This is a genomic window from Bacillus sp. RC51, from assembly GCF_044908115.1.
Taxonomy (GTDB): domain Bacteria; phylum Bacillota; class Bacilli; order Bacillales; family Bacillaceae_G; genus Bacillus_A; species Bacillus_A mycoides.
The window spans coordinates 115,343-173,013 of the sequence record NZ_JBIYCW010000007.1 but is presented as its reverse complement, the minus strand read 5'-3'; the positions used below and the strand labels follow the sequence as shown (position 1 = coordinate 173,013).

Genomic DNA, 57,671 nt, shown 5'->3' with positions numbered 1-57,671 from the left:
TGTTAAATCTCGCAAGTCGAAGCATGCCACAAACACTGTAAGCAAGCGCACATAACATCCCGATGGACTGCAAATCTTTTAAAGCGACACTATATGCAAGAATAGACGGTGCTACACCAAAAGTAACTAAATCCGCAAATGAATCTAGTTCTCCGCCCATTTCCGAAACAGAATCTAGTTTCCGAGCAACCATACCATCAAACAGATCAAATACCATACCTGTAATAATGAACATAACTGCACCATACATATCGTGAACGAAAACAGCGTGAATAGCCAAAAGCCCACACACAAAATTTGCTATCGTAATCATATTTGGTATGTAACTCATAACACGCTTCTCCTCCTTTCTACTAATTGCTTCATCTCGGGTCTTACTCATTACAATCAAGATCCTTCTGTTTTTCTTCCAATATCACTTTATTTATTTTCGTTAACGTATCAGTCATTTGCTGCAAAGCTTCGATATCAATTTTCGAGAAATATTTCTCAATTAACACATCATCTAACTCAGACAACCGCTCTATATACTTACTACCGTTTGGACCAAGTGTAAGGAAATACTCCCGTTTATTATTAGGGTTTACTTGTTTCGAAATCATCTTCTGTTTTTCCAATTTCGATAAAACTTGGCTCACAGCACTTTTCGATATATTAAAAGTACTCGCAATGTTATTTGCTGTCGTGTTTTCATTTAAATTGATATAAAATAGCATGCTCTCTTGCTGCCCTGTAAGACCGAACTCATCCTTTAACTCCTGAAATAGTAAAATGTAGAAGTCATTGTAGGCTCGATTCATTTCATTAATTACTTCTTTATACGATCTAGTCATAGCATTCTTCCTCCAGTCATGCTGTTATTTCGCTATATAGTTTAGTTTAGTTAACTTAACTAAACTATATTATACCTTTATGTTCGTGTAAAGGGAAATATCGCTCCATCCTTTTCTACACAATTTGTGTAAATTATGAAATATGGTATGATCCTTTACCTTGTCTACTGCTTTTAATAGATCAAATCCCAACATAATATACTACATCTGTCATTCCAAATAATAAAACGTACCCATTATACAAATTCCATATAGACCCATTACTGGTTAAAATGTTATAATTAAAACACCCTACATAGTTACTCATGTTCAGGATGAGAAACTAGCGTCTTATTAAGTAATGCGCATAACTTAAATAAACAAGACACTGCAAAGTGTCTTGTTTATTTGCATCAAGTTTCCTTTTTATCCCAAAAACAATATAATAAAATGTAACATTCAATACATATAAAGAAAAATATAAATTTATTAAATTATTATGGCACCCATGAAAGTGCTTCTATTTTGGAGGAACAAACTATGAACAAAAAGTTAGTAACATCATTATTATGTAGCACATTCTTATTTGGATTATCAGCTTGCAGTTCACATGATACATCTAGCAGTAACACGAAAAACGAACAGGAGACTTCTAAAGAAACAAAGAATGATGAACTTAGCAACAAGGATCCTCAAAAAGAACTTCCCACCCAGGGAGATTCTTCTGATGTATACATATCAATACACTCTGCCGATTCATTAGATGTTATAGGTAATGGAGAAGTTAAAGCACAAGGTGTATTTAAAGTATTAGACGTCGCAGTTTATAATCGTCAAGAGGAACCCATTACACTAAATAGCAATAATTTTAAATTAATTGACGGAACCGGAAGAGAATATCACATTTCTAATGAATCTCAATTAGTACTTAAAGCTGCAAATACTGCTACATTTAAATTTGGTGTTCTTAATCCTAATGAAAATTCGGAAGGGAACATTGTATTCGATGTACCGAAAAATACGCAAGGATTAACTTTAAAAGTGAGTGGCGATATGTTGGGTAAAGGGATCGAGTTAAAGGCGGAATAGTCAAAGAAAATACAAACCGCCTATCACAACTTATACTAACATAACAAAAAGTACAGCCTCTGTATTAACTACAGTAGACTGTACTTTTTCATTTGTGATTTTGTATAACCCACTATAACAGGATTCCTTAGTTCTTTTGAGAAGATGCTCTCCAATCACGAAAAGATGTTGGAAACCCAGAATGTCCACGTTGCTTTGTAACAACTGGTTTCTCTTGAAGAGTAGTTGATTTCTCTTCAGGAATAGTTGGTTTTTCTTCAAGAATAGTTGGTTTTTCTTCAAGAATACTCAAAGCTGTTTGCATTTTCTCCAGCTGTTCTTTTAAAGCTTGCTGCTCAATCTTTAAATCCGTAAGTAAACGTAATATCATCTCAGAATTAGCCATAACGATCTCCTTTCCCCCAATGCACAGAATAAAATACCATATGTAATAAGCGGAATACTCGTGACAAAAATACGCTCGTCAACTCTTTTAAAATACCGAGTACTTTTATTTTTCAAAGGGACCTGCTCAAGTTTATCCGTAAAAACATAAAGTGATATAAATCCATTAATATATGGACTTTATGGAAGGAGGAGTTAATATGGGCTATGGTGGTAGTTGTGGAGGCTATGGTGGTAGTTGTGGTGGAGGCTGTGGTTTTGGCGGTGGATTCGCCTTACTTGTTGTGCTCTTTATCTTATTAATCATCGTTGGAGCTAGCTGTTGGGGCGGCGGATTCGGCTGCTAATAAGAGGCACTCTTGAGAGTGTCTTTTTTTTATTTCTCAATATAGGGCTAACATATATGTGTTACTATCAAAGTGCGAGATTCCCTAAGCGTAATATAGTAGTTTACCAACTATGAAAGCCACTGTCACAAGAAAACAGTAGGCTTTTATTTTGTTATTTAACAAGATTAAAACAGGGATTGCCATTTCCCCTCCGTACCATTTTAAAATTGACATAGCACTTCATGAACCATATACTGTTAACAACAGTATACTGTCATTAACAGTATACATTCTAGGAGGTATATTCATGAAACATACAGGAAGACATACAGGTGCATTTCTTTTGTTATTTTTAGCAGAAGGTGATAACTATGGCGGACAGCTACTTCAGAAATGCGTGGAAGAACTTCCGGTCAATCCAATCGATAGTGCCATCCTTTACCGCACGCTGAAGAAATTAGAAAACGAAGGTGCGATTGAATCTTATGTAAGTACATCCGTTCCAGATAAGCCGAGAAAGATGTACAAAATTACTATAGCCGGAAAAGAACAATTAGCGGATTTTCAAATGGATATTGAGGAAAAAATGAAAAACTTATCATTTTTCTTAGACAAATATAAAGACTTAAAGGAATCTAATCATGATTAATGGTGCTATCCTTTACACTTTGGCCATTATTCTTACGGGGATTTCTTTTATGAAGGATCGGAATAAAACGAAAGCTGCCCTATTAAAATCATGGAAAATATTTCAAAACCTCCTCCCTGCCATGCTCTCCATTATGCTTTTCGTTGGACTATCACTTTCTATCTTAACGCCGTCCTTCATCTCTTCCATCATTGGAGAACAGTCTGGATTTTTAGGTATTATTTATTCAGCACTACTCGGATCTGTGGCACTTATCCCAAGCTTTGTCGTGTTTCCTCTTGGTAATACGTTAGTACAGCACGGCGCAGGTCTTCCTCAAGTTGCGGCACTCATGTCTACACTAATGTCAGTAGGAATTACAACCTTGCCTATGGAACAAAAGATATTCGGACGAAGCTTTGCTTACGCTCGTAATGCATCTGCATTACTCATGTCACTCCTATTCTCATATATCATTTGGGTGGTGATGGTATGAATGAACTAAAAAGATATCGCTTCTTTTTCATTTTGCTGATTGGACTTATCATACTAACTTTTATAAACCAATCTTTAGGATGGAGCGCATTACAATTAACGGGGAATAGCATTTTAGATATGTTGTTTCTACTCCCCCCTGTCCTAGTATTTGTAGGGTTACTTGATCAGTGGGTGAAGAAAGAAACGCTAATGAAATACATGGGAGAAAAGTCCGGCATATATGGAATATTATTCTCTCTATTATTAGGCGGTATTGCAGCTGGTCCCCTCTATGTTGCCTTTCCGATTGCAGCACTACTATTAAAAAAAGGCGCCAGCATTAGGTACATCGTATTTTTCTTAGGCGTTTGGACAACTGCGAAATTACCGATTATGGTATATGAATTTTCTTCATTTGGCGCTACTTTTACGCTCATTCATATTTGTTTCGGTTTAGTGTTCTTTTATGTAATGGGGCTTATTTTTGAGAGGTTTTATGATCAGGGGCAGTTGTTGCAGTATGATATTACGAAAGAAATGTAAAAAGACATCTTTAATCATAAAGATGTCTTTTTTATATGAAGCTTAATTCTCATTCTGTAAAACCTGCGTTGCCTTTACTTCCTTTTTCTCTTCTTTTAAGAACAACGATACGATAAAAGCAATAATGATAAAGATTAACCCTAGTGTAAATGCACCTTGGAATCCAGATGTTAAACCGTTTAACTTCTCTACTGGGTCCATTGGATTTGCGGAACTTTCCATATAGCTAGTTGTTCCTGAAGACATTTTCGAAATAAAGATAGCTGTACCAATTGCGCCAGCTACTTGCTGCAGTGTATTAAACAGTGCTGTTCCGTGCGGATATAAATCTGGTGTTAATTGATTTAAACCATATGTTTGTGCTGTCATTACAAACATGAGTCCGACCATTAATACGCTATGCATGACAATAATTTGTACCAGTGATGTGTCAGGAGTAATGCCTTTAAATAAGAACATTGCAATCCCTACTAACACAATACCGGGAACGATAACAACTTTCGGACTAAATTTATCAAATAGTTTACCTGCGATTGGTCCCATTATGGCGCTAATAATACTTCCCGGAAGCATTATTAATCCTGATTTAAATGCTGTAACGAGTAAAACTGTTTGCAAGAACATCGGTAATAAAGTCATCGTTGAAAATAACGACATCATCACAATGACGATTAATCCAACTGATATTGTAAACATCGGAACTTTAAATGCGCGTAATTCTAAAATTGGATTCTCAATTTTTAATTGTCGAACGACAAAAATACATAATGATATAAGCCCAACAATTAAAGTGCCATACACTTTCGGATCGGACCATCCTAAATCACCCGATGCACTAAAGCTATACACAAGCCCACCAAATCCTAATGTCGATAAAAGGATAGATGGATAATCTACTTTTGGCCTTGTTAACTCTGTAACATTTTGAATGTACTTCATCCCAATCATAATTGAAATGATCACGATAGGAATAACAATGTAGAATAACCAGCGCCAATTTAATGAATCAACAATTACTCCTGATAATGTAGGACCAATTGCTGGAGCTGACATCATCACAAGTGCGATTAATCCCATCGTGGCACCGCGCTTTTCAGGTGGACAAATAATTAAAATCGTATTCATTAATAACGGTGAAATTAACCCCGTCGCTACCGCTTGGACGATACGGCCGACTAATAAAACGGAAAATGTCGGTGCAAATCCCGCAATTAATGTACCGACTAAAAACGTTACCATAGCGATCAAAAACATTTGTCTCGTTGTGAGCCATTGCTGAAGTAACGCTGTAATCGGGACTAAAACCCCAACCACCAACATGTAAGCTGTAGAAAGCCATTGAATAGTTGAAGCTGTTACGTCAAATTCTTTCATTAATACAGTTAACGCATTACCAAGTAATGTTTCGTTTAATAATGCAACCATTGCCCCTAAAAGTAATGCAATTAAAATCGGGGTATGTTTCATATTAGAAGTATCAACTTTGCCACTTGCAGGGCTCTTAGTTGTTATATTCATTTGCAGATTCTCCTCCTGTTTCTTACTTAAAAAGCTTTAAATACACCGGAACACATGTAATATAATATACATATGTAGATTAAAAAGGGAGAATCAATTTAAAGTCATTGTATATTTAATCTACACAAAAGGAGAATTGTAGATGAACGATAATGAAAAACAACTTGATTTACGTATTAGACGTACACATAAATTACTGTGGGATTCCTTATTTGAATTAATGACGCAATCAAAACAGAAATATAGTACCATCACGATTAACCAAATTTGTGACCTTGCGATGGTACACCGAACAACCTTTTATAAGCATTTTGAAGATAAAGATGCCTTATTAGCGTTTGGTTTTAAGCGCTATGGGGAGATGATTGCTGAAATACCGCTTTTAGATCGATTAAGTAAACCATTTCAAGTGATGGAACAATTCCTACACCATGAAGAAATCGGTAAAATATTAGAGGCGCAAATGTCTGATGAACAATTTATTAGCCGTATACATTATTTAAGTCATGAAACGAGAAAACAAGAAACAGAAGCGTTAAATCAGCTGTGCAAAAATCATACGATGCCAAATGATTTAATCATTGAATTTTATTCAGGGGTAATCACATCATTAAGTGCGTGGTGGTTTCAAAATGAAAGAACAGTTTCTGCGGCAGAAATGGATAGGCACTTCCACCAACTCATTAATCGGGATATTTTTCAGTTTGAAAAGGAATAGTGTTACAAATTTCCGCTCATGTAATCAAATTGACCACAAAATAGGAATATGATATATTTTCCGTAGAATACTATATAAGTGTGACATCGAATAAAATGGCATATAATAAAAAGAAGAGATGCGCTAACATCTCTTCCCTAACTGCTACCGTATAGGGTGGTAGTTATTATAAGTTATTTCTTTTTGCGGAACCCACCCTTTTGCTTGCTACGGCGCGGAGTGGTTTTTTTGTTGTCCTTATCCGGAAGTTGCTTTCACAAATTCTTTTACAAGATCGAACAAAAACTCCATATTATCACCTCCTTTCCTTCCAAATAGAAAGAAGGGATAACCATCCACCCTCTCAATATGCAGTTAAATATATTTTACCAAACGATTGTAAAGATATTATGTAAACAAAACAAATGAAATTTTACATAGAAAAAAGCCCATATGAAAATGGGCTTTTTGCATACTATTTATTCTCTTTTAGCTTCTCTAACTCCCGCTGTACTTCTTCTTGTAAATTTTGATCTAACACTTCTTGGTGATTCGGAGACTTTAAATTAGAAAAATAGTTACTAGCAGCTGTTTCGGCTTCTAGCTTTTGCACATACGATTCAATGCGTGCAAAGCCTTTCGCTGTACTTTCTGTATGGAACGAGTCAATTGCTCTGTTGCTTTCTTTGATTGCTTGCGCCGCATTTAACCGTGAAACAAGAACTAGCTCTTTATATTGCAACTCTCCATATTTCCTTTGCAATTTGTCAATTTGTTCATAAATCGTTGCTGTTTGCTCTTTTGTTACTTCGTACTGCTTACGATATAGTTCCGCTTTTTTCTCATTCACAATTTTTTCTTGCAGGGCTAACTGCGCCATCTGATCTTCTTCGCGTGATACGGCAAGCTCAGCTTGGCGAGTTCTTCTTGCAATAAGAGCATCCGTTTCTGAAATTAATGCTTCATATTTCTTTTCTAAATAATATTGATGAGAAAGTGCTTTTTCAGCCTTCGTAATTTGCTGTTCTGTTTCGCGAAGATATTGCTTCAACATGCTAACAGGTTTTTCTATCTTATCTAACGTTTGATGCACATCCGCCACTACAATATTTTTAATGCGTTTTAAAATACCCATTATTACTTCTCCTCCTTACGAATATTGCGTTCCCATTGATCTAAAATATCTACTTGTTTTTGCACTTGAAAATCGCTGTATACATCTATATGAGTTGCCATTCTTTTCTCTTTAAACTTTTTATATGCCCAAACAATCGCTGCAACAAATGCAAGCATCGGAAGGACCGGTAATAAACCAATAACTAGGAGCAATATGCCTGTCCATTTTTTAACCGTATTCCCTTCAGACTTACGAAGGATTAACCAGCCGAAAAGAACAAATCCAAACGCTAACAGGAATGGTATAAAGAATAAACCTTCAAACTCTTTTTCATGGTGTTTTTCATGATGCTGATTTCGCTCAAAGTTATTAAACTTTTCTTTTTGTGTAACGAAAGCTTCCCTTTCTTTATCGTGAGAAACAGTATACGCCGCTTGCTTATGCTTCTCATGATCCCACCTTTCAAACTTCATACTATGTAATCCAAACAATAGTAATGCTAGAAGTAATGGAAGAATCAAAATCCATTTTAACCAACGCCATTTTTTACGTTTATTCTTTTTCATCTGTTCACCACCATCTATCATTCGTTTTGAGATAAGTAAAAAATGTATTACCTCCCTTTACCTTTGATACATATGAGTGTAAAACTTGGACGTGAGAAGAAAATGAAGGAAGCATGATGAATATATGAGAAATATATAAGAAATTTCTCATAATGATTTCAAAACGAAAAAACCTAACTTCTCCATATAAAATAGAGAAATTAGGTTCTTTTTCATTCTTTCTATTCACTTTCAAAAATCACTTCCCAATCTTCTTCAAATTCAAACTCTCAATAATCGAATGAGCATATCCATCTTTCCCAACTCGCACCATCGCTCTTCCTAATTGTTCTGAAGTTATCACACTGCCGAATCTCTTTAATAGTGGATTAAAAGGTTTCATCACATCGTACATCAATTGATACGATTTCGTTTTTGATTTCACACCGTTTGCCGGGATGATTAATCCTGGTCTAAACATATACGCAGCTTTGAAAGGTAAACGCAATAACGCATTTTCCGTTCGCCCCTTCACTCTCGCCCACATCGTACGTCCTGCTTCTGTACTATCTGTGCCGCTACCAGATACGTAAATGAACGTCATGTTTGGATTTAACTCCGCTAATGTGTTTGCGGCACATAACGTTAAATCATACGTTACCTTTGTATATTCCTCTTCCTTCATCCCTTGAGAAGAAACACCTAAACAAAAGAAGCATGCATCAAATCCGGTTATTTTTTCTTCAATAGACGATAAATTAGCCACATTTGTAAGCTCAATTTCATTTAATTTTTCATGCATCGCATTCGTACGTTTTCTGCCAATCGTTACGACTTCTTTTACTTCCTCATTTAATAATACTTTTATTCAAGGTCTTGAGAAGTTATTGTCAGATTAAGGAGGATAACATGGCGCTATGTGAAGGTTGGAGCGGCATGCAGGTAACTTCCTTAAATTATATAACTGGGTCTTTTGCAGTTTAAGGGGAAAGAGATCTATATAATCAAATCCAAATTCTGCTTTTATATGAACTATTGTAGGGATAATACCACTTATAAATGGGCATTGTCATATAAAAAGTTTTGTTTTCTATTTTTAAAAATGAGGGAGGCAACATTTATTTAATTAATTCCTCAGAAACAGCTTAGAATTTAAAAAAGGAATAAAGTAATAACCCTATCCCTTCTATCTTCGTTAGATTTAACTCATATAAACATTATTCAAAGTATCCAAAAATCCTATCAGGGTTGTAGTTTTCAATCACTACTGTTGTAAGGTCTATCTGATGTGGATCAACCTCTGCTAGTTCTGCTTTAGGCCCAGTTTGCATAGAAACATCTGTACTTGATTTCATAGCATTTAAAACTTCCTTTTTAAAATTATCACTTATTTCTGTAAAAGTTGTAGTATCTTCTATTCTTCCCTCTAGACATTCCCATGATGGAGCATGACTATAGCGGTAATACTTTTGCCCCTTTTTATCTTCACATGTTATGTAGTACTTAAGGCCATCAGGAATGAGCTTTCTACTTACTGGCATTATATACCCTCCTTTTTTCATAATATTCATTCTATACTATTTATTACTAAAGAAAAAGGGCAATAGATTAATAAAATGATAACCAATGTCTTACACCTTTACCATGAATAATATTAATGCTGATAATAACTATAAAGCTCCTCTAGGCTAATGTTAATTCCACCCTTGATAAGTCTTTCTTTCCTAATATTGAATAACTTATCTAATATTTCTTTCTTAGCATCAAAAAACAAAAAATGGATTTTCCTATGACAGACTACGCAGATGGAGACTATGTTAGCATGGCTATCTAAACTATCTTCAAACTGTTCCTAATACTGCATAGGGACACCCTTACATAATTCTTAAAAATAAAATAACCATGGCCATACTCACATAAGTAATTAGCATATGCCATAGCCCTACTTGCAGTTTTAAGGTTTCGGCTCCATACCTTCTGATTGTTTACTGCCCTCTAATTAGATTTGTCTTTTGGCTTACCCTCAATATTAGAGCTACCAACATCATCAAGGTTTCTTGTAACGTACTTTTCACACTCTCTATAATTTGTTCTCTGTATATATAATTAGCTTTAGAGATAGTCAGATGTATTAATATACTCCATTGAACCTTGTATCACAGAGGCATCACTTGGATCAAATAAAACTAAATTTGTACCATTTTGATGAACAGTACTTCTAAATATTATTCCTGCATATCCTTGCTCACTTATATAATTAGCAAGAGCATGGAAAGGAGCATACTCATAATTTTTTACTTCTTGTTCATTAGTATGAATTGGCTTGAAAATCTGGTCAGATGAAAACATATTACAATAAACATTAGCCATGATGTAGCTTATCTTTTCTCTATTAAAAGATAAATTTTTCAATGCATGTTTATAGATGTAGGCTTTTAACTCTGTTTCTGATTGAGGGATACTATTGTCACCACTAATATTTATTACTTTCTTGTTATTTGCTGATTCATTACATTTAAACTTACAAATTGTTGCTACAGAATTATTAGTTGCTCTTATCTCTTTTAAAACAGTTCTCACTACATGTTTTTTAACAGTAGATTCATCCTTGCCTTTGTCTTTCCCTACAACACCTGAATAAAGGAATGCTTTTCCTGGAGGATTCATTCTGTTATTTCCTTTGGCATACTCTAACTTAGGTATCATTCTTTCATAATTATTAAGGTCAATCTCCCCTGATACTCCTCTATACATAGTTTTTATATCAGCAAGAGTAACCTCAAAGAGTTTACAAGTCTCCTTGAAAAAATTATCAAATACTTTAAAGAAAGTGTAGTCATTAATTATCTTTTCTAAATCGTTATACTCAACTAATCCATTATACAAATCTTCTTTCAAACATTGCCATTGCTCGCTCATTAAATCAACATTAATCTCAAAATCTTTATTACTCACTTTGTTCCTCCTAGACTCCCCATAATTATTTCTATAACTAAAGTACTGTTATTGCTTTTCTAAAGTGTATCGGCTTATCTCTTATTTGAATAAAGAAGTCATCCAGTTCCTCTTTAACTGAGACACTTTCCTTTGTATCTATAATGGTGCTAAAAACCTTTTCCCGCTTTTTAAATAATCCACCTTTTGAAAAGAGAGCTAACTCATATTTGCAGTCCTTATCATAATAAAGGCCAAGAGAAAATATCTTCTCTATTTCCTCAAGAATATCTTTATGCCCCCTTAGATTAAAGTATATCCAATCTTTATAATCTGGTCCAATCGCTTTATACAATAGCCACTTTCGTATGGAGTAAAACGTCGATAAATTTATGTTACAAATATTCAGAATTAATATTAAAATGAAGAATGGGGATAGGGGTATGTAATTATAAAATTTATACATAACGAGGGAATAGAAATGAAACTACAATTAAAAGCGGATTTAGGGCTACTACTAGTTACATTCTTTTGGGGTGCATCCATCTTACTTACGAAGGTTGGACTTGAAGGCATAGAAGAATACAACTTAATCGCATTACGATTTATTATTGCCTTTCTTTTATCAGGTTTAATATTTTACAAACATTTATTCAAAATCGATTTTAAAACTGTAAAATATGCATTTATACTCGCTTCTGTCTTATTTATCGTTTACATTTTCGCGACATTCGGCACAAAGTACACAAGTGTTTCAAATGCTGGTTTCTTACTATGTCTCACAGTCATTTTCATTCCGATATTATCAGCTATATTTTTAAAACACATTCCAGAAAAGAAAGTGATAGTAGGAATCATTTTAACAATAATAGGAATCGGCTTATTAACATTAACGAGCGAATTCAAGATCGGTAATGGCGATATATTTTGCATACTGTCAGCCTTATTTTATGCGATTCACGTCATCATCACTGGCAGCGTAACAAAACATGTAAACTCAATCGCACTTGGAGTCATACAACTCGGCTTCGTCGGCCTATTTAGTCTTATTTTTTCATTCATTATCGAAACACCAAAGCTTCCTAGCACAACCAACTCATGGCTCATCATCTTAGCCTTAAGCATATTTTGCACCGCAGTTGCTTTCATCGTGCAAGTTATCGCCCAGCAATACACGACGCCTACACATACAGGACTTATCTTCTCATTAGAACCTGTCTTTTCCGCAGGCTTCGCTTTCGTTTTCACTGGTGAAACACTTACTGGGAAAGGATACTTAGGCGCGACGCTTATATTAGTAAGTGTGTTGATTGCTGAGGTGGATTTTAAGAGTTTGTTGAGGCCTAATTATAAGAAGAATATAGAGTAAATATTTCACTATGATCAATAAACATACCCCAGAAAAAATATGAGTTTATATTATTTTCATTCTCTTCACTTAGATTTTCTTTTAAATGAGACTTTTTTAGATGCTATCTTCGAATAAGGTAGCATCTAAAAAATGTTAAAATAAATTTGCCCCTAGTATCTTCTTATATTTTATGTAGCCTTCATATTTGACCTTTTCTACGTTCTTTGAAGTAAAGATGTTCAAAATTACTTACTGAATATAGTCATACAGATTTTTCGCTAACAATAAACAAGTTACTGTAATGAAAAGAGCACGAACATACCCGCTTCCTTTTTTTATAGCAAATTTGGAGCCAACAATCCCTCCAGCAATTTGAGCAATCCCCATTATAAAACCATACACATAGTTTACTTGCCCTACATACATAAACATCAACAATGCACCAACATTACTTCCTAAATTAAGAAGCTTCGCATTACCTGCTGCTTTTAAAAAATCATATCCAATAAATAAAAGAGAAAACATTAAAAACGAACCTGTGCCAGGACCTAGAAATCCATCATAAAAACCAATAGCAAAAACAAAAAAAGTAAAGATAATGACGTGTCGACCAGACAATTTTTTATGAGTGGAAATACTGCCCCAATCCTTTTTGAATATCGTATAAATAGCAACCGCACCAAGCATAATCAGCATCAATGGCTTCAGTACTTCTGGGTTCATTAAATGAACGGTCCATGCCCCTATTATGGAACCTACGAAAGTGAGTGGAACTAATTTAAACGCCGATTTCAAATCAAGATTACCAGAACGATAAAACACAATATTACTAGTTGCACACCCCATTGTCGACGCTAGTTTATTCGTAGCTACTGCACTTGCTGGATTCAGTCCTGTAAATAATAAAGCGGGTAAGGCAATCAGTCCTCCACCACCTACAACTGAATCAATAAATGCAGCTAAAAATCCAAAAGCAATCAAAATAATTAATACTGATGGGTCTAAATAAAAATCCATACTATTAACCTCCCCTTTAGTCACTATCAGAATAGTAACTAATAATTTGCTAAATGTAAACAGTTATTGTAACGTTGAAATATAAAGTGAAGCTTTAATCAGTGGGGGTTTTGTTCATCCCCACTGATTATTAGTTGAACCAATCGGGCTTTTACGGGCAGTTGATCCCCCACCTAACTTCTTTGCTTCCGCTGAATTTTGAGGTGGGGGTCTTACTGCCCGTTAATGCGGGATAAAAGCAAACATCGGAGGACGAAAAAAGTGGACTACATAGTGCAACAGCTTAAAAAAATTGGTTTTAATGAGTATGAAGCTAAATCTTATGTATCTCTTGTTAAACAGGGGCCTGTCACAGCCTACCAAGTGAGTAAGGATTCGGGTATCCCAAGAGCGCGAATTTATGAGATTTTGGGTAACCTTGTAGAAAAAGGAATTGTCATGAAGGAAGAAATAAATGACACCACTCGCTATTCACCTCTACCTGTTGAAATCTTTTTACAAAAGGCGCAATCAGAATGGCAGTCTACTTATGAAGGAATCAGTGATTCATTAAAAAAACTAGAAACTTTCGAGGAAAAAACGGATAATCGAGTGATTACTTTAAAAGACAATAAAACAATCATTAGCTATTGTCAGGCATTAATAAAAAAAGCAGAACAACGTATTGTCATTTCAATGTGGGATGAGATGTATGAAGCGTTAAAAGAGGATCTATCTCAGGTAGCTGATAAAGTTACAGTACAAGGCATTACCCTGCATGTGGAAAATCCCATTAAAAATCTAGAAGCCCATCGCATAACACCTTATACAGAAACCTTGTCTACAGAACATTGGTTTATTTTATCGATAGATTCTAAAGAGATGATTTATGGACCATCAATTGAAGAGCGTAATATTGCTTTTTATACAGATGACCCCATTCATATATACTTATTAGAGGATTACGTATGGCATGATGTTTTAGTAAATCGACTTGTCCGACGTAGCCAAGACGATTTGGAGCAATGGATTACTACAGAGAGAAAATCCTTCTTTATAGAAAAATAAGAAATATATTCAAGAGCAAATCGAAAAATTTGCGTATTAAACCTAACAACTTCTCCGTACAAAAATAGCCGACTATTATATAGTAAATAGTCGGCTATTTTTATATAAATTTATACAGACGCTGCCATTTTCCCTTTACGGAATATTCCCATTAACCCAGCGATTAATGGGATAAACGCTTCTCCCACTCTTTCACCTTCTCAATTGTTACATCTAATTTCTTAGCTACTTCTTCTATACTCATGCCCTTAAAGAGCATTCCAGCTGCCGAAAGTGCTTTATCTATTTCTTCTTGCTTCTCTTGCTCATATAAAGTGAAACTTTAATCAGTGGGGGTTTTGTTCATCCCCCACTGATTATTAGTTGAACCAATCGGGCGTTTACGAGCAGTTGATCTCCCACCTAACTCCTGTGCTCCAGCCGAATTTTGAGGTGGGAGTTTTACTGCCCGTTAATGCGGGATAAACGACCTACTTTTGTCAACCGTAACCACTCCTTTACCTTTTTATATGCCTTCTTCTATTTTATTATCCACTCTCCACAAACCGCCCAAACTCCTTCAAAAATCTCAGCTTAAAACTACCCACAGGCCCATTCCGATGCTTCGCCACATGGATCTCCGTCATCTCTTTCTGCATCGTTTCCTTATCGTAATAATCCTCTCGATACATAAGCATAATGACATCCGCATCTTGCTCAATTTGTCCCGTCTCTCTTAAATCAGATAAAAGAGGACGCTTATCTTGCCGTGACTCTACGGAACGAGACAATTGCGACAACGCTACTATACAAACATTTAAATCACGCGCTAATAACTTAAGCTTACGAGAAATCTCACTAATCTCCTGAAATCGATTGCCCTTATGCTTCGGATCGCCCGTAATAAGCTGTAAATAATCTACAATAACTAAAAGCTTTTTATCCCCATGCTTCCTCTTTAACTTACGAGTCTGCATCCAAATATCCTGCATTGTAACACCGGCCTTATCATAAATCTCAAGTGGCAATTCCCCAATCTCCGCGAACGCCTTACTCACCTTTTCCCAGTCCTCTATCGTAAAACGATGCTTCGGATTTTTCAGCCTACCTCCTGACACTTCGCCCGCGCAAGACGCCATCCTTTTTAACAGTTGCTTACTACTCATCTCTAACGAAAACAATCCAACTGCCGCTCCAGACTTCGCCGCATGCAATGCGATATTTAATGCAAACGCCGTCTTCCCCATAGAAGGACGCGCTCCAAGAACGACAAAATCACCTTCCTGCAATCCGCACGTCATCTTATTTAACGATGTATAACCAGTCTCAATACCAGTATTCTCTTTCGTATCTTGATGAAGCTCCTCATACAAACCAACTAACGCATCCTTCAAATCAAACTCACATACATAGTCCTTTTCCTCTAACTCACAAAGCTCCGTAATCGTCTCACCAATAATTTTCTCATTCTTCTCCGCAATAAGACGCTCTCCCATCTTGTGCCCGAGAACACCGGCCTGATACATTTTCCAAGCACCTCGAACAAGCCCCTCATAATAAGAGAAGTTGGCAGTTGTAGGCACACCCTCTATTAACGCTATAAAATACTCCATCCCCCCGATATTCTCCAAAAAATTTGGATTCATCCGAGAAACGAGCGTCACAAGATCAATTGGTTGCCCTTCATCTTCAATTTTTCGCATTAACCGAAATATAGACTTATGCACCGGCATAGAAAAATAGTGCTCCGTCAAACGGCACTCCTTAATAAGCTCTCCATCAATTAATAGAGAACCTAACACCGTCTTTTCCGCCTCCACATTTTGAATACTCATGGACGCCACCCGCGTTCCGCTAAAAAGCGCTGCAACTCTTCCTCAGACGGCGCATTCTTCTCCCACTCCTCGCACCTCGTCAAAAACTCCTCCGTCTCCCCAGTACTAACAGACGAATCCTTCTTCCGAAACTTCGACGTATCCGCCTCAACCTCAGACACTTTCGTAAATCCTTTCCCGTGCCACCCCCTCAAAATCCCCTTCACATAAGCAACCGTCCGCTTATTGTTCTCAAACGCAATTTGAAGAGCCTTCAGCACAAGCTCCTCTGACAAATCATCCATCCACGCACTCAGTTCCTCCACAGTATGAGGAGACAAACTACCGAAATTTTGTTCATAAAAAGAAAACACGCGACTTCCCGTCTCTTCCTCTATAACCTCTTCTTCCTCTGTCTCCTCGCAAACTAGCTCTACATCATCCACAGTCAAATCACTCGGCATACCGAAATGTGCTAAAAGCATCGGAACATTCAGCTCCTCCTCTACGCACTTCTGAAGAAACATATGTACAAACTCCTTATTCTTCACACCCTTCAGCTCACGAAGCACACACTTCTCCACATTCGTATTCGTCACAGGATTATAACGAAGCCAATTTAAAATAAATAACTCCCGCGTCTCCGCATCATAAAGAATCTTCCCATAATCAATAAAGCGCTGCACAAGCTTATCAACAGTCCCCCTGTTATAACCCGTCTCCATCTCAGCTAACCGCTTCGGAAACGGAAAAATCCCGCACTGCGTAGTCTTCGAACAGGTTAACAAATACACATAAAAATACCGCTCCTCCGGCGTCAAATCCAAAACAAAATCATCCTGCCAAAAATTCACCTGCACATTACGATACACCGCCATCCCAATTCCTCCTGTCCCGATTCAAAAGTAAAAAATCCCTCTTTGTACTATATATAGGAAGGAGGGCCGGGTTTTTGGCGTGTTATTTCAAAATTTTTTCGACTACTACTACTACGGTGTTTGTTGGTGTTTTTGTTTTGTTGTGTTTTTTCTTAGTGATTTATTACTTGGTAGGGGCTTGCAAGGGGATTATAAGGGGCTAGTTATCGGTTACTTCGATTAAAAAGACTCGATTTGAAAAGCCACCTCGTTCTTCTGCTTTCTTTTTACGGATTGCATTGATTTCTTCTAGTGTTGTGCCTTCGTATTCGGCTAGGGCGTTTATTAGTTCTAGGAGGTCGGATAGTTCTTCTAGTTTATCGGGTTTTGTTTTTGCTTCGATGTATTCTGTTAGTTCTTCTTCTGTTTTTTTGCAGATTTCTTTTATGTATTCTTCTTCAGGTAGGATTCTTGTTGTGGGTGTTTTTCCGTTGGATTTTATTATTTGTGGGATTTTGTTTCGGATTAGTTTGTTGTAGGTTGGCATGAGATTTCCCTCCGTTTGGTTTTTCTTCTATTCTTTGTACCAAATAGTTTTCATTAAGATGCTCTTACACTTTTGAAAAAAATTCAAATTGACGTTTACAATAAAAAATCGTGGCTGTTAAATTAAACAACCACAATTTTCAAAGTGAAATTTCGTTACAATCATAAAAATAATATAGCATTTAGGTTATCATTAGTATTTTGGAAAAACATACTAATAGTTGTGCCGCATTAGCTACACAACAACTGCTGTCGTCTCACACCGAAATACTCTTAGCAGGACAATTTCCTTAGTGTGTTTTTTAATTTGCATTCTGTACCAACTTTAACTTTCTAACAAGTAATGATTTAATGTAGATACTAATTCACTCGGTCTATTATCTGAAAAACCATAATACTCGTAATCTGTATTAACTCGTTGTTTCATTAGATATGATTGCCATATTGAGTTAGAAACACTCCAATTTATCAATTTCAATCTTTCCACTTCAGATTCCCAATCAGCGAACCACTTCACATCTTCCTTTATTTCTAGCATTATCGCTTGATGTAAGTATATTGCCATAGATGTCTGCAAAACTTCATGCCCCAGTATATATTTCTTAACGTCTCCAGAATCAGAGGGAAGTACATCAAATAATATAGTGAAAAATTTCTCTAAAAAAATTAATATATCATCATAATTTTCTTTAAGAAGTTTCTCATTCTTTTTAGAAAGCTTTTGATTTGTACCAAAAAGTAAACTAATAATAAACGTTCTTAAACGAGCACTAGTAAAAAACAAAGTACTTGTAGGTCTTACTATCCGACTTTTATTAAACTCTACACCAGCTACCTGCAAAGCCTTACATGAAGAATAAAGATCCCTTACTAAAACTCTCATAATATCTCTTGTATCATATTTAGTTACTAAGGACATAGAAACACGTTTAGCATTAGAATTAATATCAGCAAATAAAACCTTCTCATCTTCTTCTTTCAAATTAAAATAAATTTGAGCTGTTATACTACTATTTAATATTTCATCTCTTCTCTTAGAATCACTCAAACTATTCAATAATTCTTCTAACCCTTTAATACGATGTTGTCCATCTAAGACTTTTAATTTTGATCCTAAGGGTATTGTTAACTCCTTCGAAACCTTATCATATAAATAAAGTGGATTTTCTTGAAAAGAAAATACTAGTGAAGGTAAAAAGATACCTATTTCAGAATCATAAGAATTAATGTAACTAGAAATAGGTTTCAATCTATTATAATTCACATCCCTATTTACAGAATTATCAATCTCATAAATATCAAGGATATCTCTGATAAAAATTTGTGTAGTCATCATACCCTTATTATTATTTATTATATTTATAATACCCTTTAATTTAACTTCAAACATTAACAGCTACCTCCCTAATTCTCAAAAAGTCTTCAAGTAAAAGATCACAAATTTGAGAAGTAGTCCTAGTACCCACATTAATTCTAAACTTTTTTGTTTTTGGATTATATGGAATACCTACTTGTTTCAATTTTCTATTTTTATGGGACCAATCAAATGAAAAAACAACATGTTTAAAAAATTCTTCCATATCAAATTTCTCATTATCTTTTTTTAAAAGATAAACAGCTTTAGCAATTCCTTTTAATACATTAGGATTCATAATAATATATTTATTTCTATCTAAACCTTGATCCGGTGCATATTTCACTAGCAACGTCAAAAAATTCTCTATATTCATTTTAAACAAATCATAATTCCCAGCATTTAATTTACTGTTACTACCTTTAATAACAACAATACCCTCATTTAATGTAAGTACTAAATTATATAAAGTAAATGCTGTCATTAATTTCGTTTTTGTTGTTTTGGCTCTAACTTCAAATTTGTCTGAGGAAATAGAAGAATGATTGTAAATTACACTTTTAACTAATTTACTACACAAATCATTATCTTTATACATAACTAATAAAGTATTGCTAACTGGAGAAGACTTAGTATTAACATCTGTAAATAACTGCTTTTCTTGATCTAAAGTCAAATTCGTAAATACTTGAATTGTAAAAGGAAAATTCTTTATATAATCTAATTTCCTTTTATCTTCTGGGTAATCACTCAATTCTAGTCTTGTCTTTATTACTTCAAAAGCTTTTATTCTATGTTGACCATCTAAAACCATCATATTATCATTAGTTCTAATCGAAAATTCATTAGTTTCAACATTAAAAAGCCCTTTTCCCCTTGCTGAAAAAATTAATGGTGGAAAATATATATCATTTCCATCTAAACCATATTGTATGTACTTAGAAATTGAGGCAACCTGCTTTTCCAGCATACCACGTTGTACAGATCTATCGATTTCTAAAAATTTCAATACATAATCCACACTACATTGTAAAGAAATCACTTCTTGTCCAAATTGATTCCCCTTAATTCCAAACATTGTTAGATAATTAGTTGAATCATCTGATATACTCATTAAATCCAATTAAAACCCCTCCTCTGTGTCCTGAAAACTTCTCCGCTTCATATTAAATTATAACAAAAATACCCAATTAAGTTAAATCATTAACTATATATTTCTCCATAAATTGGATAGGCTGCACGATACAATAAGGGCACATGCTAATATGGTACGTCAACATCGAACCTTTATACCTAAACTCAAACTACAATTAGTGAATTTTTACAAAAACAAAAAACTCTCATAGATATTGCACGTAAATATAACATAACGCCTTCAACATTAGATTGTTAGATTAAAAATCTATACAGCAACGGGATTGTTCATTGCGAAAGATAGTCGAACAGAAAAAGAAGAACTGGCTCAATTACGTAAAGAAAACCACCGTTCATTGATATAGAACAACAATTTAAAGCAAGCAACGCTTATTATGAGACAAAAATAGATGTGACTCATAATCTAATGGTCACATCTATTCGATATCAATAATGTATAATGTCCTCGATATTCCGAAAATCACGCATTACTTACCATGCCTATTAGAATGGCAAATATGCACTTGAAAAAGGCAGCTGCCCTATACCTCACTTATCAAATTCCAGATGAAATAGAAAGTGAAGCAATTGAGCTAGTTGTTAAACTGCTTCATTGCTTCTTTTATATATTTTTCTTCTTCAGTTGTGAAAATTGTTGGGAATTCGGATAGTGGGAGATTTGATTTTTGGATTATATCCTCTATATCACTTTGAGGTGTATCAAGATAGTTCGTTACTTCTTCTATTAAATTAAAAAATTCCTTCAAGGTAACTTGAACATCTTGATGACTCGGATCCTTCTCTTCTACCTTACACTTTTTCAACTTCCCTATCATATCCATAAATCGCCGATCAAATTTTTCTTTTAATTCCTTATTATCATAAAACGCTCGAACACTATCCGTTGAAAAGTGTTCCTCTAACCATTCTTTATTTTCTTTCTCCCATATGAAAGTTTGCAAAAACGAAGAAAACAAAGCGATATCCACGCGTTCTTCCTTTTGAAACTTCTTCGTCATCTCATTCATACGCGAAAGTACCTTCTCAATTCGTTCTTGCTCCGCCAAAAGCAATTCCCTTTGAAAATGCATTTGTCTTAAAAATTCTTCTGTCTCTATATCACGCTGCAATATAATATTTTGAATTTCCCCAAGCGAAAAACCGAGATGCTTAAACGATTGAATTTGCTGCAGCACATACAAATCATCTTTCGTATATAACCGATGCCCACCCTCAGTATAATCGCTCGGCTTTAATAAATTAATCTTGTCATAATAACGAAGCGTCCGCACCGTAACATCCCCGACACTTGCAAACTCACTAATCATCCAAGCCATATCATCACCTACTCCGATAACTTCTCTTTCACATACTGAAGCATATGAGAAAAACTCATCTCATTCTGCCGATAATATTGAAACAAACCTACAACAAGCAATAAAAAAGTAACATTACCTCTATAACGATTTTCATACTCACTAATACCATCATAAAAGCACTCATACTTTCTTTTCCGTAAAACAATATAAATCGCAATAAACAACACGGCAATCATAATAAAAATTCGCTTTCCCCTCATCTCCACTTCTTGTTTCATCACCTATTCTCCTTCCACAGCTTACTTATCTTCTTTAAATAACGGAATTCGAATGAAATAACGATATGGCTCGTCGCCTATTACTTTCCACGCAACCATGATCACTTGAACGACCTCAAAGGCAAATACGATCCAAAACAAAACATCACTAATACGCGAACTAATATTAAATAGAAGAAAGATTAGCAAATGAAAGTTGAACGCCTTTCGGCAATGGTATTTGTACACCTCGTTTTTACGTGCCAGTGTGATGTACATGAGTAATGACGAAAAGATTCCTATTGCGGCTGATAGTAGTAGCATGATGATGATGTTTTGTTTTTCTTTTGTGGTGGTTTTCATGAGTGGTTTTGTCCCCCTTTTTGTTTTGTCTTCTTTAGGTTAGGGGGTGACGTTGGGGGAGGTGCAAGGGGATTGTATAGAAAAAATTGATTAATACCGATATAGATAAAATCAATTTTTTTATTTATGAAACCCTATACTGTCAATATTAATCAAAACAATTAATGGAATCAAAATTTTTTCGTTCATCAGACATTAATAGAATGAGTGTATGGATAATAGTAGTTTCTTTATCAAAACAACGCTTTATCAAAAAGTTCACCATTTAGTTAAAGACATCAACCTTTTGTAGAAATTATTGTATAATTAAGGGGGAACTAAAATCGATATAGGAGAACAGATAAATGCTTTTATTTGCGATAAATCAAAACCAAAGTAATACAGTTAATCAAGTCAAGCAGTTAGAAGAAATCAATAAAGCCAATGAAGCACTCATTAAGGATATGCAGGAAAAGGTTATCTCTATACAAGATCATCAGATATCGTTTTTAAATGATAGTCTCTCTAATTTTTGGGCTATAGCTAGTACAGGGGTTGCTATAATCACACTAGTTTCTACTCTAATTGGTGTATACATAGGGTATTCTAACCGAAAAGCACAGAAAAGGATGGAAGACGCTAACACAATGATGGAAATTGCAAGCCAGAAAATGACGGAAGCACAAGAAAAAATAGAAAATGCAGACCTTTTTATGAATAAGGTTGAGGAAGCTATGACAAAACTTGAAACCCATGAAAGAGTAACTGGAGATATGTTTGCAGAGTTAAACAAAAATATTGAAGAGAAATTAGTGAATTTGAAGGCTGTAGAGGAAAAAACAGATAAGTTAATGATTGTACAAATGCTTAAGGAACAATTAGTATTAGTGAATGGTAGACTTAATGTTTGTGAAAAAATTATGTATGATCTCTTAGAAAACAACCCCTCAATAGAAGGAGAGGAAGATTTTAAACAAATTAAACTACTAATAGAAGATTTACGTCAGAACTATTCAGATTTAGAATCCGAATCATTTGATAGTTTAAGATTTACCACTAAAGAAGATATGAACAAACTACTTGATAAATGTAAGGAACTTAAAGACGATTGCCATAGCCTGTTTATTACAATTCGTCAGTACCAATACGTAATTAAAAATGGAAAAGAGGCAAGTTAGTTAAAGTCTATGGATTTAGTCGTGCATTATTATTTATAGATAAGTATGTTTTTCTATGTTTCATACTGATTATCTACTAACTTATTTTATTTCACATTACTTTAAAGCACCTTAAAAAACAGTAAGGATAAGGGTTTACACTATATCGCCGTTTTGTAAATAACTGTTTGTTTTAGTAAGAAACAATGAAAGCGAAATATAATTGACATAAAAAATGGCATTATTTTAACAGAAGGAGGACTATTTTGAACCTGATGTAGAAGCAATGGCTGAGGATGCATATGCAGATTGGATTGAAGGAGCCTATGAAGATGCTGGAGAAAGTAAATGGTGAAAAGAAAAAACACTTAATTTTTAATTTGAAGTGCCCCGAATACGTAGTACATAATAAAAACACTTCCATTAAATTCGCATACTAAGTATGCAAATTCAATGGAAGTGTTTTTCGTTTGAAGACAAGCGTTCATTCCCCAGAAGAAACAAAGTGGAAAGTAATTGAAATGAACAAGGTTGGCTATTCTAATCAAGGGTGAAAAGGAAAAGGCATAATCACCAGCATGTCCTGAAGAGGAAATTACCATGACAGTGCGATCATGGAAAGCTTCTTCGATCATTTAAAAGGTGAAGCTTTCTATTCATAAAAGATAACAAAAGTATCCCACACAACCGTGCGAATTCAAGAAAAATCAAACCACCTATCCACTAAAGAATTTAGGGAACAGATGTTTTAGCTGTTTTAATAGGTTCCCCATTTTTTGGGCTCACTTCAAAAATGTTAATTATTCTTTATAAAAACTCATTGTTACTTAGTATCGAACTAAAAAACAATTAAATGGAACCTCAAAATCCCTTACTCATTGTTTTTATCCTTGTTTATCAAATGAATTCGATTTTGTATATATTCTGCAAAGGCCATTCTACATACATCTGCTTCTGATAATCCTAATTGCTTTCCTATATCGTTCAGTTTTTCTTTCATTTCTTGTTCTACCCGTATGTTAATAGTTACTTTCGACATATTTGACACCTCTAACTTCTCTATATATAGAGGGCCAATATGACCCTCAAAAATTATTAATTATGCTCATAAGCAAACATTCCAAGGGAAACCCCTTTTTCCCTATGCTCCACTTGAAGTAGTTCAATACCTACTGTATTGTAATAACGATTACTCATGACACATTCAAAATGAGAACGAATGTCTTCATTGTTATGAGCTGTTAGACAAAACAGTTGTATTTTACTATTTCTAGCTAGTTCCATTATTGGTTTTACTACGTGTTCTGATGAAGCTTTACCAAAAGGATTATCCGCAATAATCACTTTCCAAGAATCGTCTCTAGCGTTAACTTTTTTACGCAAATACGTTACAAGTATCATAAACATGGACATATAGGAACTGAATTCCTCTCCACCAGACCATTTAGAAACTTCATCCCAAGGTTTCCAGTTTTCTGGACTGGTCGTCATAAGTGATTTCTTTCGTGGTTTATATATACTAACAAAACACTTCTTGATAGGTGCAATTTTATCTAATAATACCACTGTATCAAGTTTTTGTACTAGGTATTCATTCAATTCATTTTCTAGTTTGTTCTCTCGCTTCATTCGTTGTAAAGTTTCCAGAATGGTTTGGACATGGTAATGTAAATTACTATGAGTGGTTTCATTATCAAAACGGTCCCATCTCATTTTAATCAATTGCAATTCATAACCAAATACTTTTACTTTGGAGAATTTCGGGATTTCAGTTACGTTCTTATAAATAGCCTCTACTCGCTGAAAACATAAGTCTACCAGTTTTACCTTATCCTTTTCACATTCTGTTATCTTTCGCTTTAAATCTTCTTCAAAGGCATTAATAGTGTCAAAGATGCGATTAAACGATTCTAAAATAAACTCTAACTCAAATATTTGATCACTTGTTTTCAATTTTGACAAACCATTCGCAAATTGTTCAGTCTTAGGGTTATTAGATTCTTGAATCTTCTTTAAATACGTTTCAAATGATAGGTATACACCTTTTTTGCTCTCTTCTAACTTTTGCAACTTTGTTAAGTGCTCATTAGCATGAGTTTGTGCATATTTTTGATATGTTTTTGACTTTAAAATAATTTCTTCTTCAAATATTAAACCGAATCTTTCATTATATAGAGGAAGATTTTTAATTTGTAAATGTACCATTGCTTTTTCAGCATCTGTTATAGAATTTCTTAACAATTCCTTCTTAGCTACAAGTTCTTTATTAGCTTTGCCCCATTGTTCTTTTGATTGCTTGAAACGGTTAAGTTCTTCTTCATGCTCCCATTCATAAAGGAATACTTCTTTTCCGTACTTCTCATCAATCTCCTTCTTAGCTAATTCTAATTGTTTGGTTTTCTCTTTTAGATTTTCTCCTACTTTTCCTTTTTCGATCTCAATATCCCTTTCGGAAATAGAAAGTGTTTTAACTGTCTCTTTTTGTTTTGTAATTAACTCTTCTAGATTGATTTCTTCAGAGTAGAACACTTTAACTTCGTCGAGAGTAAATCCGATATTATTGATTCGTTTTTTAGATTTAGCAAGTTCGTTATTTTTATCTGAAAGATCTCCTTCAAGAAAACTTTTCGCTTGATTTTTGTCAGCGTAATCTTTTTGAACTGCAGTAAAACAGGCTACGTACTCATTCTTTTCTTCACTAGTGTAACTATCAGAAGGTTCAAGGGTCTCGTCCAATTGGTGGTGTTTTCTTTCTTTATCTAATCCATCCATAACAGATTCAACGTTTCGTTTCTTATCTTTCTGTCTATCTAATGTTTCACGTAGCTCTATTACTTCTTCTTCGCACAGATTTACCTTTGTCTCGTATTGATCATGTTGGTCTTTTAAATATTTTACTTTTTCAACTAACTCTTCGGGGTTTGGGTAAAGGTCCATAAAGCTTTGAAGAAGCTTTATATGAGAATCTCTTTTTTCTATTTTTACTTTTTCATCTGAGATAGATTCACTAATTAATTTGTTCTCATTTTCTAACATCTCAATACGTTCATTGGTATCATTTATTTGTTGGTGAATCTCTTTTATATCCTCTGATAATTTCTGGACAGCTTGCATGTTGGATTCCGGGAATGTACTAGAATAACGAGTATGAAATGTTTCTAATGCAGCTAATATTTCATTGTAATTATTGAGAGTTATTTTTGCAAAAGTTAATTGTTCTTTATATTGAGAAAGCTCCATTTTTAATCCATCAATAATTTCTTGGATTTTAGCTCTAGATGCAAACCACTGAACATCTAACTGATGATAGAGATATAACTCATCATATAGAGGGAAAAGCTCATCTATTTTTGCATCTACTGATTTTGTTTGAATTTGAAGTTTACTCTTCACATAAAACAGTAACGGTACGTTTAACAGTTCGTTATTCAAGCTATTCAAAGATTTTTTGACTTCTGTTAAGTTTGCTTCTTCAACCAATAACGTATAAGGAAGCAATGGATAGGAATTAAGGTACTGGCTTTTCATTTCTTCACTAGAAAGTTCCGATAGCCATTCACTACCTAACATAGTAATAACACCTTTTTGTTCTAGATGTTGTTGAACCTTTAATAAAGTTTCATCTGGAACAAAGAAATCGTGTGATTCCCAAAGGCTAAGTTTTTTTGCTAAATCATGAATATACTGTTTAAGTTTATCGATTTTTTGTCCCACTTCCACTTGCGCATACTGATAATGCCGAAGAAACTCCTGCATATCTTCGAATATGTTTATCGTATTTTTCCCATCGTCTGAAAGAAGTGAAAGTAAGTTATGCTTCTCCTTTTCAAATGTGGCATGTTCCGCCTTTAACGAAGTCATTTCATGATTTTTGTTGTCTATAACAATTCTTTGACTCGTTACAAACTCACGTTTTTCATCCATCTCCTGTTTATTTAATCGACTTTTCTCTTCTTTTTGGGCAATAGTCACTGAAGATTGTTGTTGTTGTTCATTTAGTGATTTGAACGTGACAGATGGATGATATCCGGCTTCTTCTCCTAATTCATCTATCAGTTTTTGTTTACCTATTTTGTAATTACTTAAATGATTTTCTGCATCCTTGTACTCACCATATAAATTTTGTTTTTCCTTCTCTAATCGTTTCCGTTCTGCGTCTTTAAGATTCACTTTTTCTATCGCAAAGTTGATGTTTTTGTTAAGCTCATCTAAAGCGAATTGTTGTTCTTCTATGAGAAAATTTAACGCCTCTGTTAAGAGAGTTTTAGATTCATTTCTTCTCTTTTCTAATTCTGGTTCACTTGCTGTTAAAGAAGATAAGTCTTCATTTAACTGTAGTACCTTTTTATGAATATCTAGATAATCTCCATATTCTTTTTTTGCTTCCAATTGTTGCAGTAACACTTTTGCTTGTTTTAACTGTTCTATTTTCATTTTGTATTCATTTTCCACAGTAGCTAGCTCTATTTCTTTTGCTTCGATCTGCCCTTTTAGAATATGAGCCTTATAGCTGTCAATCTTCCAATCCACTTCATGCATTAATGATTGATTTTTCTTAATATCCCCCATTAAGATATCAATTTTGTTTTCCTTATCAGCAATTTGAAGTTCAATGCTTTTCTTTAACGTAACTACACGCTTTTGTGCTTCCGCAAAGGATTTCTTTTTTACTTGAAAGTTTTCTACCGCTTTTACCATGTCTTCAGCACAATTTTTTATCCTTTGAAAATCATCCAAGTCTCTTTTCATATCCGGAATACTTAATAGATTTTTACTGTATTCTTTAAAGTACGTTTGGATTTCCTTTTTCTTTTCTTCGCTGTCAAATATAGTGTTTTCAACTTCTGGGATAAGAAGTTTCACTAATAAGTCATACGTACTGGATGCAGTTTTGAAATAATTATCTACTCCACCTTCATCCCCATTAATCTTTTGTATCATCTTCCATTCATCTTCAATAAGGTGGAATCGTTTTAATTCCTTTTTATAATCACGATTAACATCAAATATACGAATATCATTTTGTCTTAGAAACTTGCGGTATTCATTTAGTCTTGTTACTTTCCCATCTACTGTGGTAGGAAGGGTATTGATATTTAATGTGGCCCCTCTGTTATAGGTAAACAGATATGTGAAATAATTTAATTCTTCTGTTTTTGTTTCCCCATTCATATAGGTAAACCCTAAACATAAGTATTCATACGGAAGATTCTCTCCATCTAGTTTCCATTCCGTCATAATATGACCAGTTGTACCTTTATACACCACTTCTTTTAATAAACGTTTGCTTAAATTGGAGTTAGGACGAACGGTTTGAGTAACTAATTGAATAAAACTCGTTTTTCCTCCACCGTTTTCTAAGATGAATAAAGCATCTTTGGCATTTGGTTCCCACAAGCTGTTTGAGATGATTTTCTTCCCTTCATCTAATTGGATATTGGTCATTCTCACTTTCATTAATCGTGGCATATCATCATTCCTCCTCTTCTCCCACAGTTCCTTCTTTTGTTACCAGCAATAGATCATGAATTTTGCTCTTGTTCTCGACATTGTGATAATAATGACTAATAATATTTTTCATTTTATTGGTCACAGAAACATTAGTCTGTTCTCTTATTCTGATAAGTTTTTCTTTTTCTAAAAATTTCAATGTTTTTTCGATATACATCCGTCGATTATCTTTTGTTCGGATATGGCTTGTAGCACCTTCTTTAAAATCTGCCATTCTTCCCCAAGCTTCTACAATCCCGGCCACGTCCACATCATATTCATCACTTAATTCCTCTAATTTCTCTTCGCCCAGTCGTTCATATTGCTCGATGTATCCATTCATTTTATCCAATAGTTCTTCCATCGGGAGATACATCCGGTCAGCAGACTCCGTATCATATGGTTGTTCTAACTCTGCTATTAAGATGAACAAAATAAAGTAGAATAGATGAATTTCCTTATTGTCCTTAAAGCCTAATTCTTTCTTTAAATCATCATTCGTATAAGACATCGTTTCATTCTCGACCTCCGGCACCATTTGAATAACCCCATCTTGTTCATCCAAGAAGATCATGACTTTCCCTGTAGGTTCAATTACTTTCCGAATAAAATCTTGAACGCCCCTTTCCTCATACCATTGAAAATATTCATCTTCTTTGCTTGTAATAAATCCTTTTTTACTAAGGGCCACATACAAGGCAAACCCTTTATTTACGATTTCTTCTGTCCACTCCATAAAAGTCACCTCTTCTAATTAACATATCCTTGTATCTCATAGTTCCGATATAGTGAAATCCACCTGTTTCTAATAAACTAAAGGATTCTATCTCTTGTAATGTTGGAAATTCACTTGATAGTCTTATTAACATTCTATTAATCTTTTTATCATCCGGGAGGTTTTTCCACACATCTGAAGTCACTTTTTCAAAACGATTGTATTCGGACTGATGTAGTTCTGCAATTAATCCGAGCAGCGGATCTGGATTGTATAGAATATCCTCATAAAGACGTTCATCTTGAGTTTCAATCATTTGAAAAACATCACTTAATAGATACTTGTCCTTCTCAATTAAGTGTTTTAATAAAGCAGTTATATATCGATATTCTTTGTTTTCGGTTTCTTCTTTTTTCCTAGCTTCTTCTTCCTCTTGCAACCTCATTTTTTCTTCATCTACTTCAACAATTTCTTCTTCTTTTAGTTGTTTTTTCTTGTATCTCTTTTGAGGAACTAATGCAAGTAACGGATTAAACGTTTTATGATGCCTCAAAGGTAGAAATGGTTTAGAAATAGCATTTAATACTTCTTCTGTAGCAGGAGTTTCTATTAGTTCCCTTAGTATTTCGTTTTCAAAATCTAAATGAACTGAAAACGCGTGAATAATGGAAGATTCAAGTGATTCGCTCATAATATTTTGTGTTTTTTGTTTTTCAGTAAATAAGGATTCATGCACACTAATTGCTTGAAGTAATTTCCCTTCAATTTCTTGGATTATATGGATTCCTTCTTGTTCTTTTTCTGTTAGACTACCTTCATAGAATTCATCAATTTTTTCTGCTACCAATTTTTTTAAATCATCAAATTGTTCGTGTTCTGATTTTAAAGTTTCATCAATTCTTTTTATCATGACTTCAAGTTCAGAACGTTGAGAAACACCAAGAGCGTCTTTGATAATAGTATTTTGTAATTTTTTTATTTTCTTTTTTTCATCTTCTATCAAAGTATGCATTTCGTGAACTCTCCTTAAAGCATCGGTGAAAAGTCCCTTTTCAAATTGTCTTTTGAAGAATAATTGAGAAATGGTGATTTGAAGTTCTCCAAATACTTCTTTCGTTTTGAATAGCAGCTCCAATCCCGTTGAAGATAATGTGAAATCGTCTACACTATCTTCTGTATCACTAAAAACGTTCGTTCCTTCTCCATATTCAATTAGATGAAAATAATAAGTTTTTTCATCTCTTTTATTGAAATCATAATACGTAAATGTGTGAGCTCTTCCCCTGTTTCGAAGATTTTTAGAAACCAACCAATCTTCGAGCTCGTCTGCTTCTGCTTTGGTAAAATCCTTGTTCCAATATCGTCGGACCACTTCTAAAATGACATATTGTAATTCTTCTTTTGTTGTGTTTTTATTAAATGCTAGTTTGTTTTCGAGCATATAAAGAAGTATATAGAGAGCAACCGTAGGGATAGGCAATTCTTTAAACTTCACTGGTTGTTCTAATCGCAGGATGGGTGAAAACATCGCTACATGCTTCATCCGCTCATTAAAACCTTCTAGCATAGATTCAATGTTCGTGTTCAAAAAGAACCCTACCTCCTTTCCCCTAAATTACGGAGAATCGCTAAATTCAATCCTTCTTGAGGGATATATATTTGAACATTCTGAATAATTTCAGTGTATTTTTTGAGTTCATCAATATAATCACCTTCAAAAAAGGCTGAAAATAATCGGAATGAATCGTCAATAATAGTTTGTTTCAATTTTCTTTCGATGGTTCTCGTTGAAGGCTCATGACCATAACGATTTAAAAGTTCTATATAAAAAGGAATAAATGGTTTTACTCTGCTATCTATTTTGATTAATTCGGAACAAATATGAATCCCTCTTGCATCTAAATCCCCAAAGTAATAGACTTCGTAATCTTCTAGCTTGTATTCCTCCAAAAAATAGAAGCTTCGTTGTATTTTATCCCCTTCTCCGTATATCACCATATCAAAGGTAATTCCGCTCCATGTATCAACGCCATCCATCATTAACTCTTTTACCGAATCAAAGGTATCTCTATTTTCAATAATTAAAATGATTTTTGGCTTTTTTGATGGATCTGATTGGTACTCTACAAAAGGTTCATAAGTTCTTCGACAGTTTAAATCCGATAGAGTGAGTCCTAAATTGGCTAAAAATTTTATTCCTTCTTTTCCCAAAAGAAACTTCTCATTTCTGAATAGTTCAAAGGAACGTTCATTTGCTTTTAACATATTCTTTTTGGTATCACTGCTGTGTGTAAGAAAAGCATGAACTCGATCTATATAGAACTTCCATTTTTCAAATTCTGCTTCATCATAAAAAGCAGTCATATTGAACAAAGGATAATCGGTCATTAACTTTTTAATATGAGTGGGGTTCGTTCTTCTTTCTTGTTTTACTAATCTATATTCATTAAATACAGGTGGGGTCTGATGGTTATGTCCTCTTGCTTTTACTGGTTGAATTTTCTCTTCTTCTACCATATTCTTCAACGTAGAAGAATATCTAAAATATCCACCATCGTCATCATATTCTTGTTTGAGCAATGTTTTAAGATGATGTTCAATATCCACTGTTTTTACAAAGATTTTCCCATATTTATTCATATATTCTATGATGAATGTTTCCCATTTGCTCATTTAAACACCTCCATCAGCTTTTTTCATTCATAATACCATTGCATACAATAGTAATCAATATTATTAATTAAAAATTCTAAATATTTACAAAAACTTAACATTCTAATTAAGATTGTTTACTATAACTTCCTAATTCGTAAACATTTTTTCGGTTCCATTGTGGAGAGTTTGCTAAAAAACATTTACTAATGCAATGAAACACGGGAGTTTGACACCTATTGATTTACCATCAAGCTTATTTAGATTGTTAGTAAATAACCTCATAAACTAGTAATAGCGTAATCTAATCTCCTTTTGATTAAACACCCAACTCTTACATTTAAACTAACTATTCTTACTCCAATAACTTGTCGGCTTATTTAGCTTCACGATTAATACTAGCCAGTGGGTATAGTCACAACATCTTGGTACAAACCTTTCTATAAACTCACAGAAAATTAGTTAATAGTTGTTCAAGATTCTGGTCGATAAATCTCATTTTATATCATAACATTTATATTAAATAATATAAAATCCCTTATAAACCCTTGATGTAACTTCCATTTGATATTTAAATTCCGTGGTAGAGGTCCTTCTTTCTCTTTTATTTTTCGTCATAGTAGATTCTCCTCAATTATATTAGTTGTAGTCTACTTGACCTTAATTTTTTTCTAGTTTAGTGTAACTCATCTAAATATTACCTAATAAAATAATTTATCTACTTATATATCACTGATTCAAATTCAAAAAATCTATTTTTGAGATAAAAAACCTCACCACAATTTGACGAGGTTTTCCATACAAAATATTAATTGTTATGCATCAATAAAATTAATCACAAATGACTTATACTATGCATTCCTCAAAATTACATTTTAAACTTTTACTGTATTTCGGAATATCTAAGTCCACTTTTAGATCTCCCGCACCTAAATATTTCAGATTCAAATAAACTGAATATAATTCTGCATCCGATTCTGTATCGGTAAAAATTACATGTAAATCAAAAATTGAATAATCCCGTTTAATTTCTACAATAGCATCCATGACTTTCGCAATATCAACACTTGTTTCAGACGCAAAAAGATATTCATCATCACAAGTTATTACAAATACACCTGGTACGTTAGAGTGTTCATCAATAAACTTCAAAATATCCCCATTTAAAACAAACAACTCAAACTTTGAAGAGGATTGAACATGCTTCTGTAAAGGTAATAAACTGATTCTTAAATTATCAGGATCAATTTTTGCATAATCATCGACCAAATCATTAGCATAATCCAAAAAACTTTCGATATCAAAGTTTTCTTCCTTTGAATCTGCTTCCCTAAGTTTCCAACTAAACGTCTCTGAGGGTAATCTAATTCCACATTGTAAAAGAATATCATCATACTTCGCAGTAACAGTATGAATTAGATTAGCAAAATACAAAACTTTCACAGTATGTAACTCATTTATACCTAAAGAACGACATAGTTTATTACAGTACCTCGAATAAAAATCCGGATTATCTTTAAAATTCTCATACCAGTAATTACTCATTTGTATACCTCTGTTCTTCATAATTAATAAAAATATTTTAATATAAAGATTTTTAATTGTAAATGAATTATTTATTATTCTTTCTCACTCACAAAAACATATAAGAATTGAGCATAGGCCCAACTTATATATGGGAAAAGCAGTTTAACTAGGTGTTAAACTGCTTCATTGCTTCTTTTATATAGTTTTTTTCTTCGGTTGTGAAGAGGGTCGGGAATTCGGATAGTGGGAGGTTGTTTTGGTTAATTATATTCTCTATATCACTTTGAGATGTATTAAGATAGTTCGTTACTTCTTCTATTAAATTAAAAAATTTCTTCAAGGTAACTTGAACTTCGTGATGACTTGGATCCTTCTCTTCTTCCTTATACTTTTTCAGCTTCCCTATCGCATCCATAAAACGCCAATCAAACTTTTCTTTTAATTCCTTATCATTATAAAACGATTGAATACTATCCTTTGAAAAATGTTCCTCTAGCCATTCCTTATTTACTTTCTCCCATATAAAAGTTTACAGAAACGAAGAAAACAAAGCGACATCCACTCGTTCTTCACTTTGAAATTTCTTCTTCATCTCATCCATTTAGTGTGAAAGCACCTTCCACACTAAATGGATGGTGCTTTCTCTGTTTTTCATAAACAAAACCTCACTTACTTATGATACAGTTTACCAAGACTAATGTAAGATAGAAAAACCGCATCTATTTATAGTACAGTTCTCCGTACTATATCTAAATGAGATTAATTATCCTTTTAACTTTGAATAATTACATCCTTTTATCTTGATATAAATTAATCTAATATCTTTATATTTTAATTCTTATAATGGTATTTGTAATCGCTCTCGTTATTAGTTTCATCAAGACTTTTATTAATGATTTAGAGGAACAAAGCCCTTTTCATAATGAAAAATTCCGCTAAGCTTTGATCAACTTATTCTTATGAAATACCGATATAGCGAAGTGTAGTCTCTTGACCAAATGCCCATCTCATATCTTCGATTTTCTTCTTGAAACGGATCAGATTACATCCTATGATACAAGCCTATAGCCAAACCAATTATTTTATGCCGTAAGCTTACGTAAATCTAAAGTGTACTCAAAACTTACATTAACAATGATTTTTCAGGAAAATAACTTATAATAAGATTAACATCTACAAGAAATGAGTGACTAATTTGGGACATCACATAAAAAGTCTAAGCGTTAATAGTAATTTACAATCCGACTATAACTTGAGTGTCATTAGAAACCTATCTAAAGTCAATATCTTTGTAGGAGCTAATAATTCAGGTAAAAGTAGATTCCTTAGAGGGATATTCACGATTGATAAAAGTCTTTCTTTTATACCTCCAGAAGAAGTGGTAGACGTTGAGAAATATTACAATATACTAATAGAATTCACAGATGCAATAATTAGCTCTATAACAAAAAGTTCTCTTGAGGGCATCGGTGAACTTAATGTACAAAAATTAAGTAGTGATATTGAAATATCAAAACTTATTCCATTTTTAAAGGAAGATGAGGATTTATTTAAGCAATTTCACAGATTAGTTGATGAAATAATTAAACTAAATAGTTCCTCATCTGTCACTATTAAATCAAGCACTTCAGGAGCAACAGCCATTGCAAGAGATCGGGTAATGACTAACTTAAAATCATTAATTAATGATTACCAATCAAAAATTGATGAAATAACCTCTTCTAATAGAACAAGTTATAAAATTAATTTTAAACGTGTTTATATACCGACCTTACGCGGCCTTAGAGGATATGTAGATACAATCGATACTGGGAAAGATGTTTATAAAGAAAGAACGAAAAATGATTACTTTGAAGAAGCACCTGAACTATTAGAAATACACACTGGACTTAATCTCTATGATGAAATAACAGACATGTTATTAGGAAGTGTTCAACAAAGGTACAACATGCTGAAATTTCAAGAATTCTTGTCGGAAAGCTTCTTTGATGGACAGCAAGTTACACTTACACCCGCTAGGAATTCAGATGTAATAAAAGTGAAAATAGGAACAGAAAAGGAAAAAAACATATTTGAATTAGGGGATGGCATTCAATCATTAATAATCCTAACATTCCCATTATTTAAGTTTTTAGAAGAAAACTTGCTATTATTTATCGAGGAACCTGAGTTATATTTACATCCAGGTATGCAGAGAAAATTTATTGAGATTATAATGGATGAGCAATTTGCACATCACCAATTTTTCTTCACAACCCATTCAAATCATTTTTTGGATATGACACTTGATTTGGATAGGATATCTGTCTATAAATTCAAAAAAAAATTGGGAGAACATTCCGGAAACCCTACTGAAGAACTAGATGCAACTTTCTCTATAAAAAATGTAAGTAATGAGGACAAGAGCGTGTTACAAGAACTTGGAGTTAGAAATTCAGCTGTTCTTCTATCTAACTGTACCATATGGGTTGAAGGTATTACAGACAGGTTGTATATAAGACGTTTTCTAAAAGCATTTCAAGAATCTCACCCTGCTTTAAAACAGTTTAAGGAAGATATACACTATTCATTCATTGAATATAGTGGTGGCAATATAACTCATTGGTCATTCCTAGATGATGATGAAACAGAAGCTGATGAAAGCCACGCTTCTATAAATGCTGAAAAAATCTGCAGCACTCTTTTTTTGATTTCGGACAAAGACGGTGACGATAAGCGTCCTCGGCAAGAAAAGTTAAAAGAAGTTCTAGGAGAAAGATATTATTGTTTGGAATGTAAAGAAATTGAGAATATACTCTCAGCAGAAACAATAAAAAAAGTAATTGCTGAATACGAAAAGAGTACACTAGAACACCTAAACAACGAAGACTTTGCTCAAGAGGAATACAAAAACGAACATTTAGGTAGCTATATAAATTCTCTTTTTCCAGAGGGAGCTAGGAAAAGAAGAGGTAGTTATGCCGCAGATTCAGGAACTATAGTAAATAAACTGGATTTCTGCAAAAAAGCTATTGACCATATAACTACGTATGATCAATTAAGTGAGGAAGCCCAGAAATTAAGTCAAGTTCTTTATGACTTTATAAAAGCACATAATGAATAACAACATTTATTGAAAAAGCTCTCGATTAGAGAGCTTTTTTCTTTGGACAAATATTGATAATAATAAACTTATTGCATCAGCCAAAAAACATTAATGCATTTAGTACAGACTTGGATACATGATGCATACTGGATCCAAAAGATGGCTCATACAATTTATTCATATGAATGCTATCTAAAGCTAAGAAAAACCTTATTTACTTATGGTACGGTTCACCGCGGTATTTCTAAATGAAGTTTTAAGCTGTTATAAGAGAATCATGGTTTCTTATTAAAAATGATTTTAGTTTGTCTGTAGTTTCTTTACGTTCAAATAATTTTCGATCTTCAAACTCTAATTCTTCATCTACTATCATTTCTCTTATAGAATCAATTGCATTTATAATTAAAGTATTTGTACTATCCTCATTTTTTATCTTTTTTAGAATTTCATTAGCTAATTTTTGTACTTCAGTTGAATTTAAGTTAGGTGAAAACTTTCCGTTATTGACTAAAGAATATTTAATAGTCATTAAAATATGCCACTTCATTCTTGTAAATTCTTTATACTCTTTGTTTTTTCTAAAGAAGGCTTCTAATCTATAAAACAATACAGAACTTACAAAATAAGGTTCCAATTTGTCGTTCTCTTGGAATATTTCATCTTTCACTTTCCTAGCAACTGTTCCATAGTGACCTGATACTCCATGTGGATTATCTAAAAACATTGAAGTCACTGTCTTAATTTGTTTAGGTATATTAATAATCTTAGTTTGAGCTATATCACTATTTCTATATTGATTAGACCTTCTTTCATAATACAATTGTAAATCCTTGAAAGATGTATGTTGTGATCTATAATACTCTTCTAACATCTTATGGAAGTTATTTAGTGCGTCTAGCTGCTCTGGCTTTAGCCCTGTTTGACTATTCGTAGATTTAACTATTTCATTCTTTGTATTTTCATCAGTGGTAGCTATTATTTTTAAAGGAATAGAAATGCTTTTTTGATCCAAAAAGTCATATGTTTCGAAAATAACATTACTAGTTTGGCACCCATTTACTATCTGATAATTATGTAATGTGAACTTCTCTCCGACGGGTTTAATTTCATCGGAAACTATTGTAATGCCGTTATTTAATATACCGAATAATTGTGAAGATGAACTTTTAAGGCAATCATGCATATTTTTGTTAACTTCATTATTTTCTATACCTAAATAGTCTCTAATGTTATCATCAAAAACATTTTTTACTCCCATAGTTTCGCTATCTAATAATAAATTCATATACTCATTAATTTCTACCAATCCAAAATATGCAGATTTAATTTCATCTCCCTCATATGGGAATGTTACATTTTTTGGGAACTTAAATGTTGCTTCTAAATCTGAGTCTATTTTACGATATAACTTCTGGATTTCTTTAACCCCTAGCGTAATAAACCTTACTTCATCTGATAAATACCCACTGTCTAATAAAGCAGTCTTCCCATGTTCAATAGTTTGATTTATATCCTCGCTAATTTGAGTTGTTGGAGAAGTTGTTGCATAGTACATGGTACATTTAGGATTTTCTTTTCTAAATAGATGTGAATTTTCATAGATTATATTTCTAAGCTCCCAAAATTTTTCAATTTCTGGAATTGTACATTCTTCATTACAAATGAAATTTTTAACATGTCTTAAAAAATATGTAATATTTGCATCATTAAATCTTTCAGAGGTTTTTGATTGAACAAAAATGAACTCTACAGACAACACTTGCTTTTGTTCAACAAGTACATTTATATCTTCTTCATTTAATACTAGTTTATTATTTACTATAATAGCAACCCCATCAAATGCTTTAGCAGTTCCAGTATCAAGTTCTTGAAAGTTTTTTTCTGAATCGATTACATGATTATTTAAAATACAATAATTTATAAAATCTTCAAATATTAAATCTTCTTCTTTTTCTTCTATTTCATATTTTATTTTAAAGTCTTTTAAAAAACCTTTAATTATTGGATTTTTCATACAGATCCCCTTTTAATATAAATATTTACTATTTTATCATATAAATTATTAATACATATAAATAAACTATATTCTGATTAAAGTTAAAATAATTTGAAATTTCTATAATTCATTTGTGTTTTTTGGTATAATGAAATTTAAAGTACAATATAAACTATTAAGGTAGGTAAGTAAAATTGTCGTTAAAAATATTTTTTTGGAATATATATGGTCTTAATGATTCTAGGAAAGAAACAGCAAATTTTGATTTTACCATTAGAGCAATTGAAGAACTTACAAAACAAAATTTGTTTGATATTATTATTATTTCTGAATGCCCAAATGATAATATAAGAAATTTGATTGAGAGTAGATTGCAAAACATTGATAAAAAATATAAAAACCACTCCCAATTTGGATCTAGAATTGTTATTTTTCATAAACTTAATAACACTAGTGAAACTATTAACCTTGAATTATTAAGTTACCTTACTATAAATTCAGAAAGAAAAATAATGATTGTTGGTTTACATTTACACGGCAGGAATATGGGTACCTCCGAAGAAGAATTATATGAGGATGCAGCTATTTACAAACAATCAATAATGTATTTAGCAAAACAAGAAGAAGCTGACGATATTATTATCATTGGTGATTTTAATATGGATCCATTTGAAAAAGGGTTAGTATCTAGAAAGAAATTCAATGCAACCTTTTTTAGACCTGTTGCATTAGGTAAAATACCTGAAGAAGAAACTATTCTAGATAAAATCAAAGGTGAAGAACCTACACAATATCCATACTTTTTTAATCCTTCGTGGCATCTTCATGGTAACGGTAAAAATCCGCATGATAATCCTGAAAAAAACATACCCGGAACTTATTATTCACGGAGTTCACAAAACCAGATTATTTATCATATGCTAGATCAAGTGCTTATAAGCCCTAACCTTATTGATAATTTCAACCTTGAAGATTTTGAAATTGTTACCCAATATCTATATGAAAATAAAGAAGTAAGTTTAGTATCTAAAAATGGTATTCCCATAAAGAAAAATTATTCAGACCATCTGCCAATTAAATTTGAGGTAAATATATGACGAGAGGGTGAATGGTAAATGGGAAGAAATAAACATCAAACTCCAACTGAAAGAAAAAAAAGTAAAGGTAATCCCTGGGTAAGAAGACCGCAACTTAATAGTGTATTATCCAAACGTCCATATAGAAGTCGAAAAAATCATATGAAAGTTCTGTCTGCTTTAAAAACACTAGAGCAAAGCCCCCTGGTCGATATTGAAGTAATAAAGAAAAAAGATTACTTACCTATAACTGGTTTTCATCATAATAAACATAATTCTCATCATCATCATGTTAGAGTAAATAAATTCCAACCCTCAAATAGCAAGCGAACAATAAGTCAAATATTAAGGCAGTTAAAAGAGGAATATGAGCAACTTCAAACATTTGAAACAGTAGAGATTAAAGAAATACAGCTTGAAACGAACAAGACTATGTTTTCATTTTTTACTCATGGTAAAAATGAAAAATGTATATCTATCTTTTCTATAGTCTGTACGGACAATATCTACCCAGTCAGGTTAATTTCATCTGAACAAAATGAAACTTTTACTAATGATAAAGATAATTTGTTTACTCAAAGGTTAAATAATTTATTAACAAATAGAATACAAACCATAAATAAGCATATGGAAAAACACTAATCCTTCTTAATTTTAAGAGAGATTAGTGTTTTTTGATATTCCTAAAACCTCATTTATTTCCGATACGGTTCACCGTATCATAAACAATACTACCGTAGTTATATCTAATCTCCTTTTGATTAAACACCTAGCTCTTACATTTAAACTAAATAATCTTACTCCAATAAGTTGTCGGCTTATTTAGCTTCACAATTAATAGTATCCAGTAGGTATAGTCACAACACCTTGGTACAAACCGTTCTTTAAACTCACAGAAAACTAGTTAAAAGCTGGTCAAGAAATTTCAGTTTTCTACTGTACAGGATTTACATAAAATAATCTAGAATCCTCTATAAACCCTTGATATAACTACTATTTCGCTCGATATTCCCGAAACGTAAAATAGATGTTCTTTATCTTGACAGGGTGGAGATCATCATTTGAATTTTATATTCACTTTATTTACAAATAAAAAGAAGAACATATCCCCGATATACTCTTCTTCCCATAGCTAACAATGCAATTCATCCAACTAATATTTATCTAATCTATTTTACAATTGCATCAACTATTGAACACCCATCATTTTTAACAATTTCTCCACTTCACCTAAAAACCCCATCGTTCTAGGAATATCAATTCTCCCTTTTCTATCCCTCACTCTATAATCCCTCACCACAGCAACCGTCATATACTGTCCATTCCCAAGCCTAGGTTTCTCTATATTAAAAGAATAATCATGACTTTGCTCAATCAGTTCCTTACTCCACTTATCCCGAAGTTCTTTTCTTCTATGCTTATCAGCAACATGTATTTTAAAACATAAACGTCCTTCTTCTAACTGCAAATACTGCTTACAATCCTTATCCCCTTGCTCATTCCACCATAACGCATAGAACCCACCATTCGGATTAGCTACATACCCATATTGACCTTTGATCCCACGTTTCTTTAGCTCTTCATAAAACCCTTCCCAAGCTTCACCTTTCCACTCGCTTAACGGAAGTGTCTTATATGAATCATATTTTTGATCTATTTCTCTTAAATAAAAATAGTAATCTAAAAATATTTGACCTTGAACTCCGCTATCTATATTCTCTTGTAAAAATTCAAGCATTTGTTTTCTTGTAAACAACATATATTTAGCATCAGTTACGGCTGAATAATCACTTTGATTACCTATTTTATAGTAGATCGGTAATAGGTCGCTCTCTTTATATTTTTCTAGTTTAGCCAATTCTTCATAATAACGCTTTAATTGATTAGAATGCTCTTTTGTATATGTTTTATCTTCAATTAAAATAGCCTGATTACCATTAACTTCAATAAGTATATCTAAACCTTTAAATTGTTTCGTAATCTTAATTTCTTTAATAGAAGCTGGAAAGTTCTTTTTATGTAAGTCATATATTCTTCTAATAAAATCTATACCAGCTTCATGTAAGCATTCATCGGTTTCTTTATAGGTTGGGTTCGCCCACTCTGCTAGCCAACAAATAAAAGCATCTTGCGACAACTCACTTGTTCCATGCGAAAATAAATTCGGTCTCTTATACATTATTTAATCCCCTTTGTATCTAATCCCTATCCCCAAACATTTAACACCCCTAAAACTTCCCTAAACAACAACGAACCTCTCCCAACAACCAACTCCAAAGGCACCTCTTTAACTCGCCCATCTCTCCCCACCATTACAACCTCATTCTCATAATCAACCCAAATCTGAACATCCTGCACATAATAACTCTTAATAGCAGAAGCCTCATCTAAATTGCGATGATCCAACTCAACTTTAACCTGCTTCGTAAAACGGCGTAGTGTTTTCCAAAGAATTCGTTCTTCCTTTGATTTCATGAAGAGTTCTGGGAGTTCTTGTACTTCTTTTAATAACGACATAGTTGTTATTGTATATGTTTGAATTCCATATCCTACTGGGCGAATGAGGTGGTCTAGTTTTTTCCATGGCTCTAGTTCGAAATGTACATGCTCATCGTTTTGTTGCATTTGAACGTGTTTGATTTTTGCTACGTATTGAATGCCACCATTTTCTCCGTGCCATTTTTTCGGTGCATATAATGCTATGTACTTCGCTTCTTGCCATCCTGGTTTTAACTGTGTGACTGGTAACTGGTATAAACCTTCTTTCCTATATGTTTCATAGTCACTTTCAGTTTTCACGCTGCCCACTAATACTTTTTCTTCTAGTGAGGAGTGCCATTCTTCTTTTGTTCCTCTTGGAAGAATGCCTTCTCTTATAATTTCTTCTGGACTCTTTTCAATGAGATGATCTAAAAATTGTTCAACTAGCCTTGTTGCGTTTGGTAAGAACGGGAAGCCACCGATATTTACTTTTTCAATACTTTTATAAAATGGATGATTCTCGTACTCTTCCTCTTGGTTCCATGGGAACAGTACGTACGCCCCGTAAGCAGTTCGTTCAAATGGTCCTTCTTGTTCTACTACTAGTGCATCTCTGTAACGATGCATTGTGTTAATGTCTTCTTCCATCGGGCCAGGGGCGCCATACTTCCTTTTATAATGAGAGCTTTCAGCAAAATCAATTCGATATTTCGCATCAAAAATGTATTGATATTGATAGTTCTTTCCCTTTTTCTCAATAGCAAGCATCGTATCTGGCTTTTGTGTAACTGTTGGCAGTCCACCGTTTCTTTTCTGGAAGTAAAGTTCGATTACTTCATCTGTTTCTGGATGTTTGAACGTTCTTTTCGCAGTTTTACTTTCGTCTAGTGTTACATATAAACCATCTTGTTTAACTTGAATAACATCTTGATGGAGCGGTATATATTTTTTCGATAAAATTTGTCCAAGCTTTAAATACGTCCAATACTCGTATAACCTTGCAACATCTTTTACCGACATTTTGAAAATTTGTCCTCGTAATGTTAAACCTCGCGATAGCATTAAGAAGATTTGATACGCATCTCTATAGCCTGCAGCCATTTGGATAACGAGTGAAAAGACTGAGCGATCTAATTTTCCGATTCCTCTCCAAAATGGATCGTTCAATTCATTTTTCATTCGATACTTCATATTCTTTACACGTTCTAGCAAATCTTCATCAGTTACACCACGTGTATATCTAGACTTTGGCTCTAGCGCCTGAAGCAAATCATCTATTTTATGTACGACTCTTTGAATCATCCATTTAACAAATCGATTTTCCAGCGTATCATAAGAAACTTCCTTATAAGCTGTAATGCCTTTAGTCGGTATATTATTTTCTCCTTGCAGTAAGTGTGGTCGCTTTCGCAAATAGTTCATTCCGACAGAATCCAATTTACGAATTTTTTCTCCTCGTACAAGTTGATGCCTAGTCATGAGCGTATGATGCGGTTGTCTTTTTATATGAGAGATCGACTTCATAAATCGCTCAAAGGAATCATTTAAAATACGGTAGAATTCACTCTTCGATGGATTTGTAGCGTAAATTGCAGACGCTCCTAAGTAAATTCTTTTCAATAGATGAAACGCTAAATTATAAATCTCATCATTTACTTCTTCTAATAAAGATCTGTAATCATCCTTATAATCAAGTTTTGATGGGAAAACTTCAAATGTAACTGTTAATAAAGTATCTTGATTATCTTTAATTTCAAATGTTGTATTTCCTACTTCATTTGGAAATGAAAGATTCCCCATTAACACATGAAGTGATCCCATTTGAATGGAACTAACTTGCTTTCGAAAGCCCGGATGTTCATGATAAAAGGAAAGCTGTTGGTTCTTTTTCGGAACAACAACAAGCTGATAACTTCTATTTTCAAAAAAGATTGGCGGATGTTCGTTCCATTCGTCTAGCCTCTGCAATCTCGCATCAAATACAGAAACGGATTCCGTCTTTCCATCTACATGAAAATACATCATTTCATCTGCGTTCATAGCGTGATATTCTTTTAAACTCTCGTATTTTTCATGATAAGGATTTCCCTTAATCGTCAACGATAACTCCTCTGTTTCAATCTTAACTAGCTCTATTTCATTATTAGATCCAGAAAGAGGTGAAACCATCATACTCGAACCTCCTTAACATATGAGACAACTTGTTAGCTGAACGAGGATACTTAGCATATGAAGCATCATTATTGCCACTATCATATTCTTCATTTGCACATAAGACATACAACTGCTTTAATACCTCTTCTGTTCTTCCATCGCTCCCTGCAAGACGAGGTAAAATCTTTTGATATATTTGATAATCAAGTGCTTCATCGAATGACAATAACTTTCCTTGCTCGTTGTATGCCATATAGAAACAAATTTCATCTCGTATACGATATCCAACCTGAGCTCCAACTGATTCAAGTGTTTTATTTATTTCTATTAAAGTAGTCGATATATTTCTCACAAGATCTTCGTTTTCTTTAAAACATTCTTTTAGATGAAGATACTCGGTTGCTAAGGAGCGATTCGAAACAATTTCAGCTTTCTTCTCTTCTACATCCATTAAGAAATTAAAATAATCTAAGTTAACGGTATTAAATTCAATTGTATTCGCACGATCTAATACTTTTTTACTTAACGGATGTGTCGTTTCATCCATATTTACCGTTCCGATAATATATACATTTGATGGGATAGTAATATGCTTATTCGTAATTGACTCTGGAAGAACTGGTGACGTAATAATCTTCCCATCTTTCCATTTACGACTCTCAATTACACTTAAGAAATCACTAAAGTAGTATTCCACTCGAGCTAAATTCATCTCGTCCAACACTACAAAATACGGTCGATTTGGATTTGCACCTGCAGCTTCAAGTACCTTAATTAACGGTCTTTCTTGAAAATTCCCTTGAAGGTTCACATAACCAAGTAAATCAGAACTATCACTCCAATCAGGTCGAACTGGAATAAGCGTAAATTGTCCATTCTCTTCTGTAGCCCCTAAACTCTCCGCAAACCACTGAACAATTTTCGTTTTTCCTGTACCTGAAATACCTGATAAAATCACAAACGGCTTCGTCTTTAATGAAAGGAAGAAATTAATAAGATCTTTTTCCTCATAATAGAAACCTTTACTTTGAATATAAGAAGACACATGATCAATAATTGATTGTTGATCTAAATACACTTCTTTCCTCTCATAAATCGCTTCATACTTAATACCTTTCTCTTTATAGTTAATGAATCCCTCATAGTAGTGAAGCATTTCTTTTAAATCTTCTACTAACTCAACCTCACCTGGCATTTTGTTCACATCGTATGCAATGTAGGCAGCTGTTGAATTTGCATAATCCATCGCTCTTGAACTTGTACCAAGGAAAATACTATCGTCTTTCTTCACCTTTTTAGACATATGTATATGTTGACGAATTTCTTGCTTAATCCTCTCCATTTCTTTGCTAGGCGTATCTTTTACTCCTTGTCCTATAGTTAGATACAGTCTTTCCATATCTTCACTAAACAAATAAACAATATAATATCCCCGCTGAGTCGATGTGGTGATATCCTTATGCATAATAGCAATCCACGGAATAGATGCCCAATTTCCTTGTCCAACCGAGCCAGTAACGATGTGCTTACTGTGATTCATAAAAGGTAAACACTTAATCTCTGTCGTTATGTCCTTTCGAACCAATTCAGCCAATTTATGACCTTTTGCACTCCCCTTTTTTGCATCTAGATAACCATCCATTACTCTTAAAAATCCTTCACGCAAATTACTGTTCATACTACCGCCCTTTTCTCCATCATCTTTTACATATCGTTCAACAGGAATCCATTCATCATTAACTAGTCCTACTTGTTCAAGCCAATCTAGTAAGTTATTCGTACGCCGCTTCGCCACCGATTCAACCATCAAATTATCCCCTAATGAATTTTGGACAATCGTCATTCCCAAACCTACTAAAGCTTCTCTCTTTTCAACCTTTGAATACTTCTCTAACAATCCAAGAACAAATAAAGCATGACGGAAATATTCCTGTTTTAAAACTAGCTGTGCAATATAGACATTCTTATCTTCCGATTGAACATATTCATTTAATAAAAGCTCATTCATTTCATGAGATTCATTCAAAAAGCCCAACAATCTTAAATCCTGGCGTGCGCGCGACTTCCTACTATATAAATTTTCATCCGTTTGTTCACGTAACGTACTTGGATTATATGTACCATTCATTATCTCTTCTAAAAAGAGCATGACTTTATCATATTTTTCACTTGGTAGATTATCTGTTTGAAACTCTTTAAATGTAATAGCTCGCGATCCAGTCACATTCACAAATGGAAACTGAGAAAAAAAAGCTACCAAGAAAGCATTACATTCTCCCACTTGCCCAAAATCCTCATGCTTTACCTTACGAACATCAATAAGTTTTCCCCAAGCATTTTTAAGAATTTCAAAACTCACTTTAAAATAAGATATTGCTGTCTCGCCCTTTTCATATTGCTCAAGTGAAAGTTTAGTTTCAACGTATAACCCTTCATCATCCTTATTTATAATCAAATAAGATTTATTACCTTTTATATCTTCAACCTGTTTTTTTGATTTAGCCAATTCAATTATGAGTTGATCTAACATTTTCATCCCCACCGTTACAATTAATTACAATTACTACTATTTTACCAAACTATGTATAAAAGAAAAATCATACGCCATATCGTATGATTTAATAATTTCTATTATTCCCCACTAACTCCCTATACTCCTGACCACTCTCCTCAAGAAATATCCTACTCTCCCCACTCCCCTTATAAAAACTCTCCCAACCCCTCTCCCTCAAAACCCCCTTCCAACTATCACTCTCCACCATCCGCTTAATAACACCATCCCAATAAGCAATCTCTTCCTCCGTCATATCTTTCGGGCCCATAATCCCTTTCCAGTGCTGGAATATGACGTCGATTCCTTGTTCTTTCCATGTTGGGATTTCGGGTAGTCGGTCTAGGCGCTTTGGTGCGGATACGGCTAGTATTTTTATTTTGCCGGCTTTGTATTGTTTTTCGGCTTCGGATAGGGTCATTGTTGCGGCGCCTATTTGTTTGTTCGTTAGGGCGTTTATGATTTTTTCTTTGTTTTCGTAGACGAAGAATTGTAGTTCGGCAGGGTTTATGCCGAAGGCTTTGCTTACTTGTACGAAGGATAGGTGATCGTCGTTTCCTAGGCCGGGGGCAACGCCGATTTTGAAATTTTTCTTGTCTTGTTTTAGTTGTTCCATTAGTTGTTTTGCGTTTTCTATGTTTGATTCTTTTGATACGACAACGACTTCCCAATCTGATGCGAGTGTTGCGAGTGGGGTGAAGTCTTTATATGTTAGTTTACTGTGGCCTAGTAGGTTGTTCGTTATGAGTAAGCTTGAGTTAATCGCCAGTACGTGACCGCCTTTTTGTTTCGTATATTTCCATCCGACGTCACCGCTGCCACCTACTTTGTTTGTGACAGTGATTGGTTTTGTGAAGATTTTTTCTTCTGCCAGCGTTTTTTGCATTGCTCGTGCTGTTAAGTCCCATCCAGCTCCTTGAACGTTCGGCGCAACGATTTCTACTCCTTCTATGTTCACTTTATTCTTGTGCGTTTTTTCTACAGAACAACCAGCTATTACTCCTGTCATGATCCATATACATAGTAATAATCGTTTTTTCATAGTCCTCGTCCTATGCGATATTTTCGTTCTGGTCGTCCGATAATGCCGTATGTGTACTCTACTGTGCATTCGTTTGTCGCTACTAAGTATTCTAAATATCTTCTTGCGGTTGTTCTGGAGGCACCCATTTGTTCTCCCATTTCTTCTATTGTAATGCCCTCTTCGAATCCTTTTATAATTCCTTTCACTTTTTGCAGTGTTAACGGATCAACGCCTGTCGGTAAGTTTTTTATATCTTGTGTTTGCGAAGTACCGAAGAAGTTATCGATGAGTGCTTGATTCACTTCATTGTTACTATGTAATAGTTGCTTCTTTCTTTTATAGTCTTCAATGGTTCGAACAAATTTATCTAACGTGACCGGTTTTATAAGGTAGTTGCTTACGCCGTTTCGAATTGCCTTTTCTAACATATGGTTTTCATTCGCCGCTGTAACCATAATGACGTCAACGTTTGGAAAGTCAGCATGGATTTTCGGCAATAAGTCTGTACCAATTCCGTCTGGTAAGTAATTATCTAATAGAAGTAAATCGATTTCTTCTTTTTGTAGTAGTTCCATCGTTTCTTTTGCGTTCAATGCTTTTCCGATCACTTTTACGTCCTTTATTTTTGATAAAAACTCCTCTTGAATTTGCGCGACGCGGAAATCATCTTCTGCAATTGCAACCTTCAACATATGTCCATCCCCCTGTTTGTCATGTACTTTCTCTCAATGTTTTCGGAAGGTAAATTGTAAAAATAGCTCCCCCATTTTTCTCGTTTTGAATTTCAATTGTTCCCTCTAGTAGATCTACCATTTCTTTCACGTTTGCTAGTCCGTAACCACGATCATTTCCTTTCGTTGAAAACCCTTTTTGAAAAATGGTCGTGATTTTTTCTGCCGGTATCCCTGCTCCACTATCTATCACTTCAAACACAATATCGTGTCCAATATCCGTAACAAAGAAGGAAACACTCTTTTCCTCTTGTCCACTCACCGCGTCAAATGCATTGTCGATTATGTTTCCAAGGATCGTAATAAGATGCGAAACTTTTATATGGTCTGGTAACGGATGAAGCGCACTATCTCCTTCAATATGAAAATCAATTTTCTTCTCAGATGCTGTTCCGATTTTCCCTAATAAAATAGCTTGTACTTTCGCATCGTGAATTTGATGGAATAAAATATGGTTTTGGCTTTGATGAATGCTAGATTCTTGCTGAATAAATTCAATCGCTTCTTTGTAATGTCCTAACTGGAGTAATCCTGATAGGACGAAAAGTTTATTTGTAAATTCATGTGTTTGAGCGCGTAAATCCTCAGAATACTTTCTTACTTCAGATATTGTATTCACTAGATTTTGCAGTTCTGTTTTATCTCTAAAACTACATACAATACCTACCGTACTGTTATTTTCGAGTACCGGTGTCCTATTTAAAATAAACACTTTATCTTGAAACGCGATTTCTTGATCGCTTTCTAACACTCTCTCCATATTAAATTCCGGTAAAACTTTTGAAATGTGCTGCTGCATATAATCACCATTTACATGAAGCATTTCTTCTGCCGACGTATTCATCATCGTAATAAAACCGTTTTGATCAATAGCGATAATTCCTTCTTTTATAGATAGTAGTATTGCACTTCGTTCCCGGTATAACGCTGCGATTTCATTCGGTTCCAAACCAAGTGTATCCTTCCTAATACTACGTGCTAAAAGAATTCCCCCAACAATGCCGGCTAATAATACCGCTAAGGAAAATAGTATGATTTCTTTCGTTCTACTCAATATGTTAGATTCAATACCTTTTATTGAAAACTCTACTGTTACAACGCCTACTACTTGATCGTAGTCTCCGTTCTGAACAATAATGGGTGCTTTCGCCATTAAAGCTGGTCCACTTGCACCATTTCCTTCGAGCGTATAATAACCACCAAAAGTGAGTGCTTCATAGTTATATGGATTGTTACTCTTTGTACCAATTAGCTCCGAATTAGAATGCGAATACATAACCCCGTAACGATCTTCCACAATTACATAATCCGCACCAGCTTGCTCACGAACTTGTTCCGCAATAGATTGAATGTTATTTTTACGCTCGTTATTTTGAAAAGCCTCTTTTATAGCTGGCATAAAAGAAAGAGATTTAGCCGTTTGCAGTGCTAGCTGTTCCACTTGGTGCTTCGTATCAACGGACTGAATGTAAACAAATATTCCCGTTAATAGGAGAACGACAAATAAAATTAACGTAATAATTAAGCTTACTATTTTCGTTTGTAATGACACTTTGCGTGATTTTTTCATACTTCATATCCTTTGATAAAATATTCAAAACTATCAATCTCCTTTTCCTATTATTATGACAAAACTGAAAATGAATCAACTATTAAAAACTCCATGTACATAAAGTACAAAAAGAATAAAATTGTCATAATATTGAGATTTCAATTCAAGGACAGTACAATTCAACTATATTGAACACGCTTTCATAATTATCATTTTATTTATAAGCAAGAGGAGGAATTATTATGGCTCAAGCAAAATCTAACCGAGTCGCCGGCAATATCTTCAAAGGTTCTGTCGGCAATTTAATTGAATGGTATGACTGGTACGTTTACTCTGCTTTCGCTGTTTACTTCTCAGCAGAGTTCTTTCCTAAAGGAGATCCAACGAGTCAGTTACTGAACACAGCAGCTATTTTCGCAGTCGGATTTTTAATGCGCCCTATCGGAAGTTTATTAATGGGACGCTATGCAGATCGGCACGGCCGCCGGGCAGCATTAACGCTTTCCATTACAGTTATGGCCGGTGGTTCTTTAATTATCGCCTGTACACCTAGTTACGAAAGCATCGGTATTATGGCACCAATTATTTTAGTTCTTGCTCGTTTACTTCAAGGGTTATCACTTGGCGGAGAGTATGGAACTTCCGCAACGTATTTATCTGAAATGGCTAGTAGTGGACGCCGTGGTTTTTATTCAAGTTTTCAATATGTAACGCTCGTTGCTGGACAGATGGTTGCGTTAGGCGTTCAAATTGTTCTTCAGCAATTACTAAGCGAACCAGATATGAAAGCTTGGGGATGGCGTATTCCATTCATTATTGGTGCGATGGGAGCAGTAGCTGTATTATGGCTTCGACGTACAATGGATGAATCAGAGCAGTTCTCAAATATGGAATCGAAAAACCGCGAAAGCGCAGGAACCGTTCGCGCTCTTATGAAACACCCGAAAGCAGTATTAACAGTAGTCGGCCTAACACTAGGAGGCACTGTCGCATTCTATACGTACACAACATACTTACAAAAGTTCATGGTAAACACAGTTGGTCTCCCGAAAGAAGTTGTAAGCTGGATTAACTTTGCCGCACTACTTATATTCGTCGTACTTCAACCAATTGCAGGGCTATTATCCGATAGAATTGGACGCCGCCCACTATTAATGGCTTTCGGTATTCTCGGAACGTTACTAACAGCACCAATCTTCTTCTTTATGGAAAAAACGACAGAACCAATGGTAGCATTTTTACTCATGATGGTCGGTCTCATTATCGTTACTGGTTACACTTCCATTAACGCAATTGTAAAAGCCGAACTCTTCCCAACTGAAATTCGTGCACTTGGCGTAGGTTTACCGTATGCACTAACCGTTGCGATATTTGGCGGAACAGCGGAGTTCATCGCATTATGGCTAAAAAGTATCGGAATGGAATCACTATTCTACTTCTATGTAGCTGGATGTATCGCGATAAGCTTTATTACATATTGGCGTATGGATGAGTCATCGAAGACTTCGCAGATTGAGGCGGAGCTTGGTGGTGGAGATAAACTAGCTAATAATAAATCTAGTTGAAATTATGTATTCTATGTTCTTCGTTTACCCGAACTCGATTTGCTTTATTTAAAAAAGCATAATTTATTAATATATAATTTAAAAACCTCTACTTATATGTAGAGGTTTTTGTATGACGAAAAAACACGTAGTTCCATTGTCATTTTACAAACCCCAAATTCTTCCTCATCTTAAAGTGGAACAAATTTATTACTTAGAGTGTCTAATAAGTGTATTTCTAATATTAGTTGTCCAGATTGGATACAACATATCCCGTTTGACATCTATTTTTATGTATTACAAAAAAAAGAAAGGACTTATTATTCCCAAAAGTAAAAAATATGTATTGTAATACTACGGTTAAGTATTACAAGTTTAATACTTTCACAGGTGAACCATTACAAGTGAAAGCAAAAAAGAAACACCCCAAACCGTGACTTATCAATCATATAAAGCGAAACTTTAATCAGTGGGGGTCTTACTGCCCGTTGATGCGAGATAAACGTTTTGGATGTCCTTTAACCTGTGAAATCTTAGCTACAGTAGTATTGTTACCCTATGCCATCTTTAATTGCATTGGTATTTAGAATACCTAGACAAAATCCATATATTCTTGAAAGAGGTTGAAAATTTATGTTCGTTTTAAACAAGTTCTTTAACATTTTACATTACAAAAAGATTGTGCCTGTAATATTACTTTCATGTGTATCACTTATAGGCTGTTCCAATAGTAACACTCAATCTGAACCACCTAAACAAACGAATCAAGCTAATCAAATTAAACAAGAAAATACAGGTAATCAATCTTTCGCTAAACTTGAAAAAGAATATGATGCTAAGCTTGGTATTTATGCACTGGACACAGGTACGAATCAAACTGTTGCTTATCATTCAGATGATCGTTTTGCATTTGCATCTACATCTAAATCATTAGCTGTGGGCGCTCTTTTACGCAAGAACTCATTAGAAGCTCTTGATCAAAGGATTACGTATACTCATGAAGATCTTTCTAATTATAATCCAATTACTGAAAAGCATGTTGATACAGGAATGACTTTAAAAGAACTTGCAGATGCTTCTGTTCGATATAGTGACAGCACAGCACATAATTTGATTCTTAAACAGTTAGGGGGCCCCTCTGAATTTGAAAAAATCTTGAAAGAAATGGGAGATACTGTTACTACTTCAGAACGATTTGAACCTGAATTAAATGAAGTGCATCCAGGAGAAACACACGATACCAGTACACCAGAAGCGATAGCTAAGACACTTCAATCATTTACATTAGGAACTGCACTTCCAATAGAAAAACGTGAACTATTAGTAGATTGGATGAAGAGAAATACAACTGGAGATAAATTGATTCGTGCGGGCGTACCAAAAGGCTGGGAAGTAGCTGATAAAACAGGCGCGGGATCTTACGGAACAAGAAATGATATCGCAATTATTTGGCCACCAAATAAAAAGCCGATTGTTCTTGCTATACTTTCTAATCATGATAAAGAAGATGCTAAATACGATGATAAACTTATTGCAGACGCAACCAAAGTCGTGTTAAATACCTTAAAAGCTACGGAATAAATGATAATAGGTTAAAAGTTTTCTATTTTAGGCGGGTGTTTTCATCAAATAAAAATTTGATAGTGTCCCTAAAACATCTGGACTTTAATAGCCAACTAAAAAATGCAAACAAAAAGACCTTTAATCAGTCGTTTTGTTTGCATTTCCTTTTTCTAAAACTACAGAAAAGATAAGTACTATAGTTAACACCATAATAAACCTTACTTCACTTCCATCACTTACAAAAAATGAATACAAAGTATAAATTAAAATTAATATTCCATAAATAACTTTGTGCAATGAACTCCCCCCTTTTTGCCGTATATATTTTAGTGCAAAAATTTAATTCAAGCCCTATATCAAAATGAAAAGCACCTGTGATATACACAAAGTGCTTTTCTCTTGTCAATTTATCTATTTTCACTATATTTATCTATTTTCTTTTTATAACTCAAATTTCTTCGAATCGTACTTTTCTAGAGTTTGCTGTAATTCATTTTGTTCATATGGAATATGTTTATCTGTCTGTACATCTTCAACATTTTCTCCACCTGTTAATAATCTCCTGTACTTAAAAGAGTGGCCTGTTAATACTGTTGTAATCATTTTGTATTGCCCTCCTTTTGTTTGATTACTTGTATCATAAAACAAGTATCTGAAGTTGATATGTAGTCTATCTAGAGTGTATGTAAATTTAAAAAATCTCTAATAAAATGTTTATGTTGTAACGTTACCACCAAAACTAGTGCTTCAAACACCATGATTTGAAGAGATAGTCCCTCATGTTCTAGCCTCAATTCCTCCTACAGTTCTATATTCAGTAAAACTAGTTAATCCCTATAATATAAAAAGAGCACCACTTTTTGGATGCTCTTCGTCATAACTATATATTATTTAATTTCCTTCTTTTGTTGGTACCATTTTTCCTTCTTGAGAGTCTGTGCCCTCTGTTCTTTCAACAGTTTTTGCATGTTCTGGTTTTTCAGGGGCTCCCATTTCAAATCTAGATTGAGAATCTGTACCTTCTTTTGTTGGTACCATTTTTCCTTCTTGAGAGTCTGTACCCTCTGTTCTTTCAACAGTTTTTGCATGCTCTGGTTTTTCAGGGGCTCCCATTTCAAATCCAGATTGAGAATCTGCACCTTCTTTTGCTGGTACCATTTTTCCTTCCTGAGAACCTGTACCTTCTGTTCTTTCAACAGTTTTTACGTCTCCTTTAGGAGTTGCTGGCACTGCATCTTTAGGTAAATCAAAGTTTTGTGAGAAAGACGTTGTTCCATCTGCACTCTGTGTAATTACTTGATTGGAACTATTTTCATTTGACTTTAAATTGTCCATTTTCGCATCATCTGCACCTACTGCACCTCCCGCTACCAATCCTGTACTTAAAAGTGCTCCTGCTAATAATGTTTTAATCATTTTCATTACCTCCTGTTTATTTGTAATATTCATCAAAAAAGTATCTAGAGTTAATGTTTTAGTCATTATCTTTATCTACTTGCTTTTTGATTACATTTAGCATAAGACAAGAATCTATAGTTGATATGGACTGTATCTGGAGATTATGTAAAGAAAAATAGATGATCAATTGTATATCCTAATGGATGCTTAGACAAGATTGAAACTTTATATGAGTTTGAACAATTGAATTCCCCTTTGTTTTTGGGTGTGAGGTTTTTAACTGGAGTGGAGTGAAGTGAGGGACTAACCTTTTCTAATATGAAAGCAAACTTTTTATTATTACATTCAAAACACTGTAAATAAAGATGTTAAAAATCCGTGAACAAAAAACAACATCTCATTGATGTCCACCCCATCAGAGGTATGGAAGGGAATTAAATATAATCCTCCCCTGTCTTTATGCATTAAGATAGAAAAAATTATAAAGTGAAACTTTAATCAGTGGGGGTTTTGTTCATCCCCCACTGATTATTAGCCTTCACCAATCGGGCGTTTACGGGCAGTCGATCTCCCACCTAACTTCTTTGCTCCACCTGAATTTTGAGGTGGGAGTTTTACTGCCCGGCAAATAGCGGGATAAATATAGACTTAAATATTTTTTTGAAAGGATATTGTTTAACAAACATAAAAAAGAGCTACGGCTGTATGAGAACCTTAGCTCTTTTTTATGTTTATTGTTTATTATATAAATTATTTAACGCTAGAAGCGCTATCATATTACCAACTGAAATACCACCAGGTTCCCCCGATGCTCTCCCTCTAAAACAAATGACAAGCCACCTCATGCCCCTTCGCAATCTCCACCATTTTCGGTACTTCCTGTGCGCATTTTTCAGTGGCGAATTTGCAGCGCGTTCTGAATTTGCAGCCGGATGGTGAGTTGAGTGGGCTTGGTACTTCACCTTGCAGAATGATCCGTTCTTTGCCTGTGTTCGTTGGATCTGGTTCTGGCATGGATGAGAGTAGTGCTTGTGTGTATGGATGTGCCGGTTTTGTGTATAGGTCTTCGCTGTCGGCAATTTCTACTATGTTTCCTAAGTACATGACTCCGATTCTATCTGATATGTGTCTTACCATGGATAGGTCATGTGCGATGAATAAGTATGTGACGCCTGTTTCTTCTTGAATATCTTGCAGCATGTTTACGACTTGTGCTTGGACTGAGACATCTAGTGCTGAGATTGGTTCGTCACATAGGATGAAGTCCGGTTTTACAGATAGTGCGCGTGCGATGCTAATGCGCTGTCTTTGGCCTCCGCTAAATTCGTGCGGGTAGCGATATAGGTGTTCTTCTTTTAGTCCTACTTTTTTGAGAAGGTCTAGAATGATTTCTTTTCTTTCTTCCGCCGTGTAAGAGCCGTGAATGTTCATCGGTTCGCTAATAATTTGGAATACGTTCATTGTCGGATTTAATGATGCGTATGGGTCTTGGAAAATGATTTGCATTCGTTTTCTGTATTCTTTTAGTTCATTTTCTTTTAGATCTGCGATATCTTTTCCGTCGAATAGAATGTTACCTGAAGTTACATCGTGTAAGCGAATGATACTTCTTCCTGTCGTTGATTTTCCACAGCCTGATTCTCCTACTAGTCCGAATGTTTCACCCTTTTTAATTGTGAAGCTTAGGTCATCGACTGCTTTTAATTGCTCTGTTTTTCTGCCGAATAGTCCTTTTTTAATAGGAAAATACTTTTTTAAGTTCCGAACTTCAATTAAGTTTTCTTCATGCATGTGAATCACCTACCGCCCTATCGTTTAGCCAGCACATAGAGCGTCTTCCGTTTCCGATTTCAAAATATGGCGGACGTTCTTTTTCACAAATGTCCATTTTATGCGGGCAACGCTCTGCGAATGGGCATCCTTCCGGCGGATGTAGTAAGTTTGGCGTTACACCTTGAATTGGAGCTAGTCTTTCTTTTACGCCGTTCGATATTTTTGGCAGAGAGTTTAATAGCCCTTTCGTATATGGATGGTTCGGCGATTGGAATATATCAAGTACATGTCCTTCTTCCATAATAAGTCCGCCGTACATAACGATGACGCGTGTACAGTTTTGCGCAACAATTCCAAGATCATGTGTAATAAGAAGTAACGACATATTCGTTTCGTTTTTTAAGTTTTTCATTAAATCTAGTATTTGTGCTTGTATCGTTACATCAAGCGCAGTCGTCGGTTCGTCCGCAATGAGAAGGTCTGGGTTACAAGACATCGCCATTGCAATCATAACCCGCTGCTTCATACCACCGCTTAGTTCATGCGGATATTGTTTTACCCTTTCTTCCGGTGAAGAAAGACCGACTTGTTTTAGTAAGTTAACCGCGATATTTTGTGCTTCTTTCTTTTTCACTTTTTGATGCCGAATAATTACTTCCGTCATTTGCTTACCAATTTTCACAACTGGGTTTAATGCCGACATTGGATCTTGGGAGATGAGTGAAATTTGATTTCCTCTAATAGAGCGTAATTCTTTCTCCGATTTAGAAAGCACGTTTTCATTTTGAAAAAGAATCTCTCCTTCTTTCACTTTCCCTGGCGACGTAACGAGAGCCATAACGGATTTCGCCATAACGCTCTTTCCGCTCCCCGATTCGCCAACAATCCCAACAACTTCACCCTTTTTCAAACTAAATGAAACGCCGCGAACCGCTTCTACTTCGCCGTCTTCTATGAAAAAAGAAGTCTTTAAGTTTTTTACTTCTAATAGTTTTTCAGACACGCTTTTCACTCCCCCTCACTTACAGCCTTAATTCTCATGATGAGCCCCTTTTGGTGCGAAAGCTTTTTTCAACGCTTCACCGATTACGTTAAAACTTAGTACCGTTAAT

The 57,671-nt window shown here is 34.2% G+C and carries 53 protein-coding genes and 2 pseudogenes (2 of these 55 running past the window's edge); 15 read left to right on the top strand and 40 right to left on the bottom strand.

Going from position 1 to position 57,671, the window contains the following annotated elements; genetic code table 11:
- Positions 1 to 382 carry the 5' portion of a CDP-diacylglycerol--serine O-phosphatidyltransferase gene (gene pssA / locus ABH959_RS16200; protein WP_404492890.1) on the bottom strand. It extends 203 nt beyond the left edge of the window, so only the first 382 of its 585 coding nucleotides appear in the window; the start codon lies at positions 380 to 382; the stop codon falls past the left edge of the window.
- Positions 375 to 833: a MarR family winged helix-turn-helix transcriptional regulator gene (locus ABH959_RS16195; RefSeq protein WP_404492889.1), complete on the bottom strand. Its 459-nt coding sequence runs from the start codon at positions 831 to 833 to the stop codon at positions 375 to 377. The genes pssA and ABH959_RS16195 overlap by 8 nt, the downstream gene beginning before the upstream one ends.
- A 519-nt stretch (positions 834 to 1,352) precedes the next feature.
- On the opposite strand from ABH959_RS16195, the gene ABH959_RS16190 reads away from it, so the two are divergent.
- Positions 1,353 to 1,901 (top strand): DUF4352 domain-containing protein, encoded by a 549-nt coding sequence (locus ABH959_RS16190; protein WP_404492888.1) that lies wholly within the window; start codon positions 1,353 to 1,355, stop codon positions 1,899 to 1,901.
- Between the two features lie 127 nt (positions 1,902 to 2,028).
- Here ABH959_RS16190 and ABH959_RS16185 read toward each other — a convergent pair whose 3' ends face one another.
- A complete protein-coding gene (locus tag ABH959_RS16185) occupies positions 2,029 to 2,286 on the bottom strand; it encodes a preprotein translocase (RefSeq protein ID WP_404492887.1) in 258 nt (85 codons plus the stop codon).
- 199 nt (positions 2,287 to 2,485) lie between these two features.
- Here ABH959_RS16185 and ABH959_RS16180 point away from each other — a divergent pair, with 199 nt between their 5' ends.
- The 4 genes from ABH959_RS16180 to ABH959_RS16165 all read left to right on the top strand — a co-directional run bounded on the left by ABH959_RS16180 (position 2,486) and on the right by ABH959_RS16165 (position 4,262).
- Positions 2,486 to 2,632, top strand: coding sequence for a YjcZ family sporulation protein (locus ABH959_RS16180; protein ID WP_000540380.1), 147 nt, complete (start codon positions 2,486 to 2,488; stop codon positions 2,630 to 2,632).
- A 289-nt stretch (positions 2,633 to 2,921) separates the two neighbouring features.
- On the top strand, positions 2,922 to 3,263 hold the full coding sequence (locus ABH959_RS16175; RefSeq protein WP_113936656.1) for a PadR family transcriptional regulator: 342 nt from the start codon (positions 2,922 to 2,924) through the stop codon (positions 3,261 to 3,263).
- A complete protein-coding gene (locus tag ABH959_RS16170) occupies positions 3,256 to 3,738 on the top strand; it encodes a hypothetical protein (RefSeq protein WP_098633271.1) in 483 nt (160 codons plus the stop codon). The genes ABH959_RS16175 and ABH959_RS16170 overlap by 8 nt, the downstream gene beginning before the upstream one ends.
- A complete protein-coding gene (locus ABH959_RS16165; RefSeq protein WP_404492886.1) occupies positions 3,735 to 4,262 on the top strand; it encodes a permease in 528 nt (175 codons plus the stop codon). Before ABH959_RS16170 ends, ABH959_RS16165 begins: the two co-directional genes overlap by 4 nt.
- Before the next feature lie 42 nt (positions 4,263 to 4,304).
- Here ABH959_RS16165 and ABH959_RS16160 read toward each other — a convergent pair whose 3' ends face one another.
- Positions 4,305 to 5,780, bottom strand: a complete 1,476-nt coding sequence (locus tag ABH959_RS16160; RefSeq protein ID WP_404492885.1) for an MDR family MFS transporter — start codon at positions 5,778 to 5,780, stop codon at positions 4,305 to 4,307.
- Positions 5,781 to 5,922: 142 nt separating this feature from the next.
- Between ABH959_RS16160 and ABH959_RS16155 the strand changes: the two genes are divergently transcribed.
- Positions 5,923 to 6,498, top strand: a complete 576-nt coding sequence (locus tag ABH959_RS16155; protein ID WP_404492884.1) for a TetR/AcrR family transcriptional regulator — start codon at positions 5,923 to 5,925, stop codon at positions 6,496 to 6,498.
- 454 nt (positions 6,499 to 6,952) lie between these two features.
- On the opposite strand, the gene ABH959_RS16150 is transcribed toward ABH959_RS16155, so the two are convergent.
- From ABH959_RS16150 to ABH959_RS16125, 6 genes are all read right to left on the bottom strand, one after another.
- Positions 6,953 to 7,612, bottom strand: coding sequence for a PspA/IM30 family protein (locus ABH959_RS16150; RefSeq protein ID WP_404492883.1), 660 nt, complete (start codon positions 7,610 to 7,612; stop codon positions 6,953 to 6,955).
- A gap of 2 nt (positions 7,613 to 7,614) precedes the next feature.
- Positions 7,615 to 8,160 (bottom strand): hypothetical protein, encoded by a 546-nt coding sequence (locus tag ABH959_RS16145; protein ID WP_269480851.1) that lies wholly within the window; start codon positions 8,158 to 8,160, stop codon positions 7,615 to 7,617.
- Between the two features lie 238 nt (positions 8,161 to 8,398).
- Complete coding sequence (locus ABH959_RS16140; protein WP_404492882.1) at positions 8,399 to 8,941, bottom strand: Rossmann-fold NAD(P)-binding domain-containing protein; 543 nt, start codon at positions 8,939 to 8,941, stop codon at positions 8,399 to 8,401.
- A gap of 415 nt (positions 8,942 to 9,356) precedes the next feature.
- Complete coding sequence (locus ABH959_RS16135) at positions 9,357 to 9,680, bottom strand: hypothetical protein (protein ID WP_404492881.1); 324 nt, start codon at positions 9,678 to 9,680, stop codon at positions 9,357 to 9,359.
- 571 nt (positions 9,681 to 10,251) lie between these two features.
- Entirely contained in the window at positions 10,252 to 11,094 is an 843-nt protein-coding gene (locus ABH959_RS16130) for an RES family NAD+ phosphorylase (protein ID WP_404492880.1), read from the bottom strand.
- 37 nt (positions 11,095 to 11,131) lie between these two features.
- Positions 11,132 to 11,428 (bottom strand): hypothetical protein, encoded by a 297-nt coding sequence (locus ABH959_RS16125; RefSeq protein ID WP_404492879.1) that lies wholly within the window; start codon positions 11,426 to 11,428, stop codon positions 11,132 to 11,134.
- 126 nt (positions 11,429 to 11,554) lie between these two features.
- Between ABH959_RS16125 and ABH959_RS16120 the strand changes: the two genes are divergently transcribed.
- Complete coding sequence (locus ABH959_RS16120; RefSeq protein ID WP_404492878.1) at positions 11,555 to 12,442, top strand: DMT family transporter; 888 nt, start codon at positions 11,555 to 11,557, stop codon at positions 12,440 to 12,442.
- Between the two features lie 231 nt (positions 12,443 to 12,673).
- Here the strand turns inward: ABH959_RS16120 and ABH959_RS16115 are convergent, their stop codons facing one another.
- Positions 12,674 to 13,441, bottom strand: a complete 768-nt coding sequence (locus tag ABH959_RS16115; RefSeq protein WP_404492877.1) for a TSUP family transporter — start codon at positions 13,439 to 13,441, stop codon at positions 12,674 to 12,676.
- A 261-nt stretch (positions 13,442 to 13,702) separates the two neighbouring features.
- Between ABH959_RS16115 and ABH959_RS16110 the strand changes: the two genes are divergently transcribed.
- The gene (locus ABH959_RS16110; RefSeq protein WP_404492876.1) at positions 13,703 to 14,488 is read left to right on the top strand and encodes a TrmB family transcriptional regulator; all 786 of its coding nucleotides are present in this window, start codon (positions 13,703 to 13,705) and stop codon (positions 14,486 to 14,488) included.
- 163 nt (positions 14,489 to 14,651) lie between these two features.
- On the opposite strand, the gene ABH959_RS29405 is transcribed toward ABH959_RS16110, so the two are convergent.
- From ABH959_RS29405 to ABH959_RS16070, 9 genes are all read right to left on the bottom strand, one after another.
- A complete protein-coding gene (locus tag ABH959_RS29405) occupies positions 14,652 to 14,774 on the bottom strand; it encodes a MerR family transcriptional regulator (protein WP_087955610.1) in 123 nt (40 codons plus the stop codon).
- 241 nt (positions 14,775 to 15,015) lie between these two features.
- The gene (gene dnaB, locus ABH959_RS16105; protein WP_404492875.1) at positions 15,016 to 16,302 is read right to left on the bottom strand and encodes a replicative DNA helicase; all 1,287 of its coding nucleotides are present in this window, start codon (positions 16,300 to 16,302) and stop codon (positions 15,016 to 15,018) included.
- Positions 16,299 to 17,159, bottom strand: coding sequence for a DnaD domain-containing protein (locus tag ABH959_RS16100; protein ID WP_404492874.1), 861 nt, complete (start codon positions 17,157 to 17,159; stop codon positions 16,299 to 16,301). The genes dnaB and ABH959_RS16100 overlap by 4 nt, the downstream gene beginning before the upstream one ends.
- A 199-nt stretch (positions 17,160 to 17,358) precedes the next feature.
- Positions 17,359 to 17,685, bottom strand: coding sequence for a phosphoribosyl-ATP pyrophosphohydrolase (locus ABH959_RS16095; RefSeq protein WP_404492873.1), 327 nt, complete (start codon positions 17,683 to 17,685; stop codon positions 17,359 to 17,361).
- A 324-nt stretch (positions 17,686 to 18,009) separates the two neighbouring features.
- Positions 18,010 to 19,074, bottom strand: a complete 1,065-nt coding sequence (locus tag ABH959_RS16090; protein ID WP_404492872.1) for a DNA sulfur modification protein DndB — start codon at positions 19,072 to 19,074, stop codon at positions 18,010 to 18,012.
- On the bottom strand, positions 19,067 to 20,152 hold the full coding sequence (locus ABH959_RS16085; RefSeq protein ID WP_404492932.1) for a DNA sulfur modification protein DndB: 1,086 nt from the start codon (positions 20,150 to 20,152) through the stop codon (positions 19,067 to 19,069). Before ABH959_RS16085 ends, ABH959_RS16090 begins: the two co-directional genes overlap by 8 nt.
- A 613-nt stretch (positions 20,153 to 20,765) precedes the next feature.
- A complete protein-coding gene (locus tag ABH959_RS16080; RefSeq protein WP_404492871.1) occupies positions 20,766 to 21,509 on the bottom strand; it encodes a MerR family transcriptional regulator in 744 nt (247 codons plus the stop codon).
- Between the two features lie 8 nt (positions 21,510 to 21,517).
- Entirely contained in the window at positions 21,518 to 21,769 is a 252-nt protein-coding gene (locus tag ABH959_RS16075; RefSeq protein ID WP_404492870.1) for a hypothetical protein, read from the bottom strand.
- 21 nt (positions 21,770 to 21,790) lie between these two features.
- The gene (locus ABH959_RS16070) at positions 21,791 to 22,111 is read right to left on the bottom strand and encodes a magnetosome magnetite crystal formation protein family (protein WP_404492869.1); all 321 of its coding nucleotides are present in this window, start codon (positions 22,109 to 22,111) and stop codon (positions 21,791 to 21,793) included.
- A 344-nt stretch (positions 22,112 to 22,455) separates the two neighbouring features.
- Between ABH959_RS16070 and ABH959_RS16065 the strand changes: the two genes are divergently transcribed.
- A complete protein-coding gene (locus ABH959_RS16065) occupies positions 22,456 to 23,268 on the top strand; it encodes a hypothetical protein (RefSeq protein WP_404492868.1) in 813 nt (270 codons plus the stop codon).
- A 533-nt stretch (positions 23,269 to 23,801) separates the two neighbouring features.
- A pseudogene (locus ABH959_RS16060) lies at positions 23,802 to 23,999 on the top strand (IS3-like element ISBt2 family transposase); the annotation flags it as partial.
- A gap of 119 nt (positions 24,000 to 24,118) precedes the next feature.
- Here ABH959_RS16060 and ABH959_RS16055 read toward each other — a convergent pair.
- The 7 genes and pseudogenes from ABH959_RS16055 to ABH959_RS16025 form a co-directional block, all read right to left on the bottom strand.
- Positions 24,119 to 24,286: a CopG family transcriptional regulator gene (locus ABH959_RS16055; protein ID WP_404492867.1), complete on the bottom strand. Its 168-nt coding sequence runs from the start codon at positions 24,284 to 24,286 to the stop codon at positions 24,119 to 24,121.
- Between the two features lie 56 nt (positions 24,287 to 24,342).
- Positions 24,343 to 28,716 carry a hypothetical protein gene (locus tag ABH959_RS16050; RefSeq protein WP_404492866.1) on the bottom strand — a complete coding sequence of 1,458 codons (4,374 nt, stop codon included), beginning with the start codon at positions 28,714 to 28,716 and terminating at the stop codon, positions 24,343 to 24,345.
- 4 nt (positions 28,717 to 28,720) lie between these two features.
- A complete protein-coding gene (locus tag ABH959_RS16045; RefSeq protein WP_404492865.1) occupies positions 28,721 to 29,473 on the bottom strand; it encodes a DUF6063 family protein in 753 nt (250 codons plus the stop codon).
- Entirely contained in the window at positions 29,445 to 31,040 is a 1,596-nt protein-coding gene (locus tag ABH959_RS16040) for a hypothetical protein (protein WP_404492864.1), read from the bottom strand. Before ABH959_RS16040 ends, ABH959_RS16045 begins: the two co-directional genes overlap by 29 nt.
- An 8-nt stretch (positions 31,041 to 31,048) precedes the next feature.
- Positions 31,049 to 32,125, bottom strand: coding sequence for a Wadjet anti-phage system protein JetD domain-containing protein (locus ABH959_RS16035; RefSeq protein ID WP_404492863.1), 1,077 nt, complete (start codon positions 32,123 to 32,125; stop codon positions 31,049 to 31,051).
- Positions 32,126 to 32,950: 825 nt separating this feature from the next.
- On the bottom strand, positions 32,951 to 33,649 hold the full coding sequence (locus tag ABH959_RS16030) for a hypothetical protein (RefSeq protein ID WP_404492862.1): 699 nt from the start codon (positions 33,647 to 33,649) through the stop codon (positions 32,951 to 32,953).
- A gap of 148 nt (positions 33,650 to 33,797) precedes the next feature.
- Positions 33,798 to 34,250, bottom strand: a pseudogene (locus tag ABH959_RS16025) (MerR family transcriptional regulator); the annotation flags it as partial.
- A 576-nt stretch (positions 34,251 to 34,826) separates the two neighbouring features.
- On the opposite strand from ABH959_RS16025, the gene ABH959_RS16020 reads away from it, so the two are divergent.
- Complete coding sequence (locus ABH959_RS16020) at positions 34,827 to 36,734, top strand: AAA family ATPase (protein ID WP_404492861.1); 1,908 nt, start codon at positions 34,827 to 34,829, stop codon at positions 36,732 to 36,734.
- A gap of 238 nt (positions 36,735 to 36,972) precedes the next feature.
- Here ABH959_RS16020 and ABH959_RS16015 read toward each other — a convergent pair whose 3' ends face one another.
- Positions 36,973 to 38,730: an AIPR family protein gene (locus ABH959_RS16015; RefSeq protein WP_404492860.1), complete on the bottom strand. Its 1,758-nt coding sequence runs from the start codon at positions 38,728 to 38,730 to the stop codon at positions 36,973 to 36,975.
- A 176-nt stretch (positions 38,731 to 38,906) separates the two neighbouring features.
- Here ABH959_RS16015 and ABH959_RS16010 point away from each other — a divergent pair, with 176 nt between their 5' ends.
- Together ABH959_RS16010 and ABH959_RS16005 are read left to right on the top strand one after the other, a co-directional pair.
- Positions 38,907 to 39,809 (top strand): endonuclease/exonuclease/phosphatase family protein, encoded by a 903-nt coding sequence (locus ABH959_RS16010; RefSeq protein ID WP_404492859.1) that lies wholly within the window; start codon positions 38,907 to 38,909, stop codon positions 39,807 to 39,809.
- Positions 39,810 to 39,827: 18 nt separating this feature from the next.
- Positions 39,828 to 40,430: a hypothetical protein gene (locus tag ABH959_RS16005; RefSeq protein WP_404492858.1), complete on the top strand. Its 603-nt coding sequence runs from the start codon at positions 39,828 to 39,830 to the stop codon at positions 40,428 to 40,430.
- A gap of 547 nt (positions 40,431 to 40,977) precedes the next feature.
- Here ABH959_RS16005 and ABH959_RS16000 read toward each other — a convergent pair.
- The 6 genes from ABH959_RS16000 to ABH959_RS15975 form a co-directional block, all read right to left on the bottom strand.
- Positions 40,978 to 41,967, bottom strand: a complete 990-nt coding sequence (locus ABH959_RS16000) for a PD-(D/E)XK nuclease family protein (protein WP_404492857.1) — start codon at positions 41,965 to 41,967, stop codon at positions 40,978 to 40,980.
- A gap of 26 nt (positions 41,968 to 41,993) precedes the next feature.
- Complete coding sequence (locus ABH959_RS15995; RefSeq protein WP_404492931.1) at positions 41,994 to 44,438, bottom strand: DUF2357 domain-containing protein; 2,445 nt, start codon at positions 44,436 to 44,438, stop codon at positions 41,994 to 41,996.
- Entirely contained in the window at positions 44,413 to 46,953 is a 2,541-nt protein-coding gene (locus ABH959_RS15990) for an McrB family protein (protein ID WP_404492855.1), read from the bottom strand. Before ABH959_RS15990 ends, ABH959_RS15995 begins: the two co-directional genes overlap by 26 nt.
- Before the next feature lie 88 nt (positions 46,954 to 47,041).
- A complete protein-coding gene (locus ABH959_RS15985; protein ID WP_404492853.1) occupies positions 47,042 to 48,016 on the bottom strand; it encodes a tripartite tricarboxylate transporter substrate binding protein in 975 nt (324 codons plus the stop codon).
- Entirely contained in the window at positions 48,013 to 48,690 is a 678-nt protein-coding gene (locus ABH959_RS15980; protein ID WP_242311240.1) for a response regulator, read from the bottom strand. Before ABH959_RS15980 ends, ABH959_RS15985 begins: the two co-directional genes overlap by 4 nt.
- A gap of 19 nt (positions 48,691 to 48,709) precedes the next feature.
- The gene (locus ABH959_RS15975; RefSeq protein ID WP_404492852.1) at positions 48,710 to 50,299 is read right to left on the bottom strand and encodes an ATP-binding protein; all 1,590 of its coding nucleotides are present in this window, start codon (positions 50,297 to 50,299) and stop codon (positions 48,710 to 48,712) included.
- Between the two features lie 224 nt (positions 50,300 to 50,523).
- On the opposite strand from ABH959_RS15975, the gene ABH959_RS15970 reads away from it, so the two are divergent.
- Positions 50,524 to 51,846, top strand: coding sequence for an MFS transporter (locus tag ABH959_RS15970; RefSeq protein ID WP_404492851.1), 1,323 nt, complete (start codon positions 50,524 to 50,526; stop codon positions 51,844 to 51,846).
- A gap of 612 nt (positions 51,847 to 52,458) precedes the next feature.
- Positions 52,459 to 53,406 (top strand): class A beta-lactamase BlaIII, encoded by a 948-nt coding sequence (gene blaIII, locus ABH959_RS15965; RefSeq protein ID WP_404492850.1) that lies wholly within the window; start codon positions 52,459 to 52,461, stop codon positions 53,404 to 53,406.
- Between the two features lie 120 nt (positions 53,407 to 53,526).
- Here the strand turns inward: blaIII and ABH959_RS15960 are convergent, their stop codons facing one another.
- The 6 genes from ABH959_RS15960 to ABH959_RS15935 all read right to left on the bottom strand — a co-directional run.
- The gene (locus tag ABH959_RS15960; protein ID WP_002087303.1) at positions 53,527 to 53,685 is read right to left on the bottom strand and encodes a hypothetical protein; all 159 of its coding nucleotides are present in this window, start codon (positions 53,683 to 53,685) and stop codon (positions 53,527 to 53,529) included.
- A 144-nt stretch (positions 53,686 to 53,829) separates the two neighbouring features.
- Positions 53,830 to 53,991, bottom strand: coding sequence for a hypothetical protein (locus ABH959_RS15955; RefSeq protein WP_002150223.1), 162 nt, complete (start codon positions 53,989 to 53,991; stop codon positions 53,830 to 53,832).
- Between the two features lie 288 nt (positions 53,992 to 54,279).
- Positions 54,280 to 54,804 (bottom strand): hypothetical protein, encoded by a 525-nt coding sequence (locus ABH959_RS15950; protein WP_404492849.1) that lies wholly within the window; start codon positions 54,802 to 54,804, stop codon positions 54,280 to 54,282.
- Positions 54,805 to 55,605: 801 nt separating this feature from the next.
- The gene (locus ABH959_RS15945; RefSeq protein ID WP_002134672.1) at positions 55,606 to 56,577 is read right to left on the bottom strand and encodes an ABC transporter ATP-binding protein; all 972 of its coding nucleotides are present in this window, start codon (positions 56,575 to 56,577) and stop codon (positions 55,606 to 55,608) included.
- Positions 56,570 to 57,562 carry an ABC transporter ATP-binding protein gene (locus ABH959_RS15940; RefSeq protein WP_113936675.1) on the bottom strand — a complete coding sequence of 331 codons (993 nt, stop codon included), beginning with the start codon at positions 57,560 to 57,562 and terminating at the stop codon, positions 56,570 to 56,572. The genes ABH959_RS15945 and ABH959_RS15940 overlap by 8 nt, the downstream gene beginning before the upstream one ends.
- 27 nt (positions 57,563 to 57,589) lie before the next feature.
- On the bottom strand, positions 57,590 to 57,671 hold the 3' portion of the coding sequence (locus ABH959_RS15935; RefSeq protein WP_002186601.1) for an ABC transporter permease. It continues 770 nt past the right edge of the window; 82 of the gene's 852 nt are visible here — the last part of the coding sequence; its start codon lies off the right edge, out of view — the gene reads right to left on this strand; the stop codon is at positions 57,590 to 57,592.

Excerpts from the sequence above, each read along its gene's own strand:
- ABH959_RS16075 (WP_404492870.1), bottom strand. The coding sequence starts at position 21,769 with ATGAAACAAGAAGTGGAGATGAGGGGAAAGCGAATTTTTATTATGATT.
- ABH959_RS16055 (WP_404492867.1), bottom strand. The coding sequence starts at position 24,286 with ATGTCGAAAGTAACTATTAACATACGGGTAGAACAAGAAATGAAAGAA.
- ABH959_RS16170 (WP_098633271.1), top strand. The coding sequence starts at position 3,256 with ATGATTAATGGTGCTATCCTTTACACTTTGGCCATTATTCTTACGGGG.
- ABH959_RS16015 (WP_404492860.1), bottom strand. The coding sequence starts at position 38,730 with ATGAAAAATCCAATAATTAAAGGTTTTTTAAAAGACTTTAAAATAAAA.
- dnaB (WP_404492875.1), bottom strand. The coding sequence starts at position 16,302 with ATGAGTATTCAAAATGTGGAGGCGGAAAAGACGGTGTTAGGTTCTCTA.
- ABH959_RS16115 (WP_404492877.1), bottom strand. The coding sequence starts at position 13,441 with ATGGATTTTTATTTAGACCCATCAGTATTAATTATTTTGATTGCTTTT.
- ABH959_RS16160 (WP_404492885.1), bottom strand. The coding sequence starts at position 5,780 with ATGAATATAACAACTAAGAGCCCTGCAAGTGGCAAAGTTGATACTTCT.
- ABH959_RS16100 (WP_404492874.1), bottom strand. The coding sequence starts at position 17,159 with ATGGCGGTGTATCGTAATGTGCAGGTGAATTTTTGGCAGGATGATTTT.
- ABH959_RS16145 (WP_269480851.1), bottom strand. The coding sequence starts at position 8,160 with ATGAAAAAGAATAAACGTAAAAAATGGCGTTGGTTAAAATGGATTTTG.
- ABH959_RS16140 (WP_404492882.1), bottom strand. The coding sequence starts at position 8,941 with ATGCATGAAAAATTAAATGAAATTGAGCTTACAAATGTGGCTAATTTA.
- ABH959_RS16185 (WP_404492887.1), bottom strand. The coding sequence starts at position 2,286 with ATGGCTAATTCTGAGATGATATTACGTTTACTTACGGATTTAAAGATT.
- ABH959_RS16000 (WP_404492857.1), bottom strand. The coding sequence starts at position 41,967 with ATGTATAAGAGACCGAATTTATTTTCGCATGGAACAAGTGAGTTGTCG.
- ABH959_RS16090 (WP_404492872.1), bottom strand. The coding sequence starts at position 19,074 with ATGTTTGAAGTTAAATTAAAGGGTATTATAAATATAATAAATAATAAT.
- ABH959_RS16050 (WP_404492866.1), bottom strand. The coding sequence starts at position 28,716 with ATGCCACGATTAATGAAAGTGAGAATGACCAATATCCAATTAGATGAA.
- ABH959_RS15985 (WP_404492853.1), bottom strand. The coding sequence starts at position 48,016 with ATGAAAAAACGATTATTACTATGTATATGGATCATGACAGGAGTAATA.
- ABH959_RS16070 (WP_404492869.1), bottom strand. The coding sequence starts at position 22,111 with ATGAAAACCACCACAAAAGAAAAACAAAACATCATCATCATGCTACTA.
- ABH959_RS16005 (WP_404492858.1), top strand. The coding sequence starts at position 39,828 with ATGGGAAGAAATAAACATCAAACTCCAACTGAAAGAAAAAAAAGTAAA.
- ABH959_RS16150 (WP_404492883.1), bottom strand. The coding sequence starts at position 7,612 with ATGGGTATTTTAAAACGCATTAAAAATATTGTAGTGGCGGATGTGCAT.
- ABH959_RS16155 (WP_404492884.1), top strand. The coding sequence starts at position 5,923 with ATGAACGATAATGAAAAACAACTTGATTTACGTATTAGACGTACACAT.
- ABH959_RS16195 (WP_404492889.1), bottom strand. The coding sequence starts at position 833 with ATGACTAGATCGTATAAAGAAGTAATTAATGAAATGAATCGAGCCTAC.
- ABH959_RS16190 (WP_404492888.1), top strand. The coding sequence starts at position 1,353 with ATGAACAAAAAGTTAGTAACATCATTATTATGTAGCACATTCTTATTT.
- ABH959_RS15945 (WP_002134672.1), bottom strand. The coding sequence starts at position 56,577 with ATGCATGAAGAAAACTTAATTGAAGTTCGGAACTTAAAAAAGTATTTT.
- ABH959_RS15950 (WP_404492849.1), bottom strand. The coding sequence starts at position 54,804 with ATGATTAAAACATTATTAGCAGGAGCACTTTTAAGTACAGGATTGGTA.
- ABH959_RS16165 (WP_404492886.1), top strand. The coding sequence starts at position 3,735 with ATGAATGAACTAAAAAGATATCGCTTCTTTTTCATTTTGCTGATTGGA.
- ABH959_RS16045 (WP_404492865.1), bottom strand. The coding sequence starts at position 29,473 with ATGGAGTGGACAGAAGAAATCGTAAATAAAGGGTTTGCCTTGTATGTG.
- ABH959_RS15995 (WP_404492931.1), bottom strand. The coding sequence starts at position 44,438 with ATGGTTTCACCTCTTTCTGGATCTAATAATGAAATAGAGCTAGTTAAG.
- blaIII (WP_404492850.1), top strand. The coding sequence starts at position 52,459 with ATGTTCGTTTTAAACAAGTTCTTTAACATTTTACATTACAAAAAGATT.
- ABH959_RS16135 (WP_404492881.1), bottom strand. The coding sequence starts at position 9,680 with ATGCCAGTAAGTAGAAAGCTCATTCCTGATGGCCTTAAGTACTACATA.
- ABH959_RS16175 (WP_113936656.1), top strand. The coding sequence starts at position 2,922 with ATGAAACATACAGGAAGACATACAGGTGCATTTCTTTTGTTATTTTTA.
- ABH959_RS16180 (WP_000540380.1), top strand. The coding sequence starts at position 2,486 with ATGGGCTATGGTGGTAGTTGTGGAGGCTATGGTGGTAGTTGTGGTGGA.
- ABH959_RS15990 (WP_404492855.1), bottom strand. The coding sequence starts at position 46,953 with ATGTTAGATCAACTCATAATTGAATTGGCTAAATCAAAAAAACAGGTT.
- ABH959_RS16080 (WP_404492871.1), bottom strand. The coding sequence starts at position 21,509 with ATGGCTTGGATGATTAGTGAGTTTGCAAGTGTCGGGGATGTTACGGTG.
- ABH959_RS15975 (WP_404492852.1), bottom strand. The coding sequence starts at position 50,299 with ATGAAAAAATCACGCAAAGTGTCATTACAAACGAAAATAGTAAGCTTA.
- ABH959_RS16095 (WP_404492873.1), bottom strand. The coding sequence starts at position 17,685 with ATGCCAACCTACAACAAACTAATCCGAAACAAAATCCCACAAATAATA.
- ABH959_RS16065 (WP_404492868.1), top strand. The coding sequence starts at position 22,456 with ATGCTTTTATTTGCGATAAATCAAAACCAAAGTAATACAGTTAATCAA.
- ABH959_RS16030 (WP_404492862.1), bottom strand. The coding sequence starts at position 33,649 with ATGAGTAATTACTGGTATGAGAATTTTAAAGATAATCCGGATTTTTAT.
- ABH959_RS16085 (WP_404492932.1), bottom strand. The coding sequence starts at position 20,152 with ATGAGTATATCAGATGATTCAACTAATTATCTAACAATGTTTGGAATT.
- ABH959_RS16035 (WP_404492863.1), bottom strand. The coding sequence starts at position 32,125 with ATGAGCAAATGGGAAACATTCATCATAGAATATATGAATAAATATGGG.
- ABH959_RS16120 (WP_404492878.1), top strand. The coding sequence starts at position 11,555 with ATGAAACTACAATTAAAAGCGGATTTAGGGCTACTACTAGTTACATTC.
- ABH959_RS15980 (WP_242311240.1), bottom strand. The coding sequence starts at position 48,690 with ATGTTGAAGGTTGCAATTGCAGAAGATGATTTCCGCGTCGCGCAAATT.
- ABH959_RS15970 (WP_404492851.1), top strand. The coding sequence starts at position 50,524 with ATGGCTCAAGCAAAATCTAACCGAGTCGCCGGCAATATCTTCAAAGGT.
- ABH959_RS15955 (WP_002150223.1), bottom strand. The coding sequence starts at position 53,991 with ATGATTACAACAGTATTAACAGGCCACTCTTTTAAGTACAGGAGATTA.